The following is a 56,675-nucleotide window of genomic DNA, read 5'->3' as shown; positions in this document are numbered from 1 at the left end:
TCCGCCTCGGCGTAGACGATGCCCGCGTAGCCGCGGCTGTCGCTCAAGTGCTCCACGACGTCCCCGACTTGGCGGACGGGGTACCAGGCGGGTGACCCCGGCAGGTCCGCCAGCCGGTCGAGCCCGGCGACCCCCGTGAACACCCCGGGCTCGGCCGGATATCCCAGGACGAAAGCCACGGCCGGGCCTCCGGGCAACTCCGCGTCCATCAGACCGGGACGGCGGCCGAGCGCGCCCTCGATCATCGCCTCGTACACATTGACGCCGAGCGCCCGGCACAGCCCCTCACCGACCAGCGCGCCCCCGATCCGGGGGTTGATCTCCACCACCTCGGGACCGTCGCCGGTCAGCACGAACTCCACATGCGCGAAACGGTCCGTGTACCCGACGGCGGCGAGCACCTCGTCGAGCCACCGCTCCAGCGAGGCCCCCTGCCCTTCCGGGAAGGCGACGGGGAAGGCGGTGATCTCCTCGCGGAAGCGCGGCTCCGCCGACATGAGCCTGCTGGACACGCCGAGGAGCCGGGTGCGGCCCGCCCAGGTGAGGGTCTCGGCGCTGTACACCGGCCCGCCGAAGTACGGCTCGGCGAACAGCCGCCCCTTGAGAGTCTGTTCCGCCGCTTCCCGCAGGGCCCGGTCCAGTTCCTCCTCGTCGCGGACCAGCCAGACGTTCTGGCTTCCGGTGCCCGCCGAGTCCTTGAGGATCGCCGGCAGGCCCACCTCCTTGAGCAGCAGCTCCCGGGCCTCCGTCTGCGGCCCCGCGGCCTCGGCGGCCCGGCCACGGGTGAGACCGGCCTCGTACAGCCGGTTGCGGACGGCCGCCTTGTCCCGGGTGAACCTGAGGACCTCCGGATCGAGCCCCGGCAGGGCGAAACGGGCGGTGAGGTCGGCTCCCGCCAGGGTCCAGGTGTCGGTGGAACTGATCAGGCCCCGCAACTCCGGCGTGCGCCCCAGCACTTCCGCCACCCGCTCCACGTCGAAGGTGTCGGTCTCCACGACGTCCAGGGCGCCGGCGGGCAGCCGGTCCAGTTCGTAGGCGTAGTAATCGGGGTCACGGGTCAGGAGCAGCAGCCGCTCGCCGAGCCGGTCGGCGGCGCGTACCAGGTGCCCGAGCCCGAAGGTCAGCGACTCCAGACAGACGACGGTCATGCCGCCCGCTCCTTCCACCGAGCCGGGCAGGCCGTGCGCCGCCACGCCATCCTTGACCAGGGCATGCTCATCTCCTCGGGGTCGCGGACCTCGAAGGGCTTCAGCGAGGCGGGGTCCAGGGCCTCCGGGTGCCGGGCGAAGACCCGCTCCACATAGCGGTGTCCGGTGTCGGCGCCGATCACCAGGTGCAGCCGGTCGGGGTGGCGGCGGGCCTCGTACGTCGCGGCCAGGTACCCGGCGCCGGTGGACAGCCCGGCGAAGACGGCGTGTTCGCGCAGCAGACTGACCGCGCCGGACATGGCGTGGGTGAAGTCCATCCAGTGCACGGTGTCGTAGAGATGGTGGCGGACGTTGTCGAAGACGATCGACGACCCGATACCGGCGATGATCGCCTCGGGGTCGTGATGGTCCTGGCTGCCGAAGGTGACGCTGCCGAAGGGCTGCACGCCGACCAGCCGCACCGAGCGCTCCGTCTCCCTGAGCCGCTCCACGAGACCGCCCGTCGAGGCCCCGGAGCCCACGCCGCCGACGACGGTCAGGGGGGTGTCGGGGAACGCCTGCGCTATCCGGTCGGCGACCTCGTGATAGCCCAGGCAGTGGATGTCGTCGTGGTACTGGCGCATCCAGTGGCAGTCGGGGCGCTCGGCGAGGATCTCGCGCACCCGCCGTACCCGTAACTCCTGGTCGAGCTTGAGATTCCGGGACGGCTCCACCTGCTCGACGGTCGCGCCGAGGATCTCCAACTGTGCGCGGGTGGTGGCGTCGACGGTGGTGGACGCCACGATGTGGCAGCGCATGCCGTGGCGGTGGCAGGCCAGCGCGAGGGCGTAGGCGTAGATGCCGCTGGAGCTGTCGATCAGGGTCTGGCCCGGCCGGACCGTACCCCGGTCGAGTAATCGGCGCACGGCGGCCAGCGCCGAGTAGATCTTCATCGACTCGAACCGGAGCAGCACGAGCCCGTCGGTGAGCCGGACCAGGTCGGGAACCTTCAGGGCGTCGGCGATATGGGGGTGGATCACCCGTAGCCTCCTTGGGCGAAAGAGCACTGGTGGCCGAGCGAACGGAAGAACGCGGACAGTTCGGATCTGAGGCGGGAGCCCGGGCGGCGGACGAAGAGATAGCCGGTCAGACAGCCCGTGTGCGCGACGAAGACACCGTCGGCACCGAACCGCTCCCGGTGCGCCAGCACCCGGTCGAACGTCGCCTTGGGCAGCACCTCCTGGGACAGCACGGCACTGGCGGTCGCCGCCCGCGCGATGGCGGCCGCGTCACCGCAGGCGAAGCCCTTCAGCAGGTCGGTCAGACACCGCTCGTACTCCTCCCCGCGGCGCCGGTAGTGCTCCAGGAGCCGCGAGGTCACGGCGGCGGTGTCCACCGTGCCCGGCTCGATCACATAGGCGGTGTGGAAGCCGATGTCCGTGCCCAGCCGCCGCACCACCCGGTGCCGGCCGCTGAGATGCAGGGCGAACTCGTCGAGGAAGACGCTGTCGGACCGTTCGATCGCCGCCAGGACGCCGAGCACCACGTCGGTGTCGCAGGGCAGCGCGAGGATCCCCGCCACACAGCGCAGGGTCGCCACGATGTCCGCCGTCGAACTGGCCATCCCGACGCCCACCCGCAGCTCGGAGTGCGCGGTCCAGGTGCCGGGCGGCAGGGCGAGGCCGTGATGTTCCAGGAAGAGCCGGGCCGCCGTCAGGGCCTTCTCCCCGAGCGGAGGCGGCTGGGCCGCCCCCGGAGTGAAATGCACCCAGGAGTGGCGGTCCACGGGGAACGACACCACCGCGATGTCCGGATCGGGGCCCGCCCGCAGCGGCCCCTGGTACAGCTCGCCGAGCGTGCCGTGACAGACGCCGGACACGACACCACGCACGTGTAGTTCCTCCGTCCCTGAGCCCTGAACACACGGACAGGGGTGGAGGTGCGGCCCGGGCATGCCGGACGACCGCCGCTACCGCCGACCCAGTCCTCGAGGTCACCGTGCACAGCCCGCGCGTGACGCCCGGGCGCAGTGGCAGGTCCTCGGACTCGCGGGCCGGTGTTCGGCTCCCGCTCACCGCTGCGGGACAGTCCCGGATTCCCACCGGGTTCCCCTGACGACTGCGCGCCTCAGCGTAGGGACGCCCACAGCGGATGGAAAGGGCGCCTCCGGGGCCCCGACGCACCCCGGCCGTCTCTCTGGCCGGATTGCGTCTCGGTAACCCGCCTCCCCTCGGTGAGACTGTGCTCGATGCTGGTGAACCCGAGGTCCGACGAGAACGGGACGAGCGTCCCGAGACCCGGCTCCGAGCGCGTCGCCCTGCGCGGCGACCTGCGCTCCGCGCTGCCCGACGCCGCCGCGGCGGTCGTGGTCACGGCGGCGGTGTTCGCGCTGCTGTGGGCCCGCATGGAGTCCGGCACCTCCGACACGGTCGCCGTCATGCCGTTCATGGACGACCCCGGCACCTACTGGATGTACCTGCTCAGCCAGGCGTTCGGCTGGTCCGGCCTGCTGTGGGCCTGGGGCACGGTCATGCTGGGGCTGCTCCTGTCGGGGCCGGGCCCCGGCCGGCTGCCGGTCTCCCGGCAGGCCCTGGAGCGCTGGCACCGCACCACGAGCCTGACCACCATGGCCCTGATGTTCGCGCACGCCCTGATGTTCGCTGCGGAACTCGTGCGCTACGAGGCCCAGCTGGGGTGGGCCGAGCGGCTGTGGGCCGGCTTCGCCGACACCTTCGTGCCCGGCTGGTACGACTCCGGGACCGGCCGCATCGCCATCCCCCTCGGGCAGGGCGCCCTGTACCTGGCGATCCCCCTGGGCCTGCTGTTCTACGTCCGGCATCGCATCGGCGCGAACACCTGGCGCCGGCTGCACCGGTTCGTGATCGTCGTGTACGTCCTCAGCGTCTGGCACACCCTGCTCTACGGCACCAACGTCTGGTACGGCGAATGGCCGCGCACCGTGCTGTGGCTGCTGCAACTGCCCGTCGCCGCCCTGCTGGTGCTGCGCCTGCTGCGGCCCGCCCGGCGCGGCGAACGGCTCACCGCACCCGGTGCGCGCGCGGGCGTGACCTGGCCGACCTGGACGGCACGGGCGGCGGGGCGGATCGCCGCCGGGGCCGTGGTCGTCGGACTGCTGCTCGTGGTCGCCTCCGGCCGGGACGGCGGCCGCGAGCGCCCGGCCGAACCGCCCGCGACGCAGCCGCACGCACATGAGACGGACTGAAGCCCTCCACCGGCCGCATGGAATGATGGCCGGCGACATGGCGACGGCGGAACGAGGAAGCCGGTGTGAATCCGGCGCGGTCCCGCCACTGTGACCGGCCATCGGCCCGGGAGCCAGGAGACTCACGCGGTCGCCTCCTCGACGAACCACCGGGGCGGATCTCCCCGGAGAGAGGACAGGTGCGGCATGTCCGCAACCCCGGCCGGAGGGGTTCCGTGCCGCGTCGTCGTGTGCCGGGACTGCTGCTGCGGCACCGCCAAGGTGACCGGCGTCGACCACACGGCCCAGACCGAGCGGCTGCGCGAGGCGGCGCCCGTGCGGGTCTCCGAGTGCCTCGACGTCTGCGACCAGGCCAACGTCATCGTCGTACAGCCGTCGGCGGCGGGCCGGGCCGCCGGGGCCCGCCCGGTGTGGTTCGGTCTGGTCAACGACCCGGCCGCGACCGAGGACATCGTCACCTGGGTCCGCGCGGGCGGCCCCGGCGTCGCACCCCGGCCCGACATCCTCGACCTGTACGCCTTCAGCCCGCTCGTGAAACGACGCGCGGGCACGTCCTGACCCCGGGGCTCAGGACTCCTCGGCCGGCACGCACAGCACGGGGACGTTCGACAGGTGCAGCAGCTTGTGGGGGGTCGAGCCGAGGAGCGCCCCGCGCACCGGGCTCTCGCCCCAGGTGCCCACCACGATGACCCTGCCGTCATGGCGTTCCGCCGCGCCGATCAGGGCCTGCGCGGGCCGCTCGTCGACGAGTTCGACCGTGCTGGGCACACCGGCCTCGTCGGCGACCCGGACCGCGTGGCCGAGCACGGTGGTTCCGGCCTCGCGCACCGCCTCGTGATGGGCGGCGTACTCGTCGCCCGTGACACCCGGGGCCGCCGCGCCGTAGACGATCACCAGCGGTTCGCCGTACGCGGCCGCCACCTCGATCGCGACCCTGAGCGCGCGCAGGGCGCCCGGGGACTCGTCGTAGCCGAGGATCACCGACATCTTCAGGACTCCTTGCGGTGAACGAGGTCGGGGTCGACCGTGCTCGGGCGCTCCGACCAGAACGTGGGGGTCGTCAGCCGCCAGACGACCATGATGATCACGCCCGCGACGGCGACGCCGATGCCGATGACGAGCGGGGGACCGAGCCCGAACCAGGCGCTGCCGGTCACGGAGTTGGCGGGGTCGGCCATGTCCTGGACGGACTCCACCAGCAGCCACGCCAGCAGCCCGGCGCCGATCAGCGGGCCGAGGCCGATGAGGAAGAAGTCCCGGACACTCCTGGTCAGCTGGCGGCGGTAGTACACCGCGCAGGCGAGGCCGGTGAGCGCGTAGTAGAACGCGATCAGCAGGGACAGCGCCGTCAGGGAGTCGAAGAGGGCGTTCTCGCTGATGTTGTAGACGACGAGGTACCAGGCGGTGGCGATGCCGGCGACCCACCAGGTGCTCACGTCCGGGGTGCGGAACCGGGGGTTGATGTGCGCGAAGTGCCGGGGCAGGGCGTACCGGCGGGCCATGGACAGTCCGGTGCGGGACGCCGGGATGATCGTCGTCTGAGTGGACGCCAGCGCGGACGTCGAGACCGCCAGCAGCACGACCCAGTCCCAGCCGCCCATCACCTCCTCCGCGAGCAGCGCGAAGATGAACTCCTCCTCGGCGGCGTTCTCGACGAGGTAGTCCGTTCCCGCGTAGGCGACGACCGCGAAGGCGACCGCGAGGTAGGTCACCAGCAGCAGCACCGTCGACCAGATGGCCGCCTTGCCGGGCGCGGTGGCCGAGTCCTCGACCTCCTCGGTGAGGTTGACCGCAGACTCCCAGCCCCAGTAGATGAACACGCCCAGCAGCAGGGCTCCGGTCAGCGACGCTCCACCGGCCCCGAAGGGATCGAGCCAGCTGAACTTCGGATCGATCGAATCGAGGGTTCCGGTGTCGGCGTAGGCGCGGTAGAGCGCCACCACGGCGAAGGCGAGCAGGCAGACGACCTGCGCCAGGATGAGGACGTTCTGCACCTTGGCCGACACCTCGGTGCCGATCACACAGATGGCCGTCATCACCACGATGAGCAGCACCGTCAGCACCTGGCGTACGACGTCGTTGTCCGCCCAGCTGTCGAGGCCCACCGCGAGCAGGAAGAAGGTCACGGCGACGTCCGCCAGCGACCCGACGACCAGGACACCCGTCATCGCGATGGCCCAGCCGCCGAGCCAGCCCGCCCACGGCCCCATGGCCCGGGTGACCCACGAGAAGGTCGTGCCGCAGTCCTGGTCGACCTTGTTGAGGTAGTAGAACGCCGACGCGATCAGCAGCATCGGCACGAACGACGCGATCATCACCCCGGGGGCGTAGATGCCCACCAGCGCCACGATCGGGCCGATGACCGCGGCCACCGAGTACGCCGGCGAGGTCGCGTTGAGCCCGATGACCAGCGCGTCGACGAACCCGATCGCATTGGGCTTCAGGCTCGCGGACGGTGGCGGGCCCGCGTCCGTGATGTCCTTGGCCATGCTCCCTCACTCCCGTTGTGCGTGGATCCATACAACAGGCAGGTGTGGGGCATTTTAGCTATTGATGGCCTTTTAGATGGCTTATGTCGCCTTTCGGCTCCGTACCAGCAGCCGCAGGAAGTACGGCGTGCCGATGACCGCCGTCATCAGCCCGGCGCCCAACTGGGCCGGGGCGATGACGGTCCGGCCCAGCAGATCCGCCGTACAGACCAGCGCGGCCCCGAGCAGGACGGCGACCGGCACCACCCGCACATGCCGCCGGCCCACGAGGGCACGCGCCGCGTGCGGCGCCACGAGGCCCACGAAGCCGATGGTCCCGGCCGAGGCGACGGCGGTCCCGGCCAGCAGGACGCTCACCACCAGAAAGCCCAGCCTGGTCCCGGACAGCCCGAGGCCCAGCAGCCGCGGGGTGTCCTCGTCCAGGGAGACGAGATCCAGCTCGGTGCGCCGCGCGACCGCGACGGCCAGACCCAGCGCCAGCACGAGCGCGACGGGCACGACGTCCGGCATGGTCCGCCCGTACGTCGAACCGGACAGCCAGGTCAGCGCCTTCGTGGCGTTGAACGGGTCGGTGAGCACGATGAGCAGGCTGATCAGGGCCGTGGAACCGGCGGCCATGCCGATCCCGACGAGGACCAGCCGGTTCTGCCGGTAGCCGCCCCGGGCCGCGAGCCCGAAGACGATGGCGGAGGCCAGCGCGGCGCCCCCGAACGCGGCACCCGCGATGCCCCAGGAACCGGCCGCGGGCACGGTCGTCACCAGCAGCACGGCGCCCAGCGCGGCGCCGCCGGAGACACCCAGCACCCCGGGCTCCGCGAGCGGGTTGCGTGTCACGGCCTGCACCAGCGTGCCGGCCAGGGCCAGCGACGCGCCCGCGCACAGGGCCGCGAGCACCCGCGGCACCCGCGTGTCCAGCACGAAGGAGACGGCCTGACCGGCCCGCCCCTGCGCCCAGTTCGCGACATCGCCGAGCAGGAGCTTGCTGTCGCCGAGCAGTACGCCGGCCAGCGTGACACCCACGACCACGGCGGCCAGGACGCCCACCGTGACCAGGAACGCCGTCCGGCTCGGGATGCGCAGCCGGTCCGGCGCGTCGGCCCCGGCGGTGTCCCGCAGCCGCAGGGCCGTCACCACCAGGAACACGGCACCGACCAGGCTGGTGACGATGCCGGTGGGCACGGCGACCGCCCGGTCCGACGGGACGAGCGCCCGCAGCAGCACGTCCGACCCGAGCACCAGCGCGGCACCCGTGAGCCCGGCGACGGGCAGGGCCGCCCGGGCGCGCACGAAGCCCCGGAACCTGCGGGCGAGCGGACGCACCAGGGCGGGGGCGCACAGGCCGACGTAGCCGATGGGCCCGGCGAGGGTGACGGCCGCCGCCGACAGCAGCGCCGCCAGCACGACCACCGTGACCCGGGTGGCGTGGACCGGGACGCCCAGCCCGCGTGCCGCGTCGTCCCCGAGGGCGAGCGCGTCGACCCGCCGCGCGACCAGCAGCAGCCCGACGAGTCCCACCACGGCGACGGGCAGCATCTGCACGACGCCGTCGAAGCCGTTCTGGCCGATGCTGCCCTGGTTCCACTGGTAGAGGCCCTCCGTCTGCTGCGGGAACAGCAGGAGCAGACCCTCCGTCACGGAGTTCAGGCCCAGCGCCAGCGCCGTACCGGCGAGGACCAGCCGTACCGTGCCCGTGCCCAGCCCGGACAGGGCGAGCACGACGGCCGCCGCCACCAGCCCGCCCGCGAAGGCGACGCCCGAGGAGGCCAGCAGCGGCAGGGAGACGCCGGTCGCGCCGACCAGACCGAGCGCCAGATACGAACCGGCGTTCACCGCCAGGGTGTCGGGCGAGGCGAGCACATTGCGGCTGACCGCCTGGAGGACGGCGCCCGCGATGCCGAGGACGACGCCGACCACGATGCCGGCGGTCATCCGCGGCAGCCGGGAGGCGATGACCACGGACGCGTCGCCCGGATCGGCCTGCCCGGTCAAGGCCTTGAACACCTGTGCCGGCCCGACGGCGGCGGTGCCCTGGGTGATGTCCACGACCGCGAGCGCGGCGACGAGGAGGACGAGCCCGGCCGTCACCGCGGCCGCGCCCGTCCGGGACGCGGCCGCCGGCGGGCGGGTGGTGCTGGGGGGTGCTTCGGTGACGGCCATGGCTCCGGTGCTTCTGCTTCGTCCGAGCGGCTGTTTCGCCGGCTGCTACTTCGTCAGCTCGCCGACGAGGGCGTCGATGTACGCCTCCATCGACTCGGGGCCGCCGAACATCCAGATGCCGTCGGGCAGCCGGTGCACCTTGTCCGCCTTGACGAACGGCAGGGACGTCCACACGGCGTTCTTCTTCAGCTGACCGGAGAAGGGGTTGCTGGACTTGTCCTCGTCGTTGCCTATGTAGGCGAACTGCACGTCCTTCGGCAGGCCGGTGAGGCCCTCGACGTCGGTGGTGCCGAGGCCGTAGGCCGGGTCGCCCTTGACCTTCCAGGCGTTCTTCAGGCCGAGCTGCTTGTTGACCGAGCCGATGAGGGAGCCGTCGGTGTACGGGCGCAGGGAGACCTGGTTGGCGGTGACATAGCCGTCGGAGAAGGCGATGTCGGAGCCGTCGAGCTTGGCGTCGGCGAGGGCCTTCTTGCCCTCGGCGACCTTGGCCTCGAAGCTCGTCCGGGCGGCCTTCGCCTTGTCGGTGGTGCCGGTCGCCTTCGCGATCAGGTCGAGGTTCGTGAACATCTGACCGATCTGGTCGGACGCGTCGGCCGACTTGATCTCCAGGACCGGGGCGATCTTCCGCAGCTGCTTCACGGCCGCGTCCGGCAGATCGGAGCTGGCCACGATGAGGTCGGGGGAGAGCGAGGCGACGGTGTCCATGCTGGGCTCGCCGCGGGTGCCGATGTCCTTCGGCTCGTTCTTCAGCGGAACGGCGGTGTCCCAGGTCTTGTAGCCCTTGACGTCGGCGACGCCGACCGGGTCGACACCGAGGGTGATGAGACTCTCGACCTCGTTCCACTCGGTCGCGACGACCTTCTTCGCGGGACCGTCGAGCTGCACCTTCGCGCCGGTGGAGTCGGTGAGGGTGATCGCCTCGGAGGTCTTCTTCGCGCTGTCCGCGGCGGGCTCGGTGGTGCCGCAGGCGGCAAGGGTGAGCGCCGCGGCGGTGGTGGTGGCCGCGGTGAGCAGGATGCGTCTCATGAGGTGGTGCCGAGCCTTTCGCTTCGGGTGTTGCGGGTGTGGTGCCGGCCGATCGGACGGGTCCGCAGTCGGCCGGTGTGGGGGTCTGTGTCGACGTCGATCCGGATGCCGTAGACGGCGGTCAGCCGCTCCGGGGTCAGGACCTCCTCGGGCGGGCCCTCGGCGACGATCCGGCCCGCTTCGAGCAGCGTGATCCGGTCGGCGATGGCCGCCGCCTGGTCGAGGTCGTGCAGCACGACCCCGACGGCGATCCCGTGGTCGTCCGCCAGGTCGCGGACGAGGTCGAGGAGTTCGATCTGGTAGCGCAGGTCGAGATAGGTCGTCGGCTCGTCCAGCAGCAGCACACCGGTCTCCTGGGCGAGGCAGCTCGCGAGCCAGACCCGCTGCAACTGCCCGCCGGAGAGGTGGTCGGCGCCGCGCTCGGCGAGCTCGGTGACCCCGGTCAGCGCCAGCGCCCGCTCGACCGCGGCCGAGGCGTCCGGGTCGGGGCGGCCGAAGCGGCCCCGGTAGGGGTAGCGGCCGAACTCGACGAGGTCCCGCACGGTCAGTCCGCTGGGCGTGGGCCGGCCCTGGGTCAGCAGGGCCACGTACCGCGCGAACTCCCGGGCGGTCAGGGCGAGGCCGTCGGTGGCGTCGTCGATCCTGAGCGCGGCCTCACGGGCCCGCTGCAGCCGGGCGATCGTCCGCAGCAGCGTCGACTTCCCGCTGCCGTTGGGGCCGACCAGGACGGTCACCTCACCGGGCCGCAGCGCGATCGCCGCGTCGTGCACGACGTCGACGCCGTCGTACGACACGGTCACGCCCGTGGCCGAAAGTTGATGCCCGCGCAGACGCTGTCCGCCGGCCGTTTCTTCACCAGATCTCACGCGGCGAAGGTTAGCCTAACCTTAGTGCAGGTCGGGAGGGGGGTGCCCGAACCGTGATCTCAGCCGGCCGGCCAGGAGGCCGGATTCCACACCCCCGAGCGGCGCAATGACTGCGGGCAGTGCAGATAGATCTCGTCAATCTCCAGCACCAGGGCGAGGGTGGGGCGCTTGCCGTCCCGCGCCGTCATGGCGTCGAAGAACGGGGCGTCGGTGAGGATGCGGGCCCGTCCGTTGACCCGCAGGACCTCCTTGCCGCCGGGTATCAGATAGAGCAGCCCGGCGTGCGGGTTGTCCAGGATGTTGTGGAAGCTGTCGCCGCGCCGGTTCCCGGGCCGGTCGGGCAGGGCGAGCGTGCCCGAGTCCACGATGTGCGTGAAGCCGGGGGCGTCCCCGCGTGGGGAGACGTCGCAGTTGCCCTGGGTGTCGGAGGTGGCCAGCAGGCAGAACGGGGAGCGGGTGATGATGTCCCGGTCCTGGTCGGTGAGCCGGTCGTGGACCTTCTCGATCACCACGGGCCAAGGTTCGCCCAGCAGTTCACGCAACTCGGCGGGTGATCCCAGCTCCACCCAGCCCTCCTCGCGCGCGGCGACGGTGTCGGTCGTGTGCGGCAAGGCGGGCTCCCGTGATCGGCCGTGATCGATTAAGTAAGGCTCACCTTACCTGGGGCGCCCCGTCTGTGATCGCTCGGGTGAGCGAACTGCCCGGGTACGGTGGGGGAATGCTGTCCGAGGTCACCGCCACCCGCTACATCGCACCCCTGCGATCCGGCGGCTCCGTCCCCGGCGTCGTCGAGGCGGACGACCTCGGCACGTACGTCGTGAAGTTCACCGGCTCCGCCCAGGGCCGCAAGGCGCTGGTCGCCGAGGTGATCGTGGGGGAGCTGGCCCGGGCGCTCGGGCTGCGCTTCCCGGAGCTGGTCCTCGTGCGCTTCGACCCGGCGATCGCCGACGCCGAGCCCCACCAGGAGGTGCGGGAGCTGCACGCGGCCAGCGCGGGCGTCAACCTCGGCATGGACTACCTTCCGGGCGCCCGGGACTTCACACCGGAGATCGCCCGGGACTTCCCGGTCGACCCCCTGGAGGCGGGCAGGATCGTCTGGCTCGACGCCCTCACCGTGAACGTCGACCGGACGGTCCACAGCTCCAACCTGATGGTCTGGCCCACGCTGGGCGTCGCGCCCCCGCGCCTGTGGCTGATCGACCACGGCGCCGCCCTCGTCTTCCACCACCGCTGGGACGGCGCCGACCCGGCCAAGGCCTACGACTTCCGGCATCACGCCCTCGGCCACTACGGGCCCGATGTGCGGGCCGCCGACGCCGAGTTGGCTCCCCGGGTGACCGAGGAACTGCTGCGCGGCATCCTCGCGGAGGTCCCCGACGCCTGGCTCGCGGAAGAGCCCGGCTTCGCGACCCCGGACGCGGCACGCGAGGCCTACGTGACATACCTCCACGCGCGCGTGCGGTCCTCGGAGGCCTGGCTGCCCACCGGCTTCCCCACCCGGGAGGAGCTCGCCGCCGAGGAGGCCGACCGGGCGGCGAGAACCCAGCAAGGACGACCCGCGTGGCTCAAGCAGGTCCCCGATCTGCACGGCAAGCCCGCGGCCCAACAGGATTGGTCGGTGCACCTCGGATGAGTGGCCGTGTCGAGATCGAGTACTGCACCCAGTGCCGCTGGCTGCCCCGCGCGGCATGGCTGGCGCAGGAGTTGCTCACGACCTTCGAGGCGGAGCTGACGGAACTGGCGCTCAAGCCGGGCACGGGTGGCGTGTTCGTCGTCCGCGTCGGCGACGAGGTCGTCTGGGACCGCCGAGAGCAGGGCTTCCCCGAACCGACCGCCGTGAAGAAGGCCGTACGCGACCGAGTGGCCCCGGGGAAGACCCTGGGCCACTCGGAGCGGTGACGGTTCAGCCGCTGACCGTTCAGCCCTTGAGCTGCTCGTACGCCGGCAGCGTCAGGAAGTCGGCGTAGTCCTCGTCGAGGGAGACCGTCAGCAGCAGGTCGTGCGCCTGCTGCCAGTTGCCGGCCGCGAAGGCCTCGTCGCCGATCTCGGCGCGGATGTTCGCGAGTTCCTCGGCGGCGACCTTGCGGGCCAGCTCGGCGGTGACCTGCTCGCCGTTGTCGAGGACGACCTCCGCGTTGATCCACTGCCAGATCTGCGAGCGGGAGATCTCGGCGGTGGCCGCGTCCTCCATCAGGTTGAAGATCGCGACCGCGCCGAGCCCGCGCAGCCAGGCCTCGATGTAACGGATGCCGACCTGCACGGCGTTGACCAGACCCGCGTAAGAGGGCTTGGCGTCGAGCGAGTCGACGGCGATCAGATCGGCCGCCTTGACGTCGACGTCCTCGCGCAGCCGGTCCTTCTGGTTGGGCTTCTCGCCGAGGACCTTGTCGAAGGACTCCAGCGCGATCGGCACCAGGTCGGGGTGGGCGACCCAGGAGCCGTCGAAGCCGTCCCCGGCCTCGCGGTCCTTGTCGGCGCGGACCTTCTCGAAGGCGACCTTGTTGACCTCGGCGTCCTGGCGGGACGGGATGAAGGCCGCCATGCCGCCGATCGCGTGCGCGCCGCGCTTGTGGCAGGTGCGGACGAGGAGTTCGGTGTAGGCGCGCATGAACGGGGCCGTCATCGTCACCGCGTTGCGGTCCGGCAGGACGAACTTGGCGCCGCCGTCACGGAAGTTCTTGACGATGGAGAAGAGGTAGTCCCAGCGCCCCGCGTTCAGCCCGGAGGCGTGGTCGCGCAGCTCGTAGAGGATCTCCTCCATCTCGTACGCGGCCGTGATCGTCTCGATCAGCACGGTCGCGCGGACGGTGCCCTGCGGGATGCCGACGTACTCCTGCGCGAAGACGAAGACCTCGTTCCAGAGGCGGGCCTCCAGGTGCGACTCCGTCTTGGGGAGGTAGAAGTACGGGCCCTTGCCGAGGCCCAGCAGACGCTCGGCGTTATGGAAGAAGTACAGGCCGAAGTCGACCAGCGCGCCGGGCACCGGGGTGCCGTCGGCGTCGACGAGGTGACGCTCGTTCAGATGCCAGCCGCGCGGGCGCATGACGACCGTGGCGAGTTCCTCGTTCGCCTTCAGCGCGTACGACTTGCCGGACCTCTCATCCGTGAAGTCGATGTTCCGGGTGTAGGCGTCGCTCAGGTTGAGCTGGCCGAGGATCACGTTCTCCCAGGTGGGCGCGGAGGCGTCCTCGAAGTCCGCGAGCCACACCCTGGCGCCCGAGTTGAGGGCGTTGATGGTCATCTTGCGGTCGGTGGGGCCGGTGATCTCGACGCGGCGGTCGTTCAGCGCGTCCGGGGCCGGGGCGACCTTCCAGGAGTCGTCGGCGCGGATCGCGGCGGTCTCCGGGAGGAAGTCGAGGGTGGAGGTGCGGGCGATCTCGGCGCGGCGCTCGGCGCGGCGGGCGAGGAGTTCGTCACGCCGGGGCGTGAACCGCCGGTGCAGCTCGGCCACGAAGGCCAGCGCCGCTTCGGTGAGGACCTCCTCCTGCCGCGGCAGGGGCTCGGCGTCGACGATGGCCAGCGGTGACGGCGCTGGTGCGGACATGAACGGTCACTTCCTTCAGCGAGCTACGAAGACGAGGCGGCGGTTCGGCACCGGGTGCCAGTCTTCCCGGATACGGCGGTCGGCGCCCGTGGAGCCCTCGGGCGCTTCTGAACTGTGGATACTAGTTTCCTCATAGTGGAAGTTCAATCGTGTGTTGACGTCGAGACTCTTTGGATCGAGGAAAGGTGGCGCTGCGTGCCACCCCGCTCACTCAAGGTGGGCCAGATCGGCCTCGGTGTCGATATCGAAGGGCCGGGCCACGTCCCCGCACTCGACCAGCGTGATCGCCGGCTCGTGTTCCTTGAGATAGGCGCGTGCCCCCCGGTCCCCCGTGGCGGCCTGGGCGATCCCCGCCCAGTGGGCGGCCCCGAACAGGACCGGATGGCCCCGCACCCCCTCGTACGCGGCCGACACCAGCGACTCCTCGCCCGTGTACGCCCCGAGGACCCGGGCGACCGCCCGCGCGCCGATGCCGGGCTGGTCGACGAGCGAGACCAGGGCGGCCCGGGCGCCCGTACCGGCGAGCGAATCCAGCCCGGCTCGCAAGGATGTGCCCATGCCCTGCTCCCAGTCGGGGTTGTCGACGAGGACGCAGCCCGGCAGGACGGCGCGTTCGCGCACCTCTTCGGACCGGGCGCCCAGGACGACGTGGACCCGTGTGCAGCCGCCCTCCCGCAGCATCCGCACCGCGTGCTCCACTAGCGGCCGCCCCCTATGGGGGAGCAGTGCCTTGGGCCGCCCTCCGAGTCGTCGGCCGCCCCCGGCGGCCAGCAGGACCCCGGCAACCTCCCGGGCCTCTTCCGGCGTCTTCCGTGTCGTCATGGATCCTGCATACCGCACGATCCGGGCCGAGAAGTCACGCAGCGGAGCAAGTCGATGACGCAATGGACTGGCGCCTGGTGGGCCCTGTCGTTTACTGTCGCCCGCACCGACCGTCCGGGTGTCCGATCGCCGCCCGGTGTGGGGGACTTCGCGTCGGAATGGCACGCGCACGACGAGGTGCGAGGGGGAGGACTGTGTTGCGGAGCGTGGAGCAGAAGCGGCAGGGGCCTGTGACCAGCGGCGACGAGGACCCGCGCGTGACGGAGCTGCGCTCCGCCGTGTCCGGGCTGCGCCGCCGGCTCGCCGCCCATCCCGCCGATTTCGCCGACCGGACCATCGCCGAGGAGGAACTGGCCGCGCTGGACGCGATGGCCGTCGCCGGCATCCCCGAGATCCCGCGGCTGCGCCGCTCCCTGCTGCTGATCGCGGGCGCGATCGGCTCGGTGAGCGCGCTGTCCCCCGGCCTCTCGGAGGTCCGCCGGGCCGTGGACCTCTTCGGAGGGTCGGTGCGCGGGGAGGGCTGATCCGCCGCGCCGGGGCTGAACGTCAGGCGGGGTTCTGGTTGGCCAGGGCCTGAGACAGTTCGGCGGCGACCTGCTGGAGCACCGGCACGATCTTGTCCATCGCCGCCTCCGTGACCCGGCCCGCCGGGCCGGAGATGGAGATGGCCGCGGCGGTGGGGGAGTCCGGCACCGAGACCGCCAGGCAGCGGACCCCGATCTCCTGCTCGTTGTCGTCGATCGCGTAGCCCTGCCGGCGGACGTCCTCCAGCGCCGCGATGAACCCGTCCGGCGTCGTGATCGTCTTCTCCGTCGCGGCGGGCATGCCCGTGCGGTGCAGCAGGGCGCGCACCTCGTCCGCCGGGAAGCTCGCGAGCAGGGCCTTGCCCACGCCCGTGGAGTGCGGCAGCACGCGCCGGCCGACCTCCGTGAACATGCGCATCGAGTGCTTCGACGGCACCTGCGCGACGTACACGATCTCGTCCCCGTCCAGCAGCGCCATGTTCGCCGTCTCGCCGGTCTCCTCGACCAGCCGGGCGAGGTAGGGCCGGGCCCAGGTGCCCAGCAGCCGGGAGGCCGACTCGCCGAGCCGGATCAGTCGCGGACCGAGCGCGTACCGCCGGTTCGGCTGCTGACGGACGTACCCGCAGGCCACCAGGGTGCGCATCAGGCGGTGGATGGTCGGCAGGGGCAGTCCGCTGCTCGCGGACAACTCGCTCAGGCCGACCTCGCCACCCGCGTCCGCCATCCGTTCGAGCAGGTCGAAGGCGCGCTCCAGGGACTGTACGCCGCCGTTGGCGGAGGACCGGGCGGAGTCGGTGGTGCTGGCGCTGGACGTCGGCACGGCGCGTTCCTTTCGGGACTGGCGGCGGAAGAGCTGAAGCCTACCCGGCAGTCGGTTGACTCCCCGCTCGTACGTAGCTACGTTCTGCGTACTGGAAGTCTAATTCCGCTTTGTGGAAACGTCCAGGACTGGTCGCATGAAGGGCGCCAAGGTCCAGTGTGCCCTTGACTGGCATGGAAGAGGGAGTGAGACTCCTTCAACAGAAAGTTGAATTCCGGTAGGTGGAAGTAACAGGTGGAAGTAAGGGGTTCGGGTGTCCGACGCTGAACTGGTGCTCCGCTCGACGCGTGTCATCACTCCCGAGGGGACGCGCGCCGCGTCCGTCGCGGTCGCCGACGGCACGATCACGGCCGTCCTGCCCTACGACGCGCCCGTACCGGAGGGCGCCCGCCTGGAGGACCTGGGTGACCACGTCCTGCTGCCCGGCCTGGTCGACACCCATGTGCATGTGAACGACCCCGGCCGCACCGAGTGGGAGGGCTTCTGGACCGCCACCCGCGCCGCGGCGGCCGGTGGCATCACGACCCTCGTCGACATGCCCCTCAACTCCCTCCCGCCGACCACGACCGTCGCGCACCTGCGCACCAAGCAGCGGGTCGCCGCCGACAAGGCGCACATCGACGTCGGCTTCTGGGGCGGCGCCCTGCCCGACAACGTCAAGGACCTCCGCCCGCTGCACGAGGCCGGCGTCTTCGGCTTCAAGGCGTTCCTGTCGCCGTCCGGCGTGGACGAGTTCCCGCACCTCGACCGCGACCCGCTCGCCCGCGCCATGGCCGAGATCGCCGCCCTCGACGGACTGCTCATCGTGCACGCCGAGGACCCCCACCTCCTCGCCACCGCCCCGCAGCAGCCCGGCCCCCGGTACTCCGACTTCCTCGCCTCCCGCCCCCGGGACGCCGAGGACACCGCCATCGCCCAGCTCATCCGCGAGGCGAAGGCCCTCCACGCGCGCGTGCACATCCTGCACCTGTCCTCCAGCGACGCCCTGCCGATGATCGCCGAGGCGAAGGCGGAGGGCGTCCGCGTCACCGTGGAGACCTGCCCCCACTACCTGACCCTCACCGCCGAGGAAGTCCCCGACGGCGCCAGCGAGTTCAAGTGCTGCCCGCCGATCCGCGAGTCCGCCAACCAGGACCTGCTCTGGCAGGCGCTCGCCGACGGCACCATCGACTGCGTCGTCACCGACCACTCCCCGTCCACCGCCGACCTCAAGACGGACGACTTCGCGACCGCGTGGGGCGGCATCTCCGGGCTCCAGCTCAGCCTGGCGGCGATGTGGACGGAGGCCCGCCGGCGCGGCCACGGTCTGGAGGACGTGGTCCGCTGGATGTCCGCCCGCACCTCCGAACTGGTCGGGCTCGACACCCGCAAGGGCGCCATCGCGGTCGGCCGCGACGCCGACTTCGCCGTCCTCGCACCCGACGAGACCTTCACCGTCGACCCGGCGGCCCTCCAGCACCGCAACCACGTCACGGCGTACTCGGGGAAGACCCTCCACGGCGTCGTGAAGTCCACCTGGCTGCGCGGACAGCGCATCGTCGCGGACGGCGAGTTCACCGAACCGAAGGGGCAGCTCCTCACCCGAACCGACTGAGTCCCCTCCCAGACCTCGAAAGGCAGATCTGATCACCGTGACGGCGACCCCGAGCTTCACCGGCGACGCGAACCCCTACGGAGGCGGCGACCCTTACGCGGACTACCGCATCGCCGACTTCCCCTTCACCCAGTACGCCAATCTCGCCGACCGGCGCCTCGGGGCCGGTGTCCTCGCCGCCAACGACGAGTTCTTCGCCCAGCGCGAGAACCTCCTGGTGCCCGAGCCCGCCGAGTTCGACCCCGAGCACTTCGGGCACAAGGGCAAGATCATGGACGGCTGGGAGACGCGGCGGCGGCGCGGTGCCTCCGCCGGTCACCCGTGGCCGACGGCCGAGGACCACGACTGGGCCCTGGTGCGTCTCGGCGCGCCCGGGGTGATCCGCGGGATCGTCGTCGACACGGCCCACTTCCGCGGCAACTACCCGCAGGCGGTGTCCGTCGAGGGCGCCTCGGTGCCGGGCTCCCCCTCGCCGGAGGAACTCCTCGGGGACGACGTGAAGTGGACGACCCTGGTCCCGCGCACCCCGGTCGGCGGCCACGCGGCGAACGGTTTCTCCGTCGAGGCCGAGCAGCGCTTCACCCATCTGCGGGTGAACCAGCACCCCGACGGCGGCATCGCCCGCCTGCGCGTGTACGGCGAGGTCGTCCCGGACCCCGAGTGGCTTCAGACCCTTGGCACCTTCGACGTCGTCGCCCTGGAGAACGGCGGCCGGGCGGAGGACGCCTCCAACCTCTTCTACTCGCCCGCCTCCAACACCATCCAGCCGGGCCGCTCCCGCAAGATGGACGACGGCTGGGAGACCCGGCGCCGCCGCGACCAGGGCAACGACTGGATCCGCTACCGGCTGGCCGCCCAGGCGCGGATCCGCGCCCTGGAGATCGACACCGCCTATCTCAAGGGCAACAGCGCCGGCTGGGCGTGCGTGTCGGTCAGGGACGGCGAGGACGGCGAGTGGCGCGAGATCCTGCCGCGCACCCGCCTCCAGCCCGACACCAACCACCGCTTCGTCCTCCCGGAGCCGGCCGTCGGCACGCACGCGCGCGTGGACATCTACCCCGACGGCGGCATCTCCCGGCTGCGGCTGTTCGGCTCCCTGACGGAAGACGGCGCGAGGCGCCTCGCGGCACGTCACCAGGAGCTGGGCGGCTGAGCCGAACCCGACCCATGGGGCGCACCGGCCTGACAGCACCGGTGCGCCCCATGTACGTGTACCTGCCTCAGGCCGCGTGCCCGCCGTCCACGGCGAACTCCGCACCGGTCACATACGTCGCCCCCGCGAGGTAGGCGACCATCGACGCCACCTCGTCCGCCGTCCCGTACCGCCCCAGCGCGGTCATCGCCGCCTGGCCCTGTGCGTACGGACCGTCCGCCGGATTCATGTCCGTGTTGATCGGGCCGGGGAGGACCAGGTTCGCCGTGATCCCGCGCCCGCCCAGCTCCCTGGCCAAGGCTTTCGTCAGACCGGCCAGGGCCGCCTTGCTCATCGCGTAGAGCGTCCCGCCGGGCCCCGGCACGCGGTGTGCCATGCAACTGCCGATCGTGATGATCCGCCCGCCCTCGTGCAGCCACGCGGCGGCCGCCCGGGACGCCAGGAAGACACCTCGTACGTTGATGTCGAGGACCCGGTCGACGTCCTCCAGGGACAGCGTCTCCAGCGGCCCGAGAACCCCCACGCCCGCGTTGTTCACCAGGATGTCGAGGCCGCCCAGCGCCTCGGCCGCCGAGGCCACCACACCAGCGGCCTCGGCGGCGTCCGCCGCATCCGCCCGCAGCGCCACCGACCGGCGCCCCAGCGCCGACACGGCCCGTACGACCTCCTCGGCCGCCTCCTTGCCGTGCACATAGCCGACGGCCACGTCCGCGCCCTCTTGGGCCAGCCGCAGCGCCGTAGCTGCGCCGATGCCACGGCTCCCGCCGGTCACGAGAGCGGCCTTGCCGTGCAGAGCCTTCTGAACAGTCGCCTGAGAAGTTCCTTGTGAAGTCATGTCTCCATCCCAGCGGCCGCCCCACGGCGACGCTGGCGGCGAACGGACATCGAAGTCCCCGGCCGGACGCACGCGTGGCGTACGGTCCAGCGATGAGTTGCGGGTGCCTGCGGGGTCTGAACCCATGACAACGGACCCTCATCGTTCCGGAAAGGCAGGCACCCGCCATGGGCAAGCTCGTCTCCACCCTCTTCGTCACGCTCGACGGCGTCTACCAGGCCCCCGGCGGGCCGAAGGAGGACACCCGCGGGGACTTCCCCCACGGCGGCTGGAGCTTCTGGTACGCCGACGAGGACTTCGGCCGGTTCGTCACCGACGTCTTCGCCCGCCCGGCCGCCTTCCTGCTCGGCCGCCGTACCTACGACATCTTCTCCTCGTACTGGCCCAAGATGACCGACCCGGACGACCCGGTCGCCTCGAAGCTCAACTCACTGCCGAAGTACGTGCCTTCCTCGACCCTGAAGGATCCCGACTGGGCGGGCACCACCGTGCTCTCCGGGGACCTCGGCCAGGAGGTCACCGACCTGAAGGAGCGCACCGACGGCGAGATCCAGGTGCACGGCAGCGGCGCCCTCGTCCGCTCCCTGCTCTCGCTCGACCTCGTCGACACCCTCCACCTGCTGACCTTCCCGGTCGTGCTCGGCACCGGCTTCCGGCTGTTCCCGGAGGGCGCCGTACCGACCGCGTTCCGGCACCGGGGAGGGAGCGTCTCCGGCGCGGGCGTCTCGATGCAGACGTACGACCTGGCGGGCCGCCCGGAGTACGGCGAGTACAAACTGCCGGAGGACGCGTAGCCGCTTCACTCCAAAGGGTTAACTTCCCGCAAACTCATGGGACTTGACGGGAAAATCTCCGCGCTTGACATTGACATGCCACTGTCTACGCGCGTCATCATGAGCACATGAATTTCCCCCCACGCGCCTCGCGGCTCGGCGCAGCAGCCGCCCTCGTATCCGCTCTCCTCATCGGCGGGACCGTCTCCGCCACCACGGCCGACGCGGCCCCCACCGCCGTCGGTGACATCTGCTACAGCAAACTGCCGTCCCAGGCCCACGACACCCTCGACCTGATCGAGCAGGGCGGCCCCTACCCGTACGAGCAGGACGGCACCGTCTTCCAGAACCGGGAGGGCATCCTGCCCCAGCAGTCGACCGGGTACTACCACGAGTACACGGTCAAGACCCCCGGCTCCTCCAACCGCGGTGCGCGGCGCATCGTCACCGGTGAGGAGAACCAGGAGGACTACTACACGGCCGACCACTACGAGTCGTTCGACCTGGTCGACTACGGCTGCTGAACCGGCGGCCACTTCGGTGAACACCGGCCGGAAGTCCGCCCGGACGCTCAGACGGACTTCCGGCTCCCGGCCGCCGCGAACAGGGCCACGCCCAGCACGAGCAGGGTGACGCTCGCGTAGATCTCGTAGCCGTCGAGGAACCCCAGCCGTTGCACGAGCCCCCAGTCCCAGTCGGTGAACTCGTGCACCAGGCCCGCCACGCCCTGGACGAGGGCGAGGAAGCCGAGAATCTCCAGTACCTGCTTCATGCCACGAGCCTCGCCCCGCGGACCCCCCACACGCGTCGGCCGCGGGGCGCGCATCCGGTGACGGAAGTCCCTGTCCTGGCCCGGCCGCCCGTATCGAAAGTCTCGGGTGTGACGACTTTCGTCGACGATCCCGCCCGGGAAGCGGTCGAACCCCGCCGGGCTGCGTAGATTTGTCGACCGTGAGTCGTGACAACGCGGGGCAGTCGGCCCCGGTGCTGCCGGGGGAGACACCCTCGCTGTTCACCGGGCCCAGATGGTTCATCCCCTCCGCCCTGCTGCGCGAACTCGACCCGGACACCGAACGGGACGGGCGCCGGCCCCGGCGCACCGCGCGCGACTGGGTCGTCGACTTCTGCTGCTTCCTGCTCGCCGTGCTGGTCGGGATGATCGCCATGGAGGCGCTCGTCGAGAACCCCCACGTCCCGGCGGGGCTGGCCGTCGTCGACCAGATGATCGGCGCGCTGGCCTGCGCGGCGGTCTGGCTGCGCCGCCGCTGGCCGCTGGGTCTCGCCGTGGCGCTGACCCCCGTCACCTTCGTCTCGGACACCGCGGGCGGGGCGGGCGTGATCGCCCTGTTCACCCTCGCTGTGCACCGCCCCTTCCGGTACGTGGCCTGGGTGGGCGGCGTCAACGTGTCGCTGGTCCCGCTGTTCTACTGGCTGCGCCCCGACGCGGACATCTCCTACCCGGTGAGCGTGGTCTTCGCCGTGCTGCTCACGGTGGCGATCGTCGGCTGGGGCATGTTCGTACGGGCCAAGCGGCAGTTGCTGGTGAGCCTCAGGGACCGTGCCCGGCGGGCCGAGACGGAGGCGCGGCTGCGGGCCGAGCAGGCGCAGCGGCTTGCCCGCGAGGCCATCGCGCGGGAGATGCACGACGTACTCGCCCACCGGCTGACGCTGCTGAGCGTGCACGCGGGCGCCCTGGAGTTCCGGCCCGACGCGCCCCCGGCACAGACCGCGCGGGCGGCGGGTGTGATCCGGGAGAGCGCGCACGAGGCCCTCCAGGACCTGCGGGAGATCATCGGCGTGCTGCGGGCGGGCGAGCCCGACGACACGGGCAGACCGCAGCCGACCCTCGGGGCGCTGGACACGCTGGTCGCCGAGTCCCGCCAGGCCGGAATGAAGGTCTCCCTGGACCAGCGCGTCGGCGACCCCGCCGCCGTCCCGTCCTCCGTCGGCCGCACCGCCTACCGCATCGCCCAGGAGGGCCTGACCAACGCCCGCAAGCACGCGCCCGGCACGGAGGTCACGGTGTCCGTCACCGGCGCCCCGGGCGACGGCCTCACCGTCTCCGTCCACAACCCGCCCCCCGAGGGCGAGGTGCCCCCCGTCCCCGGCTCCGGCCAGGGCCTGATCGGCCTGACGGAACGGGCGACCCTGGCGGGCGGCCGCCTCGCGCACGGGCCCACGCCGGAGGGCGGGTTCGAGGTACGGGCATGGCTGCCCTGGGGGTGACGGGCCCGGCTCGTCCGCCCGTGCGCGGCCCCATGACCCCTCCCGCCGCCGCCAGTTGACTTGACTGCGGAGATGGCTGATGTTGGTGCCGCCTTCAGCGCCGCGAGTAACGGAAGGAACACCACGTGAGTTTCGGGGGACCCGCCAACCCGTACCAGCCGCCCGGGCCACCGGCCGGGGGACCGTACCCGCCGCCTCCGGCCCCGGGCCCCTACGTACCGCCCCAGCCGGGCCCGGCACCGTACGGCTACCCGCAGCCACAGCCGTATCCCCATCCCTATCCGTACGCCCACCCGCATCCCCACCCGTATCCGCCGCAGCCTCACCCGGGGCCCGGGCCGGGGCAGGGCGGTGTGCGCGTCGGTGAATGGCCCTCGCTGCGCCAGCTGTTGCGGCAGGGACGGTCGAACACCTCCGGCTGCATGTGGCTGGTGCTGCTCGCCCCGTGCACCTGGTTCGCGTTCCTGCCGCTCGTGGTCGGCTACTCGTTCGCGCGCTCGGCCCGCAACCGGGCCCACCGGCTCTTCCCGCGGCACGGGCACCGGGCCGTCGACGACGGGCAGGTCACGCGTGTGCAGAAGGTACGGGCCTGGACCGCGGCCGCCATGTCCCTGATGCTGCTCGCCGTCTACGGCAAACCCGAGGACGTCGCCGAAGCCCAGCAGCAGTACATGATGCGGCTGGCGGTCACCCCGCCGCTGCTGCTCCTGAGCGCGCCCGTCGTGATCGCGCTGCTCTTCCGCTGGGCGTCGGCGGAGCGACGGTCGGCGATGCGCGCCAGTGTGCGGGCCGCCCTGCGGTCGGCCGGGTGGTACGTCGGCGCCGTGACGGCCCTCCCGCTGCTCGGCGGGGCGATCATCCTGCTCGGCCGGAACAGGTCGCCCTCCGCCGGGGTGTCGGAACCCACTCCCTGGCTGATCCTCGCGGCGGCCCTGCCCCTGGTCTGGCTCCTGTTCTTCATCGGCTTCGCCACCGGCCCGGCCATCCGCACCGGTTTCAACACCGCGACCGTGCACGCGGCGCTCCCCGCCCTGCTGACCGGCACCCTGGTATGGGAGTTCACGGTCATCAGCCTGGTCGCGGGCGGTCTGCCGCCCGGCCCGCCGCTGATCCAGGCCCTCGCCGTCATCGGCGGCCCCGCCTCGGTGACGGCGGTGGTCTGGTGGGAGATCCGCCGCCTGCGCACCCTGTTCGGCGTGACCCTGCGCGCCGAGCCGCGGCCGTGATTACGTAACGCCCATGACTGCGATCAGACTTCTCCTCGTCGACGACGATCCGCTGGTGCGGGCCGGGCTGTCCTTCATGATGGGCGGCGCCGACGACATCGAGATCGTCGGAGAGGCCGCCGACGGCGGCGAGGTGGAGGAACTCGTCGACCGCACCCGCCCGGACGTCGTGCTCATGGACATCCGGATGCCGACGGTGGACGGTCTCACGGCCACGGAACGGCTGCGCGCCCGCCAGGACGCCCCGCAAGTGGTGGTGCTCACCACCTTCCACGCCGACGAACAGGTGCTGCGGGCGCTGCGCGTGGGCGCCGCCGGTTTCGTCCTCAAGGACACCCCGCCCACCGAGATCCTCGCGGCGGTACGCCGGGTCGCGGCCGGCGACCCGGTCCTGTCGCCCACCGTCACCCGCCAGCTCATGCGGCACGCGGTCGGCACCGCCGCCGACACGCGCCGCGCACGCGCGCGTGCCCGCATGGCCGTCCTCAACGACCGCGAGCGCGAGGTCGCCGTGGCGGTCGGCCGGGGCCTGGCCAACGCCGAGATCGCCACCGGCCTCTACATGAGCGTCGCCACCGTCAAGACCCACGTCTCCCGCGTCCTGGCCAAGCTCGACCTCAACAACCGGGTGCAGATCGCGCTGCTGGCGTACGACGCGGGGCTCCTGGAGGAGGAGGAACACGAGGGGCACTGACCCCCGGCGCCCGGTCGTCCTCGTACGGGTCCGCCGTCACGCGAACGTCTGGGCCGCCCCGCCGGGGATCTCCGCCAGCCGCACCGCCCTGCGCTCCCGGCGCGACAGCTCGCACGCCTCGGCGATCCGCAGGGCCTGCAGCGCCTCGCGCCCGTCGCAGGGGTTGGCCCGCTCGCCCCGGACGACCTCGACGAACGCGTTCAGCTCCGCCTCGTAGGCCGGGCCGAAGCGCTCCAGGAAGCCCGTCCAGGGCTTGTCGGCGGCCGGCGGCCCGGTCGGTTCGGTGGACGCGATCGGCGTACGGTCGTCCAGGCCGACCACGATCTGGTCCAGCTCCCCGGCGAGCTCCATGCGCACGTCGTAGCCGGCCCCGTTCATCCGGGAGCCGGTGATCGTGGCGAGCATGCCGTCGTCGAGGGTGAGCAGCGCGGCGGCGGTGTCGACGTCGCCGGCCTCACGGAACATCGCCGGCCCCGCGTCGGACCCGGCCGCGTACACATCGGTCACCTCCCGGCCCGTCACCCAGCGCAGTACGTCGAAGTCGTGGATCAGGGTGTCCCGGTACAGCCCGCCCGACAGCGGCAGCCAGTCGGCGCGCGGCGGCGACTGGTCACTGGTCAGCGCCCGGACGGTGTGCAGCCGCCCCAGCCTGCCGGACCGCACGGCCTCGCGGGCGCCCGTGTAGCCCGTGTCGAAGCGGCGCTGGAAGCCCATCTGAAGGACCGTTCCGACCGTCTCGACCTCGGCGATCGCGCTCAGGGTGCCCGGCAGGTCCAGCGCGATGGGCTTCTCGCAGAACACCGGCAGGCCCGAGCGTGCTGCCCGACCGATCAGTTCGGCGTGGGCCGACGTGTTCGTCGTGATCACCACGGCGTCGACCCCCCAGCGGAAGATCTCCTCCACGCCGGGCGCCGCCGTCTCACCCAGCCGGTGTGCCAGGTCCTGGGCCCGTGTGGGGTCCGCGTCCGTGAGGATCAAGGACCCGACGTCACGGTGCCGGCTGAGCGTGTTCGCGTGGATCGTGCCGATGCGGCCCGTCCCGATGACCCCGATGCGCATGAAAACAAAGTGCGTGCACAGCCCGCCCCTGTCAATCTGTTTGTCCGGACAATCTGACTACACAACTTCCCGTCAACAACGCACGGAGCTACGCTCGGCCCGTGCCGAAACCAGAAGTGGACCCGACCGTGCAGCTCGAGCTGAGCGTGGACCGCAGCTCTCCCGTGCCGTTGTACTTCCAGCTGTCCCAGCAGCTGGAGGCAGCGATCGAGCACGGCACGCTGACCCCCGGCAGCCTGCTGGGCAACGAGATCGAGCTCGCGGCCCGGCTCGGCCTGTCCCGGCCGACCGTCCGCCAGGCCATCCAGTCGCTCGTCGACAAGGGCCTCCTCGTACGCCGCCGCGGCGTGGGCACCCAGGTCGTCCACAGCCAGGTCAAGCGCCCGCTGGAGCTGAGCAGCCTCTACGACGACCTGGAGGCGGCGGGCCAGCGCCCGGCCACGAAGGTCCTGGTCAACACGGTGGAGCCCGCCTCCGCCGAGGTCGCCGCCGCACTCGGTGTCGCCGAGGACAGCGACGTCCACCGCGTCGAACGCCTGCGCCTCGCCCACGGCGAGCCCATGGCCTACCTCTGCAACTTCCTGCCCCCCGGCCTCATCGCCCTCGACACCGACCAGCTGGAGACCACCGGCCTCTACCGCCTGATGCGCGCCGCCGGCATCACCCTCCACAGCGCCCGCCAGTCCATCGGCGCCCGATCGGCGACAGCACCGGAGGCCAAGCGACTCGCGGAGCAGGCGGGGGCCCCGCTGCTGACCATGCAGCGCGTCACGTTCGACGACACGGGCCGAGCAGTGGAATACGGCACACACACCTACCGCCCGACGCGCTATTCGTTCGAGTTCCAGCTTCTTGTGAGGACTTGAGGGGGGCGCGTTTCCTGGGGGCGCGGGGCTGTGCCGATGTGCGGCTCCGCCGCGTGGGCGCGACCAGCCCACGACGCGCCCGCACCCGGCAATGATCCGCACCACCCCGCCCCTGCCCCGCTCCGCACACACCCCCACGGTGAGGCAGAATCGGGCCCGATGAGCACCTACCGCGACTTCACCGCCCCCATCGGCTCCCGCCGTGCCACCGTGCTCCGCACGGTCGGCACCCGGGAGCGCCGCTCACACCTGTCGGCACCCCGCGTGCCGACGGTCGGCATCGACATCGGCGGTACGAAGGTGATGGCGGGCGTCGTGGACGCCGACGGCAACATCCTGGAGAAGCTCCGCACGGAGACCCCGGACAAGTCCAAGAGCCCCAAGGTCGTCGAGGACACCATCGCCGAGCTGGTCCTGGACCTCTCCGACCGGCACGACGTGCACGCCGTCGGCATCGGCGCGGCCGGCTGGGTCGACGCCGACCGCAACCGCGTGCTGTTCGCCCCCCACCTGTCCTGGCGCAACGAACCGCTGCGCGACCGGCTGGCCGAGCGGCTCGCCGTGCCCGTCCTGGTCGACAACGACGCCAACAGCGCCGCCTGGGCCGAGTGGCGCTTCGGCGCCGGGCGCGGCGAGGACCACCTCGTCATGATCACGCTCGGCACCGGCATCGGCGGCGCGATCCTGGAGGACGGCCAGGTCAAGCGCGGCAAGTACGGCGTCGCCGGTGAGTTCGGCCATATGCAGGTCGTGCCCGGCGGGCACCGCTGCCCGTGCGGCAACCGCGGCTGCTGGGAGCAGTACAGCTCGGGAAACGCCCTGGTCCGCGAGGCACGTGAGCTGGCCGCCGCCGACTCGCCGGTGGCGTACGGGATCATCGAGCACGTCAAGGGCAACATCTCCGAGATCAGCGGCCCGATGATCACCGAGCTGGCCCGTGAGGGCGACGCCATGTGCATCGAGCTGCTCCAGGACATCGGCCAGTGGCTCGGCGTCGGCATCGCCAACCTCGCGGCCGCCCTCGACCCCTCCTGCTTCGTGATCGGCGGCGGTGTCTCGGCCGCCGACGACCTGCTGATCGGCCCCGCGCGGGACGCCTTCCGCCGGCATCTGACGGGCCGCGGCTACCGCCCCGAGGCCCGTATCACCCGGGCCCAGCTCGGCCCCGAGGCCGGCATGGTCGGCGCGGCCGACCTGGCCCGGCTGGTCGCCCGCCGCTTCCGCCGCGCCAAGCGCCGCCGGGTGGAGCGGTTCGAGCGCTACGAGCGGTACGCGCAGGCCCGCCGCAGTACCCAGGAGACGCCGTGACCGCTTCGCTGCCCCACCAGGGCCCCTGGACCGACGAGCCGGAGCGCCCGGTCGAGGACCGCCGCCACATGATCCGCCGCAGGGCGCTCACCCTGCTGATCATCGTGCTGCTCATCGGCATCCCGGCCGGCTATCTGGTGATCTCCGCCAACCAGAGCCGGGACAGCGGCAAGGACAAGGAGGCGAAGTACTCGGCGACCGGCCTCACCGAGGGCTGGCCCTCCAAGCTCCAGCGCCGGATCTACCAGGTGCCCGTCCCGCACCCGGCCTGGCACGTGGCGTACTACGAGACCAACAACTGGAAGACCAGCCGCCTGTACGCCCAGTTCGAGACCAACGCGGCCGGGCTGGACGCCTATCTGACGGGCCTCGGCCTGACCCGGGACGACCTGAAGAAGGGCCACGTCACCATCGGCGCCCGCGACCGGAAGGTCACCGGCTGGAAGTTCGCCGACAACGGCCTGTGGTCGGGCGTCGTCAACCGGCAGAAGAATCCGGCCCCCACGCACGACGTGGTGGTGGACATGTCCAACCCGGCCTACCCCTGGGTGTTCGTGGTCTCCCGGACCGTGCCCTGACCCGAGCCGAGTCGCGTTCTCCCGGATCGTGGCGCGGCCCCGGCGGGCCGGTGCGGCCGCCGGGGCCGATTGTCAGACCCCGCCCGTAGAGTCGGAGACGACTGATCCGACACGCGGGACGGGAGGTGGCAGAACGTATGGGCGACACGGCCGCGGTGGCCGAGCGGGCGGGGGAGCCGACGGTCCCCGTCCGGCTCCCGGCCGTCTTCCTGCCCGCGCCCCTCCCGCGCGACGGACGGATCGCCTTCTGGGACCCCGAGGGCGAGCCCCTGCGCACCGGGGACGCGCAGGACACCGAGGACGCCGCGGCCACCGAGCTGACCGTCGTACGACGGCACGGCGCGGGCGTGCGGCGGCGGACCACCTCAGCGCTGTCCCTCCCGCTGGACGCGGCCCTGCCGCTCCTGGTGCGCGCCCGGCACGACCCCGCGGCCCACCCCGCCACCGCCTGCTGGGGCGCCGCCGCCCTGCACGCCCTGCGGCTGACCGCGCGCGGCCGCCTGCTGCCCGGCCTGACCGCCGCGGGACACGACGCCTGGCGGGCCGGCCCCCTCGACCCCGACGACATCGCGCACCTGCGCGCCGTGGCCGCCGCCCTGCCGTACGAGGGGCACGCCGTCCCGTTGCCTGGCCCGGGCCCGATCCGCCTCCCCGAACCGGAAGCGCTGGTGCGCGCCTTCCTCGACGCGGTCGCCGACACCCTGCCCCGCACCCCGGCCGCGCCCCACACCTCCGGCAGGCCCTTCGCGGCCCGGGAGGCCCAGCGCCTGCCCGACGCCCACGACTGGGCCGCCGAGGTCGCCGCCGGCATGGACGCCGGGGTGCGCATCTCGCTCCGCCTGGACCTGTCGGCGTACGACCTGTTCGACGACGCCTCCGACAGCGGCGTACGCAGCGCCGGCGCGGCGATCGTCCAGGTGCACAGCCTCGCCGACCCCACCCTCGTGGCCGACGCGGCGGCCCTCTGGGCGGGCGCCGCCGCCGAAGCCTTCGGCCCCCGCGCGCGCGTGGACGCGGCTCTGGCGGTCCGCCGGGCGGCCCGGGTCTGGCCCCCGCTCGACCGGCTCTCCGAGCAGGACGTGCCCGACGTGCTGGCTCTGACGGAGGACGAGCTGAACGACCTCCTCGGCATCGCGGCCACCCGGCTCGCCGCGGCCGGGGTCGCCGTGCACTGGCCGAGGGACCTCGCCCAGGACCTGTCCGCCACCGCGGTCGTCCACGCGGCCCCCGGCTCTGCGAAGGACGGCACCGGCTTCTTCGAGAGCGAGGAGCTGCTCAGGTTCGGCTGGCAGCTGGCGATCGGCGGCGACCCGCTCACCGACGCGGAGATGGACGCCCTCGCCGAGGCCCACCGCCCGGTCGTCCGCCTGCGCGACCAGTGGGTGCTGGTCGACCCCGCCCTGGTCCGCAAGGCCCGCAAACGCGACCTGGGCCTGCTCGACCCGGTCGACGCGCTGTCCGTCGCCCTCACGGGCACGGCCGACGTGGACGGCGAGACGGTCGAGGCCGTCCCGGTCGGCGCCCTGGCCGCCCTGCGCGACCGCCTGACCAGGGGGATCCACCCGGCCGAACCCCCGCCGGGCCTGCACGCGACCCTCCGCGACTACCAGCTCCGGGGCCTGGCCTGGCTGGAGCTGATGACCTCGCTCGGCCTCGGCGGCTGCCTCGCCGACGACATGGGCCTCGGCAAGACCGTCACCCTCATCGCCCTGCATCTGAAGCGGGCCCGCTCCGAGCCGACCCTGGTGGTCTGCCCGGCCTCGCTGCTGGGCAACTGGCAGCGGGAGATCAACCGCTTCGCGCCCGGTGTCCCCGTGCGCCGCTTCCACGGCCCGGACCGCAGCCTGGCCGGCCTCGACGGCGGCTTCGTCCTCACCACCTACGGCACCATGCGCTCGGCGGCCCCCGCCCTGGCCGAGCGGGCCTGGGGCATGGTCGTCGCCGACGAGGCGCAGCATGTGAAGAACCCCTACTCGGCCACGGCCAAGGCGCTGCGCACGATCCCGTCCCCCGCGCGCGTGGCCCTCACCGGCACACCCGTCGAGAACAACCTCTCGGAGCTGTGGGCGCTGCTCGACTGGACGACACCGGGCCTCCTCGGCCCCCTGAAGTCCTTCCGCGCCCGGCACGCCCGGGCCGTCGAGACCGGTGAGGACGAGCAGGCGGTGGAGCGCCTGGCCCGGCTGGTCCGCCCCTTCCTCCTGCGCCGGAAGAAGTCCGACCCGGGCATCGTCCCCGAGCTGCCGCCCAAGACCGAGACCGACCACCCGGTCCCGCTCACCCGGGAACAGGCCGCGCTGTACGAGGCGGTGGTCCGCGAGTCGATGCTCGCCATCGAGACCTCCGAGGGCATGGCCCGCCGGGGCCTGGTGCTGAAGCTCCTGACGTCGCTGAAGCAGATCTGCGACCACCCCGCGCTGTATCTGAAGGAGGACGCCGCGCCGCAGCACACCCGGCCCGGCGGCGACCGGCTCGCCCACCGTTCCGGCAAACTCGCCCTGCTGGACGAGCTGCTGGACACGCTGCTCGCCGAGGACGGCTCCGCCCTCGTCTTCACCCAGTACGTGGGGATGGCCCGTCTGATCACCGCTCACCTGGCCACCCGGGCGGTCCCGGTCGACCTCCTCCACGGCGGCACACCGGTCCCGGAGCGGGAGCGCATGGTGGACCGTTTCCAGGCCGGCTCGACCCCCGTCCTGGTCCTGTCCCTGAAGGCCGCGGGCACCGGCCTCAACCTCACCCGCGCCGGCCATGTCGTCCACTTCGACCGCTGGTGGAACCCGGCCGTCGAGGAACAGGCCACCGACCGCGCCTACCGCATCGGCCAGACCCAGCCCGTCCAGGTCCACCGCCTCATCACCGAGGGCACCGTCGAGGACCGCATCGCCGAGATGCTCCAGGCCAAGCGCGCCCTGGCCGACGCCGTCCTCGGCTCCGGCGAGTCGGCCCTCACCGAACTGACGGACCGCGAGCTGTCCGACCTGGTCTCCCTGCGGAGGACGCCATGACCCACAGCGGAGCCGACGAGGCCCGCCGGGCCCTGCGGGCGGCCCGGGAGCAGTCGACCCGCGACCCGGACCCGGGCTCCTCCGCTCCCCGCCCGGCACCGGCACCGGCACCGGCCCCGTCCCCCGCGCCCGCCGACCAGGAGACCGCCCGACCGGGAGACGTGGCCCGCGCGGCCCTGCGCAGGGCTGTGTCCGAGCGTCGCGGGGGCGACGGGGGCGAGACGGGCGCCCCGGGTGACGTGCCCGCGACCGAGGACGCCGATGCCGCTGTGGCCGGGGTACCGGGTGGGTCGTCGGATCACGGTGGCGGCAGCGGTGCCCCCGGCGGAAGCACCGAGGGTGACGGCGGCAGAGTTCGGCCGGGGGAGGTTCCGTCCGGCAGGCCTTCCGAGGACGAGAGCGTGAGCGCGCCCGCCGACGTGCCGGGCGGCCCCCTTGACGACACTCCCGGCAGCGGCCCCGAGCAGCCGGGTCCGCGTGCAGGCGATGTCGCCCGTGAGGCGCTGCGCGCGGCTCGGGACGACGCCCGGCGGGCGCGGGAGGAGACCGAGCGCGAAGGGGTCGGCCGCAGGCGCCGGGCCGCCCGGCAGAGCGCCGCGCAGCAGCGGCCGGGTCCTGAGCGACGGGCGGGCGAGCACACCGCCGGTGGGGGAGCGCGTGACGTACGGCAGTTGCTGGGCGACCTCTTCCGGATGCCCCCGGAGACGGACGAGCCGACCGAGGAGTCCGACGAACCGCGCCCCGGGCGCTCGCCTCACCACAGGGCCGACGCGCCGCACAGCCTGGCGACCCCTGAGGCGTCGGGCCTTGGTGGGTCGGCTTCTGAGGCGCCGGCGCTCGACAGGTCGGCCTCTGACCCGTCGGGGGGCGACGTATCAGCCCCGGACAGGCCGGCCCTCGACACGCCCACCCTCGACACCCCGCCCTCCGACCACCCCCCGACCTCCAACCCCTGGCCCACCCCGCCCCCAACTCCCCGAACAGCGGCACCCCCTCGCGCCACGCCCCGTAAGCCCCGCTCCATGGCCGCCCCCAGCCGTGACAGCGAACTCCGCCGCACCTTCCCGGCCTTCCCGCCCCGGGAGCCCGACGGCCAGGGATTCGCCGGGAGTTGGTGGGGCAACGCGTGGGTCGAGGCCCTGGAGCAGGGCGCGCTGGACGCCAAGCGGCTGGAGCGTGGGCGGGGTTACGCGGGGCAGGGGCATGTCGACGCCATCACCGTGACGCCCGGACAGGTGCTGGCCTACGTGCAGGGCAGCCGCCCACGCCCGTACCGCGTCCAGGTGCGGCTGCGCACGCTCGACGAGGCCGACTGGGAGCGGTTCCTGGACGCTGCCGTCGACCGGCCCGGGCATATCGCGGCCCTCCTCGACAAGGAGATGCCCCAGTCCCTCGCGGAGTGCGGTGTGCCCCTGCTGCCGGGCCCCGGCGATCTGGAACCGCAGTGCAGCTGCCCCGACCGGGGGCACCCCTGCAAGCACGCCGCCGCCCTCTGCTATCAGACCGCCCGGCTGCTCGACGCGGACCCCTTCGTCCTGCTCCTGCTGCGCGGACGCGGCGAACGGGACCTGCTCGACGCGCTGTCCCGGCTGAGCGCCACCCGTGCGGCGCGTGCCGCGCAGGACAAGGAACCGGCACCTCTCCCCGGCGTGCGGGCCGTTGACGCGCTGGCACCGCGCGCCCTCCCGCCCCTGCCGGCGCCGCCGCGCACCCCCGCGCACCCTGAGCAGCCCCCGGCCTACCCGGCGTCCCCCGGCGGCCCGGACCCCTTCGCGCTGGACCAACTGGCCACGGACGCCGCCGCCCGCGCGCACGCCCTGCTCGCCACCGGCCGTGATCCGGTGGGGCAGTTGACCCTCTGGCAGGACGCGGTCCGCCTGGCCGCGGCCCGCCCCGGCTCGGGACTCACGGCGGGCACCCGGGCGCTCTACTCCTCCCTCGCCTCCGCGGCGGGCCGTACGCCGTCCGAGCTGGCCCGCGCGGTCGCCGCCTGGCGCCAGGGCGGGCCGGAGGGCCTCGCCGTACTGGAGGAGCCGTGGGACCCGCCGGCCGGCCGGTTCGACCGGGCCCGCCCGCTCCTCCTCGCCGCCGACCTGCCCGCCTTCCGCCCCGGACGCAACCACCTCACCCACCCCCACGGTCACCTCCAGCTCCGCCTGGGCCGCGACGGCCTGTGGTACGCCTACGAGTCCGAGCCGGGCCACGACGACTGGTGGCCGAGAGGCACCCCCGACCTGGACCCGGTGGGCGCGCTGACGGGCCTCGGTATTCCCGGCGATCTCTGAAGGGTGACGGGCCGACTTCCCGGTCGTTTCGGCGGAAGGGAAAGAGCCCCGTTCCGTTTCCGCTTGGACCCGTGGCGGAACCGATCAGAATGGCCGGAGGAGAGGCGGCCCCGATCCGGAACTCCCGGTTCGCATTCCGCTTGACGCCCGGCCGCGCTTCCCCAATCCCTCGCATCGTTCGGCCCGGAGATCCCTGAGGTCAAGGTCTTGCAATGGCTCGATCCACCTGCAAGATTGTTCGGGTCGGTTCACGACATTGCGTCACGGGGGAAAATCGATGTTCTTCGACTTTACGATTGCCGGTCCTGGTTCTTCCTGCCTTCGTCCCGTGGTTCGCCGCGCTGTCTGAAGTCATCCGCCGCCGGATGCGTCGCACGACAGGTGCCGAGCCCACAGGAAGTCGGTAGGGGGAAGATCGATGAACCACATCTCTGCATCAGCAGAGAAGCCGATACCACGCCCATCACCTCGCCACGATCCGTTCAACGGTGAACTCTTATCGGAGATCACCCGCATACCGGTGCGCCACATACGAGTGGCGGGTTCTCCCCGTACGGGCGGGGAGGACACCCGGCACATCGCCGCGCTCGCCGAAGTGTGCGCCGAACTGCCGCCGATCGTGATCCACCACGAGACCATGACCGTCATCGACGGTGTGCACCGGCTCAGGGCGGTTGAGCAGAGCGGTGCCACACACATCAGCGCCGTCTTCTTCAAGGGCGACGAAAGCCAAGCCTTCGTGCTCGCCGTGAAGTTGAACAGCAGACATGGAATGCCGCTCTCCCTCGCCGAGCGCAAGAACGCGGCCCTCCGCATGCTCGCGGACTTCCCGGAGTGGTCCAACCGGAGGCTGGCCGAGGTCGCAGGCCTGTCGGACAAGACCATCGCCGCGCTCAGGCGGCGGTCGGGTGCGGAAAATCCGCACCCGGCCCCCGTGCGACTGGGACGCGACGGCGTGGCCTATCCCGCCGTGGCGGCAGAGGGCCGCACCCGTGCGCTCGCGCTCCTCGCGGTGAGGCCCGACGCGACCGCCCGGGAGGTCTCGCTCGCCGCAGGCGTCTCGCTCACCACGGCGAAGGACCTGCGCCGGCGGGCGCGTGCCGCCGTCGTACCAGGGGCAACCACGACGCGGCCGCACGAGGCGCCGCCGGGCGGCCGGGGATCCGGAGGGCCCGGGACCGTGCAGCGCGCTCGGGCGCACCCGGGCGTCGTGGACCAGTCCCTGACGGTCCGACGGCTGGCCGCCGACCCTTCGCTCCGCTTCACCGAGGCGGGACGCAAGCTGCTGCGGATCCTCGACGTCTCCGCCGTGCAACCGCACGACTGGACGACGATGGCGAGCAGCCTGCCGATCCACTGCGCGCCGGCGATCGCCGAACTGGCGCGGCATCACGCCGAGGCCTGGCAGCTCCTCGCGGAAGAATTGACGGAACGAATCAATTCCCAGAGCGCTACGGCACAGAAGAAATAGCGCACCAAGTCCTCCTGATTTTGGAGGCGTTGACAGTGCTACTTCCGGACTGTTGTATGACACTCATCAACGCGGGCGGGATGGCAATTGCGGCCGGGCGGAGGGGCCGGCGCCGCACATGCATTGCATAGGACCTGATGCCATCTCAAGTCTTGGGGGGAATGAATGAGCATAATCAAGCACGCGCTGCCGCTCGCTGCCGCGGGAATTGTCCTGACGGCCGGCAGCATCGTCGTCCCTGGCCTCATACAGGCCGAACCGGCGTCCGCAAGCGCGTCGACTCTCACCGGGAATTCCTCGAACACCGCAGTCCAGGCAGGTGCGGAGGCCGCGGACAGGGCCGGTGCGCGGGCGGTCGCCAAGACCCCCGACCAATTGCTGCAGCTCCTGGGCGAGAGGATCAAGGCCAAGGACGTCAAGGGAATCATCGCCCTGCATGAGCCCGAGGCGGCGATCGTCAATTACGACGGGTCGATCATCCGGGGCCACAAGGAAATACGGGCCTTCTACGTCGAGTGGTTCAAGTCCGACCCGGTCCTCACCGTCAACCCGCGCCAGACCGTGCCGGCCGGCGGAAAGCGCGGGCTGGACGGCAAGGTACGCAACCGCACGGCGGCCATCATGGGTGACTACCACCTGGAGCAGAACGCGGCGGACGGCACCCGCGAGAGCTTCACCGGCAATTTCTGCGACACCGTGCAGGAGCAGCCGGACGGTACCTGGCTGTACGTCCAGGACAACCCGTACCCGCCGCACGGCGGCCCGGCGCCGACGTCGGCCCACCACTGATCCGATCACCTCGGCGGTCTCATCCGCGATCACCGCACGGACAACGGCGGGCCGGCACGTCGGAGGCTGGAGCAAACGTGAACGTCACCTCGCTCGAAGTGTCACAAACCCCCCTCGCGCAGCAGCAGCCTCAATGGGGCGACCCGTCGCGGGTCGAGCAGGTCCGGGACGTGCTGGCCGCCCTCCCCCCGCTCGTGGAGACCGCGTCGCTGAGCCGGCTGCGGAACCTGCTCGCCGGTGTCGCCGCCGGGCAGGCGCAGGTGGTGCAGGCGGGTGACTGCGCCGAGGATCCCGCGGAGTGCACCGCGGGTGACGTGGAGCGAAAGGCGGGACTCCTCCATGTGCTCGCCGGCGTCATGAACGCGATCACCCACCAGCCGGTGGTGCGGGTGGGCCGCATCGCGGGCCAGTACGCCAAGCCCCGGTCGGCGCCCACCGAGTCGGTGGGCGGCGTCGAGATCCCGGTCTACCGAGGGCACATGGTGAACGGCCCGGAACCGGACCCGGAAGCGCGCCGGCCCGATCCCCGGCGCCTGCTGGCCGGCTACCGGGCGGCGAGCCAGGCCATGGCCAACCTCTGCCCGACGCCGCGGGCACGCGTCGGCCCGGCCGTCTGGACCAGCCACGAGGCACTGCTGCTCGACTACGAGATCCCGATGCTGCGACGGGACCGGGAGGGCCGGGTCGCGCTCACCTCCACGCACTGGCCGTGGATCGGCGAGCGGACCCGCAGGCCCGACGGCGCCCATGTCGCGCTGCTGGCCGATGTGGTCAACCCGGTCGCGTGCAAGGTCGGGCCGCGCATGACGGTCGCCGACCTGCTCGGGTTGTGCGAGCGCCTCGACCCGGGGAGGGAACCGGGGCGGCTCACCCTCATCGCCCGGATGGGCGCCGACGCGACCATGGATCTGCTGCCGCCGTTGGTCCGCGCCGTACGCGCCGCCGGACACCCGGTGATCTGGCTGGTCGACCCCATGCACGGCAACACCGTGACCACGGCCGAGGGACGCAAGACCCGGATCGTGGAGACGATCGTGCGGGAGGTCACGGCCTTTCAGGCCGCCGTGCGCGCGGCCGGCGCGATACCGGGCGGGATCCATCTGGAGACCACCCCGGACCCGGTGACCGAATGCGCCGACACTCCGGGCGGCACCGACCGGATCGGTGACAAGTACACGACCTTGTGCGACCCGCGCCTCAACCCCCGCCAGGCGGTATCGGTGGTGTCGGCCTGGCAGCCGCAGACGACGACGCACTCAGCCGAGGGAGAACCGTGCCGGGCCTAGCCCCGATCCCAGCCTATGCACTGCCGACGGCGGCCGAACTGCCCACCAGCACCGCGCGGTGGACTCCGGACGAGAGCCGCGCGGCGCTGCTCGTGCACGACATGCAGCGCTACTTCCTCGCGCCGTTCCCCGCGCGGGTGCGCGAGCCGCTGGTCCGCCACTGCGCGCAGGTGCGGGAGCGCTGTGCCGCGCTCGGGGTCCCGGTGTTCTACACCGCGCAGCCCGGAAGCATGACGGACGAGCAACGCGGCCTGCTCAAGGACTTCTGGGGCCCGGGCATGCGGGTCGACCCCGCCGACCGGCAGATCGTCACAGAGCTCACGCCCGGGCCGGCGGACCAGGTGCTCACCAAGTGGCGCTACAGCGCGTTCTTCCGCTCGGACCTGCTGGCGCGGATGCGCGCCCAGGGCCGCGACCAGCTCATCGTCTGCGGCGTGTACGCGCACGTCGGTGTGCTGGCGACAGCCCTCGAAGCGTTCACCAACGACATCCAGCCGTTCCTGGTCGCCGACGCCCTCGGTGACTTCTCCGCCGAGTACCACCGGCTGGCCCTCGACTACGCGGCCGCTCGCTGCGCGGTGGTCACCACCACCGAGGAGGTCTTCCGATGAACTCGACGCGGTTGCTCGAGCAGGTGCTGAGCCCCGATCGGGGTGCCTTCGCCCTGCTGCACCGCCCGGACACCCTGGGCCCGGACCGGGTGGAGATCCTGCTGGGCCGGGTCAGCACCCCGGCCCGGCTCGCCGACATCCCCGCGGCCGACCGGAGCGGACGGCCCGGCGAGGCCCGGCACGAGACGCTGGTCCTGGTGCCCCACCAGCAGATCACCGAGCGGGGTTTCGCCGCCGCCGAGGACGGTTCACCGCTGCTCGCGATGGAGGTGACCGACCAGGGGCAGATCAGCACCACCGAGGCGCTCAGGGCCCTGCCGGACGAGCCGATCACCCTGAGCGGCGGGCGGTTCGACACCGACGACGAGGCCTACGCCGACACGGTCCGCGAGGTGCTCGACAACGAGATCGGCACAGGCGAGGGCTCGAACTTCGTCATCAAGCGTTCGTTCGTCACCACCATCACCGGGTATTCCACGCGCAGCGCACTGAGCCTGTTCCGCCGGCTGCTCACCCGGGAGAGCGGCGCCTACTGGACCTTCGTCGTGCACACCGGCACACGCACCTTCGTCGGCGCCACACCCGAGCGCCACGTCAGCCTGCGCGACGGCGTCGCGGCGATGACCCCGATCAGCGGCACCTACCGCTACCCGTCCACCGGGCCGGTCCTGTCGGAGGTCATGGAGTTCCTCACCGACGGCAAGGAGACCGACGAGCTGTACATGGTCCTGGACGAGGAACTGAAGATGATGGCCCGCGTCTGCCGGGGCGGCGGCCGTGTGACCGGGCCGTTCCTGCGGGAGATGGCCTGGCTCGCGCACACCGAGTACGTCATCGAGGGGCGCAGCGACCTCGACCCCCGGGACATCCTGCGGGAGACGATGTTCGCCCCCACCGTGACCGGCAGCCCGCTGGAGAACGCCTGCCGGGTGATCGCCCGCTACGAGCCCCGGGGCCGCGGGTACTACGGGGGCGTCGTCGCCCTCATCGGCCGGGACGCCGACGGGGCTCGCACCCTGGACTCGGCGATCCTCATCCGTACGGCCGACATCCGCGCCTCGGACGCCGGCGACAGCGCTCAGGTCGAGGTCGGAGTGGGCGCGACCCTGGTCCGGCACTCCGAACCCGCCGCCGAGGTCGCCGAGACCCGCACCAAGGCCGCCGGCGTGCTCTCCGCGCTGGGCGCCGACGAGCGGCTCGACGAGCACCCGCTGATCCGCAAGGCGCTGGGGCGGCGCAACGAGACGATCGCGAACTTCTGGCTCAGCGAGACCGCGAAGCGCGCACGGCCCCATCCCGTCCTGGACGGCCGCCGGGCCCTGGTCGTCGACGCCGAGGACACCTTCAGCGCGATGCTGGCCCACCAACTGCGCGCCATCGGCCTGACCGTGGAGCTCGGCGACTTCGACGCGCCACACCGCTTCGACGACCACGACCTCGTCGTGCTGGGCCCCGGACCCGGCGACCCGCGCGAGAGCGACCACCCCAGGATGGCCCATCTCACGGCGGCCATCGAGGAGTTGCTGGGCCGGCGCACCCCCTTCCTGGCCGTGTGCCTGAGCCACCAGTTGCTGTGCCGTCACCTCGGCCTCGAACTGAGGCGCCGGGACGTCCCGAACCAGGGCACCCAGCGCGAGATCGACCTGTTCGGCTCGCGCGAGCGGGTGGGCTTCTACAACTCCTACTCGGCCCGCGCCCGAACCGACCGGCTCCAGCGCCCCGGCGTCGGCGAGGTGAAGGTCGGCCTCGACCCCGTCACCGGCGAGGTGCACGCCCTGCGCGGGCCGCACTTCGGCTCGGTGCAGTTCCACCTCGAATCCGTGCTCACCCAGGACAGCGAGCGCGTCCTGGCCGAACTGCTCGTACCGCTGATGGAGACCGCGGAGGTACTGAACGTATGAAAGCCACCATCTCCTGGTGGGACCTCGCCGGGTCCGACCAGACCATCGACTCCTTACGCGACTATCTGCGTGACGAGGGCGTCGACCCGTGGACGGAGGTCCCCGGACTGCGGCTGAAGGTCTGGATCTCCGACCGCCGGACCAACCGCTGGGGCGCGGTGATGCTGTGGGACACCACGGCCGACCTGACGGTACCGATGCCGCCGAACCGGGCCACCGAGCTCATCGGACACCCGCCGGCCGTGCGGATGATGTCCGACGTCGAGGCCCTCGTCGAAGGCGCCCACTCCGGCCGTCCGGCCGGCCGCGGCCTGGCCTTCGAACCCACGGGGACGTCCTCGTGAGCGCGACGGTCCAGCCGCGGACCACCGAGGAGTTCACCGCCCCGCCCGCCGCACCGATGGACCTGCTCCGGACGTGGTTCGACAGCGCGGTCGCGAACGCCGTCCGCGAGCCGGGCGCGCTCGCGCTGGCCTCCGCCGACGCCCGCGGCCACGCCTCCAACCGGATCGTGCAGGTGCTCGAGGTGCGCACGACGGGTCTGGTGTTCGCCAGCCATTCCGACAGCCGCAAGGGCCGGGACCTGGCCGAGACGGGCTGGGCGTCCGGGGTCTTCTACTGGCGCGAGGCCGGCCGCCAGGTGATCGTGAGCGGCCCGACCCGCCCCCTGCCCGACGAGGAGTCCGACGCCCTGTGGGCCGCCCGGCCCGTCGCCACGCACCCGATGTCCGTGGCGTCCCGCCAGAGCGCCCCGCTGCTGGACGAGGACGCGTTGCGGGAACAGGCCCGGGACCTGGGCCGGGACGGCTCGGCGCTGCCCCGCCCGGACCGCTGGCTGGGCTATCTGCTGGAGCCGGCGTCGGTGGAGTTCTGGCAGGCCGATCCGCAGGACCGGCTGCACATGCGGCTGCGCTACGAGCGCGACGGTTCCGGCTGGCGTACGGGCCGGCTCCAACCCTGACCGCGCCGCGGCCCCTGGACTCGAGAGCTCGAGAGGAAGAAAGGCAAGTCGATGTGTGGAATCACGGGCTGGGTCTCGTTCGACCGGGATCTGACTCAGCAGCGCACGCAGCTGGACGCGATGACCCGGACCATGGCCTGCCGGGGACCGGACGCCGGGGGCGCCTGGCTCGACCGGCACGCCGCGCTCGGCCATCGCAGGCTGGCGGTCATCGACCTCGAAGGCGGCACCCAGCCCATGGTGGTGCCCACCGACGACGGCCCCGTCGCGATCACCTACAGCGGTGAGGTCTACAACTACCTCGAACTCCGGAGCGAGTTGCTCCGCCGGGGCCACCGCTTCGAGACCCGCAGCGACACCGAGGTCGTGCTCCACGGCTACGTGGAGTGGGGCGAGGCGGTCGCCGAACGGCTCAACGGCATGTTCGCGTTCGCCGTCTGGGACTCCCGGATCGAGAAGCTCGTCATGATCCGCGACCGGATGGGCGTCAAACCGCTCTACTACGCCGGCACCGACGACGGCGTGCTGTTCGGCTCCGAGCCCAAGGCGATCCTCGCCAACGCCCTGGCGGACCGCGCGGTCGACCTCGACGGACTGCGCGAGCTGGTCAGCTTCACCCAGACACCGGGCAGCGCGGTGTGGTGCGGCATGCACGAGGTGGTCCCCGGCGGTGTGGTCACCGTCGACCGCTCCGGACTGCGCGAGCGCCGCTACTGGACGCTGCCCACCCGTCCGCACACCGACGACCTGAAGACCACCGTCGCCACCGTGCGCGAGCTGCTCGAGGACATCGTCAGCCGGCAGCTGGTCTCCGACGTCCCGCGCTGCACCCTGCTCTCCGGCGGCCTGGACTCCAGCGCGATCACCGCACTGGCCGCCGCCAAGCTCGGCCGCCCCGGGGAACACGGCGAGGCCGGCGAGAAGGTGCGCAGCTTCGCGGTGGACTTCGTCGGACGGGAGGACGACTTCGTCGCCGACGATCTGCGGGCCACGACGGACGCCCCGTACGCGCTCGAGGTGGCCGCACACGTCGGCTCGCAGCACGAGGCCATCGTGCTCGACCACGCCGCGATCGCCGACCCCGCCGTGCGCCGGGCCGTCATCACCGCCCGCGACAGCCCGCTCAGCCTCGGCGACATGGACGGCTCGCTCTACCTGCTGTTCCAGGCCATCCGGCAGCAGTCCACCGTCGCCCTGTCCGGCGAGTCCGCCGACGAGGTCTTCGGCGGGTACCGATGGTTCCACCAGCCGGAGGTCCAGGCCGCGCGGACCTTCCCCTGGATGGCCGTCTTCGTGAGCGGCGCGCGGGCCCAGGTGTCGGACCGTTTCAACCCCGCCATCACCGCCGCCCTCGACCTTCCCTCCTACATCCGCGACCGCTACTCCGACGCGGTCGCCGAGGTCGAGCGGGGCGAGGGCGAGAGCGACCACGAGATGCGGATGCGGGAGATGACGTACCTGCACCTGACGCGCTTCGTCAGGATGCTCCTGGAACGCAAGGACCGGATCAGCATGGCCGTCGGCCTCGAGGTCCGGGTCCCCTTCTGCGACCACCGCCTCGTGGAATACGTCTACAACACCCCGTGGTCGCTCAAGACCTTCGACGGCAGGGAGAAGAGCCTCCTGCGCGCCGCGACCGCCGACCTGCTGCCCCGGTCGGTGCTGGAGCGGGTGAAGGCCCCCTACCCGGCCACCCTGGACCCGCACTACACCAGTTCGCTGCTGCAGCAGTCCAAGGAACTGCTCACGACCGACGACCCGGTCTTCGACCTGGTCGACCGCAGCTGGCTGGAGGACATCACGCGGCAGGACTCGGCCACCATGCCGATCGATGTCCGCAACGGCATGGAACGCGTGCTCGACCTGAGCACCTGGCTGGACATCTACCGCCCCGAACTCCGCCTCTGAGGCCGCCCACAACATCACGGAACGAGGGATACGAGATGGGAACGGAACACGCTCCGCCCGAGGCGCCCGAAGCCGCCTCCGACCTGCGCGCCCGGCACCGCGCCGTCGTCGCGGACTACATGAGCCGCAAGGGCGAGAACCGGCTGACCCGCTACCTGCTGTTCGCCGAGGACGGCAGCGCCGGCCTGTGGACCAGCGACACCGGCGAACCGATCACCTCCCAGGGGCACCACAAACTCAAGGCGCACGGCGAATGGTCGCTGCGTATGTTCCCCGACTGGGAATGGAAGAACGTGGAGATCTTCGAGACACAGGACCCCAACAGGTTCTGGGTCGAGTGCGACGGAGAGGGCCAGATCCTCTACCCGGACTACCCGCCCGGCTACTACAGGAACCACTTCATCCACTCGTTCCTGCTCGAGGACGGCAAGATCAAGCAGAACCGCGAGTTCATGAACCCGTTCCAGCAGTTGCGCGCGCTGGGTATCGAGGTACCGAAGGTCAATCGCGGCGGGATTCCCACGTAAGGGTTTCCTTCCGCATTCAACGAATTCCGCATTCAACGAATTCCGCTTTCCATGGACCGCAAGGAGTATCAGGTGGGATCTCAGCTCAACCCGTACATCGCCTTCGACGGGGACGCGCGGCAGGCGATGGAGTTTTACCACGACGTCCTCGGCGGCAAGCTGGAGCTGGGCACGTTCGCCGACTTCGGCTCGGCGGAGTCACCCGACGCCGACAAGATCATGCACGCCACGCTCACCACCGCGGACGGCTTCACGGTCATGGCGTGGGACGTCCCGGAGCGGGTTCCCTTCAACCCGGGCACCAACGTCGCGCTCTACCTCGGCGGCGACGACGAGGGTCTGCGCGAGTACTTCGAGAAACTGTCCGCCGGCGGCACCGTCGCGATGCCCCTCAAGAAGCAGATCTGGGGCGACGAGGCCGGCACGCTCGTGGACAGGTTCGGGATCACCTGGATGGTCAACATCACCGCCAAGCAGTCCTGAAGGGTCGGGAGGTGAATTCTCGATGACAGTCGACATACAGGCCACCAGAGACGTGGTCGACATCATCACCGGCGGATGGAGGGCGCAGGCGCTCTACACCGCGGTGAAACTCGAACTCCCCGACCACATTCGGGCCGGCCGTGACACCGACGCCGAACTCGCCAAGGAGACCGGGGCGAACGAGCAGGGAATTCACCGCCTGATGCGCCTTCTGGTGGCCATGGGGATATTCGAGGGCAGCGACTCCACCGGCTACCGCGGCACCCGGGTGAGCGCGGCCCTCCTCGACGGCCCCCAGTCCCTGCGCGACATGTGCCTGCTGTACGGCGAGGAGTTCTACACCGCGTGGGGGCACGCCCACCACGCCATCAGCACACAGAGCTCGGGATTCGAGGTCGCCCACGGCCGGTCGTTCTACGAGTACCTGGGACAGGACGCGGCCACCGCCCGGCGATTCCAGCTCACCATGAACGCCGCAAGCATGTTCTTCCACCAGGTGCCCGAGATCTTCGACTTCTCCGGCAGAAGCGTCGTGGACGTGGGCGGCGGGGGCGGGCACCTGCTCGCCACGATCCTCGGCGCCGCGCCGGACGCCACGGGCACGCTCTTCGACCGCGAGCACATGATGCCCAAGGCGCGTGAGCACCTGTCCGCCACCGTCGGCCTGGACCGCGCCGAACTGGTCGGGGGCGACATGTTCCAGGGCGTCCCGGCGGGCCGGGACGTCTACATCCTCTGCCGCGTGCTGGCCGGCTGGGACGACGAGGCCGTCGTCGGCGTCCTCGAACACTGCCGCCGCGCCATGGCGGACTCCTCCTCGCGCCTGCTGATCCTGGACCGCTTCGTCGAGGACGAGAACTCCACCGTGCTGCCCGCCCTGTGGGACCTGCACCTCCTGGTGACGACCGGCGGCGAACACCGCACCGTCGAAAGGATCACGCGGCTGCTGAACCGCGCCGGCCTCGACATCGCCGGGACCGCGGAGCTGCCCATGGAGACGACCGCCCTGATCGCCGCGCCGCGCACCCCGTAGCAGAACAGGAGAACCCCGGTGCCCAAGTTGGCAACGATCGGCGTCTATGGCTTCGACGGCGATTCCTTCCTGGAACGACTGCGGCAGGCGGACGTGCGCCTGCTGCTCGACGTACGTCAGCGCCGCGGAGTCCGCGGACCGGACTACGCCTGGGCGAACTCCCTGCGGCTGCAGGCGGCCCTCGCCGCCGCCGGGATCGCCTACGAGCACCACCGTGAACTCGCCCCGACCACCGAGTTGCGTCACCTCCAGTACGCGGAGGACGACCGCCAAGGGGTCGGCAAGCGCTCCCGCCGCGAACTCGCCGCCGAGTACACCCGCCGCTACACCGCCGAGATCCTCGACCCGGCCGACCTCGAACCGATCGTGTCGGCCCTGCCGGACAGCGGCATCGCGACCCTGCTCTGCGTCGAAACCGACCCCGAGGCATGCCACCGGTCGCTGGTCGCCCGGCGCGTCGCCGAGGAGCACCACATCACCGTCGAACACCTGCGGCCGCTGTGACGGGTGACATTCCTCCGGGCGGCGCCCCGCGGCTGCGGATCGCGGTGTTCGCCGGGCCGACGGCGACGATCCTGAACACCCCGGACCTGGTCACGTCGAACAAGGCACGCGCGCGGCACGGTCTGCCGCTCCGTCCCGCCCGCTTCGATGTCCTGCGTCCCCAACGGCTCGCGGCGCCCGCGACGTTGTACGTCGAGGCGTACAGCGCGCATCCGCTCGAAGACGACGCGGCCGGCCTGTACGCCCCGCCGGACGGCTGGCTCGACAAGGACGGCGCGTTCCACGCCGAGCGGCCCCACGACGGCGCCATACCGGTCCACGTCGTCGAACTCGACCCCGCCGACGGCCTCTACCCCCTTCCCTACATGGGCAGGCAGGCGGACGGCTCCGCCTGGGAGGAGACCTCGACGGCACCCTACGCACCACCGGGAGCCGCCCGGCAGACGTTCTACCCCGACGCCCGCCGTCTCTACGAGGAGATCGAGCGGTTCGGTCTCGGCGACCTCGGCGCCCCCGTCGAGCTGGGCTCCGTCGCCGACTTCGCGTTCTTCCGCGCCGCCCCGTCGGGCGGATACACGACAGGACCCGATTCCGAGCGCCTCGGGCAGGACTTCTTCGTCTACTACCCGTACCACCTGCAGAGCGAGCCGGGCCTGGCGGACCTCGCCCGGGCGACCAACCAGGTCCAGGACGTCCTCGCCAGCGGCGAGTACGCCGGTGTCCAGTGGCTGGAGGGAAGTCCGACCGTCGACGAGACCCTGTACTGGCTCGGACTGCTGATCGACACGACAGCGCCCCTCGTCGGTCACGCCGCCCAGCGCCGCCACCAGTCCCTGAGCGCGGACGGCGACCGCAACGTGGTGGACGGCGTGAAGTTCATCGCCTCGGGCGTGGCCCTCGACGAGCGGGGCGAGGACCGCGTCGGCGCCTGTGTCATCGTCGACGAACTCGTCTACTCGGCGCGGGACGTGACCAAGGTCGACGCCCGTCCGGGCGGCTACGAGGTCACCGGCGGTCACGGGGGAGTGGTCGCCGACCTCGGCGGCTACGGCCCCCCGCAGCTCACCTACCTCCCCGCCCGCCGACACACCCACCGCTCGGAGCTGCGCCTCACCCTGCTCCCCGAACGGGTGCCCGGAGTCACCGGGAGCCTCGCCGGAGGCGTGTCCCCGGTCGACATCGCGACTAAGGACGCCGCCGGACTCGTACCGGCCGCCATGCCGCACGTCTCGATCACCAAGTACAGCCGGTACGCGGCGACGGGCACCGGCACCGACAGCCCGCCCGTCGCCGAGGAGGAGGTCGAGGTCCTCGCGCGGATCGACGCCAACCTCGCCGACGCGCCGCTGGCCGGCTTCGTGTGCGAGGGCATGTCGCCGTTCGGGATGGCCGACCCGACGAGGAACGCGGCGCTGAGCGTCGCCGTCTTCGCCGGCCTGCCGGTGGTCCGCACGGGCCGCGGCAACACCGGAGGCATGGCGTACCGCACCGACCCGGTCTTCATCTCGGGCAACAACCTCACGGCCACCAAGGCGCGTCTGCTGCTCATGGCCGCGCTGCTCAAGTTCGGTGCCCTGCCCCCGGCCGCCGACCCCTTCGCCCCGACCCTCGACGAGCGCGCGGCCACCGAGAAGGCGGTCGCCCGCTACCAGACCCTGTTCGACACCCACTGACCCGCGCGGCCGACAGAACGGAACCCATGGGTACGTACGAGTACGTGGTGGCCGACGTCTTCACCGACGTCCGACTGGAGGGAAACCCGACCGCGGTCTTCCTCGACGCGACCGGCCTCCTCCCCGAACGCATGCAGCAGATCGCGCGCGAGATGCACCTGTCGGAGACCGTCTTCGTCCTCCCCGCCGAGGACGACGGTGATGTACGGGTCCGCATCTTCACCCCGGTGAACGAGCTGCCGTTCGCCGGACATCCGACCCTGGGCACGGCCGTGGTGCTCGGCGAGTCGCACGCGGCGAAGGAGCTCCGGATGGAGACCGCCATGGGCACCGTCGCGTTCGAACTCGAACGGGACGACGACGGCCGGACCGTCGCGGCCGGCATGTGGCAGCCCCTGCCGACATGGGGGCCCTACGACCGCGCGGACGAACTGCTCGCCGGGCTCGACCTGGTGGCCACGGGCAGCACCCTGCCGGTCGAGGTCTACCGCAACGGGCCCCGGCACGTGTTCGTCGGCCTGGACGGCGTGGCCGCGCTCTCCGCCGTGGAACCGGACCAGAGGATCCTCGCGAGGCTGCCCGACATGGCCGCCAACTGCTTCGCGGGATCGGGAAGTCGGTGGCGGCTGCGCATGTTCTCACCCGCCTACGGCGTGGTGGAGGACGCGGCGACCGGCTCGGCCGCCGGTTCCCTGGCCGTACACTTGGCCCGGCACGGACTGATCCCGTTCGGGGAGTGGATCGAGATCCGGCAGGGGGTGGAGATGGGCCGTCCTTCGACGATGCGCGCCCGGGCGATGGGGACGCCGGAACGGATCGATTCGGTTCAGGTGGCGGGGTCCGCCGTTGTCGTAGCCCGGGGAACGCTGTACGCGTAGGCACCGAGAACACATGAGGGACCGACCCACAAGGACGGGTGGAGTGATGGCCGCCGACGACGACGGGCTGTTCGCGTTACCGACGCCGGACGAACCCCCGCCCCCCGAGCCCGGGCCCGAGCGGGCCGACGCCCCGCTGGCGGCGCGGATGCGGCCGCGTACCCTCGCCGAGGTCGTCGGCCAGGCGCATCTGCTGCGCCCCGGCGCGCCGTTGCGGCGGCTGGCGGAAGGCGGGGAGGCTGCCTCGGTGCTGCTCTACGGCCCGCCCGGCACCGGGAAGACCACCCTCGCGCGGCTGCTCGCCACCGTCTCCACCCGGCACTTCGTCGCGCTCTCGGCGCTCTCCAGCGGGGTCAAGGAACTGCGCGACGTGATGAACGACGCGCGCCGCCGCCGCGACCGCCAGACCGTGCTGTTCATCGACGAGGTGCACCGCTTCTCCAAGACCCAGCAGGACGCGCTGCTCGGCGCCGTGGAGGACCGGCTCGTGCTGCTCGTCGCCGCCACCACGGAGAACCCGTCGTTCTCCGTCGTCTCCCCGCTGCTCTCACGCCTGCTGGTCCTGCAACTGCGGTCACTGACCGAGGACGAGGTCCGCGAGCTGCTGCGGCGGGCCGTGAAGGACGAACGCGGCCTCGACGGCGCGGTCTCGCTGTCCCCCGACGCCGAGGACGCCCTGGTACGCCTCTCGGCCGGCGACGCCCGCAGCGCGCTGACCGCGCTGGAGGCCAGTGCCGACGGGGTGACCGACACCGGCGGCACGGAGATCGACGTGCCGGCCGTGGAGCGGGCCGTCGCCGAGACCACCGTGCGCTACGACCGGCAGGGCGATCAGCACCACGATGTCGTCAGCGCGTTCATCAAGTCGATCCGCGGCTCGGACCCCGACGCCGCGCTGCACTACCTGGCCCGCATGCTGGTCGCCGGGGAGGACCCGCGGTTCATCGCGCGACGGCTGGTCGTGCACGCCAGCGAGGACGTCGGGCTGGCCGACCCCACGGCGCTTCAGGCCGCCGTCGCAGCGGCGCAGACGGTCCAGCTCATCGGAATGCCCGAGGCCCGGCTCGCCCTGGCGCAGGCCACCGTGCATCTGGCCATGGCGCCGAAGTCCAACACGGTGATCGTCGGGATCGACGAGGCCATGTCCGACGTCCGGGCGGGCGCCGTGGGCGCGATCCCCGCCCATCTGCGGAAGGGCCGCTACGCGGGTGCCAAGGAACTGGGCAACGCGATCGGGTACCGCTACCCCCACCGCACCCCCGAAGGAGTCCTGGAACAGCAGTACCCGCCGGACGACCTCGTGGGGAAGGACTACTACCGCCCCACCCGGCACGGCGGGGAGCGCGTCCTGCACGAGCGCCTCACGAAGCTCCGTCGCGCCGTCCGGGGCGAGGACGGGTAGCGCAGGCATCACCGGACCATGAGCCTCGCCATCCACGACATGTCCTCCGCCCGCTGCCCGTGCCGTTCGACGGGCACGGGCAGCGGAGGCGACGAGGTCACCTCACGCGACGGCGGTGCCCTCGAGCTCGATCATCTGGCCGGGAATCGCCAGACGCGTCACACCGAGCATCGTGGTGGTCGGCGCGACCCCGGCGGCCCCCAGCCGGCCGGCCAGCACGCCGTAGTGCTGGAAGAGCAGGTCGACGTCGGTGGTGTAGACGTTGAGCCGGACGAGGTTGGAGAGGGTCATTCCGGCCTCGGCGAGCACGGCCTCGATGTTGTCGATGCTCAGCGCGAGCTGCGCCGCCATGTCACCGTCGTGCTCGGGCTTGCCCTCCTTGCTCATCGCGGTCTGACCCGAGATGTACAGGGTGCGCGAGTGCCCGGAGACGACCTCACCCTGGTTGAAGCCCATCTCGACCGACCACGACACCGGGTTGACCGCGTTACGTTCCATCGCCGCATCTGCTCCATTCGGTTCACTGACATGACGTACGTTCAACGACTCTGCAGCCGCCAGGCTTTGACGTCGTGTGAAGGAGCCTCCCAACAAAACATGACACCCTTGGTCAGGTATTCTCGATAAAGTTTTCACATGCGCGCCGACCGGTTGGTTTCCCTGGTGCTCCTGCTGCGGCAGCGCGGTCGGATGACCGCGGACACGCTCGCCCGCGAGCTGGAAGTGTCCACCCGCACGGTGCTGCGCGACATAGAGGCGCTGTCCGCGGCCGGCGTGCCGGTCTACGCCGAGCGCGGCCGGCACGGCGGGTTCGCGTTGCTGCCCGATTTCCAGACCGCGCTCACCGGACTGAACCAGGACGAGGCACTGGCCCTGCTGGTCGCCGGATCACGGCGCGGCGCACAGCTCTTCGGCCTCGGTTCGGCGCTCGCCTCGGCCATGCTCAAGGTGGTCGACGCGCTGCCCGAAGACCTGCGGGACACCGCGGCCGGCGCGGCGCAGCGCCTGCTCATCGACCCGGAGACCGACCTCCTCTCGCGCCGCGTGACCGACGAGGACCTCTCCGAGGGCATAGTGGCCGAGGTCCGGCGCGCCGTGTTCGCCGGACACCGGCTGCGGATCCGCTACGCGGCCGTGGACCAGCCCGCGAAGTGGCGCACGGTGGACCCGATCGGCCTGGTCACCGTGCGCGAACAGGGCTATCTGCTGGCCAAGAGAGCGGGCGAGGACCGCACCTACCGGCTGTCCCGGGTGCTGGCCGCCCAGGAACTCGACGAACCCGCCCAGCGACCGGACACGGTCGACCTGGACCGGGCCTGGCAGGAACGCAACGCGCGCTTCAGGACCGGCGGCGACAAGGTCGCCGTGCTGGTGCGGGTGGACCCCGCCCGCCGGGAGCAGCTGGTGGGCACCGCGCTGGCCGTCTGCGCCGAAGAGGCCGACGCGGACGGCTGGTTACGGCTGAACGTGATCTTCCAGGACTCGCGCCACGCCGAATGGGCACTCTGGCAGCACGCCCCGTCCGCGGAAGTCCTGGCCCCGCAGTGGCTGCGCACCTCGCTCCACGACCGGGCCACCCTGATCGCCGCGCGCTATGGAGTGTCATCCGTGAAGGCAGTGTGAAAGTTGCCCGCTGATACACGGAAGGCAGGTGTAAGTATCCGGGCACCCGGGTCGGCGAAAGGGGAACGGGCGGTTAGCGTGGAGCGGTGAGTGAGACCACGACCCCTGCCCTCCAGTACCGCTTCGACGGCCCGGAAGACGCCCCGGTCCTCATCCTCGGCCCCTCGCTCGGCACCACCTGGCACATGTGGGACCGCCAGATCCCCGAGCTGATCAAGCACTGGCGCGTCTTCCGGTTCGACCTGCCGGGACACGGCGGTGCTCCCGCGTACCCGGCGGGCTCGGTCGACGACCTCACCACACGGCTGCTGACCACCCTCGAAGGGCTCGGCGTGCAGCGCTTCGGCTACGCGGGCTGCGCGCTCGGCGGGGCGGTCGGCATCGAGCTGGCCCTGCGGCACCCCGAGCGGCTCGCCTCCCTGGCGCTGATCGCGGCCTCGCCCCGCTTCGGCACGGCCGACGAGTTCCGGCAGAGAGGCGTGATCGTCCGCACGAACGGCCTCGACCCCATCGCCCGCACCTCGCCCGAGCGCTGGTTCACCGGCGGCTTCGCCGCCGCGCAGCCCGCGATCACCGAGTGGGCCGTGCAGATGGTCCGCACCACCGACCCCGGCTGCTACATCGCCGCCTGCGAGGCGCTCGCCTCGTTCGACGTCCGGTCCGAGCTCGGCCGCGTCGGCGTGCCCACCCTGGTCCTCGTCGGCTCGGACGACCAGGTCACCGGCCCCGCCGAGGCCCGCACCCTGGTCGCCGGCATCCCGGACGCCCGCCTCGCCGTCGTCCCCGGCGCCTCCCACCTGGTGCCGGTGGAGCAGCCCGCGGCGGTCACCGACCTCCTGGTGCGGCACTTCTCCACCGCCTGGCAGCCCGCCTTCGAGACCTCCACCGGCCAGACGGCCCTGCCCGCCGCCGCCCTCAAGCCGGTCCTGTCCCCGGTCGCGCCGCAGCCCCTCCAGACCGGGCCCGTCGCCGAGATCGCCCCGGTGGCGGCGCCCCCGGCGCAGGGGCGGCCCGACCCGTACGACGCCGGGCTCAAGGTCCGCCGCGAGGTGCTGGGCGACGCGCACGTCGACCGGGCGCTGGCGCAGGCCGACGACTTCTCCGGGGACTTCCAGGAGTTCATCACCCGCTACGCCTGGGGCGAGATCTGGGACCGCCCCGGACTCGACCGGCGCACCCGCAGCTGTGTCACCCTCACCGCCCTGGTCGCCGGCGGCCACCTGGACGAGCTGGCCTTCCACACCCGGGCCGCCCTGCGCAACGGCCTCACCCCGGGCGAGATCAAGGAAGTGCTGCTCCAGGCGGCCGTCTACTGCGGCGTCCCCGCGGCGAACAGCGCGTTCAAGGTCGCCCAGCAGGTCATCCGCGAGGAGACCACGCCTCAGGAGTGAGGGCGCGCGCGACCCGGGAGGCAGGATGGAGTCATGAAGCTCACGAAGAAGTCGCACGCCTGCGTCCGCCTCGAGAAGGACGGCCGGACCCTCGTCCTCGACCCCGGCGGGTTCAGCGAGGAGGACGCCGCGCTCGGCGCGGACGCGATCCTCGTCACCCACGAGCACCCCGACCACTTCGACGAGCACCGGCTGCGCGCCGCCATGGAGAACAACCCGGCCGCCGAGATCTGGACCCTGAAGTCCGTCGCCGAGAAGATCTCCGCCGCGTTCCCCGGCCGCGTCCACACCGTCGGCCACGGCGACAGCTTCACCGCCGCCGGCTTCGACGTCCAGGTCCACGGCGAACTCCACGCGGTGATCCACCCGGACATCCCGCGCATCACCAACGTCGGCTACCTCCTCGACGGCGGCAAGGTCTTCCACCCCGGCGACGCCCTCACCGTCCCCGACCACCCCGTGGAGACGCTGATGCTCCCGGTCATGGCCCCGTGGAGCAAGATCTCCGAGGTCATCGACTACGTCCGCGAGGTGGAGCCGCAGCGCGCCTACGACATCCACGATGCCCTCCTCACCGACCTCGCCCGCCCGATCTACGACCGTCAGATCGGCACCCTGGCCGGGGCGGAACACCTGCGGCTCACCCCCGGGGCATCGGCCGACCTCTAGGGGACCGTAGGCCCGGGCGGCGTTGTCAGACCCTCCGGGTAGGTTGTGGGACATGCGCATCGCGACCTGGAACGTGAACTCGATCACCGCCCGCCTGCCGAGGCTCCTGGCCTGGCTGGAGAGCAGCGGCACGGACGTGCTGTGCCTCCAGGAGGCCAAGGTCGCCGAGGAGCAGTTCCCCGCGGAGCAGCTGCGCGAGCTGGGTTACGAGTCGGCGGTCCACGCGACCGGCCGGTGGAACGGCGTGGCGGTGCTCTCCCGCGTCGGCATCGAGGACGTCGTCAAGGGCCTGCCCGGCGACCCCGGGTTCGACGGCTCGGTGGAGCCCCGCGCCATCTCGGCGACCTGCGGCCCGCTCCGCGTCTGGTCGGTGTACGTGCCGAACGGCCGCGAGGTGGACCACCCGCACTACGCCTACAAGCTCCAGTGGTTCGAGGCACTCAAGGCCGCCGTCGCCGGTGACGCGGCCGGCAGCCGCCCCTTCGCGGTGATGGGCGACTACAACGTGGCGCCGACGGACGACGACGTCTACGACCGCGCGGCCTTCGAGGGCGCCACCCACGTCACCCCCGCCGAGCGCGCGGCCCTGGCCTCGCTGCGCGAGGCGGGCCTGTCGGACGTGGTCCCGCGGCCCCTGAAGTACGACCAGCCCTTCACGTACTGGGACTACCGCCAGCTCTGCTTCCCGAAGAACCGCGGCATGCGCATCGACCTGGTGTACGCCAACGCGCCGTTCGGCGAGGCGGTCAAGGACGCGTACGTGGACCGCGAGGAGCGCAAGGGCAAGGGCGCCTCGGACCACGCGCCGGTCGTGGTCGACCTCGACGTGTAGCCCACAGCGGCCCCGAGGCGACGGCTCACAGCAGCCGCAGGTCCACCGAGTCGGCCAGTGCCGCCAGCCCCGCGTCCCCGGGGTGCAGATGGTCGCCGCTGTCGTACGCGGGCAGGATCCGCGCCGGGTCGGCCGGGTCGCGTACGACGGAGTCGAAGTCGAGCACCCCGTCGAAGTCACCGGCCGCGCGGATCCACTCGTTCACCGCGACCCGCTCGGCGTCGACGGCCGCCGTGCACCGCGTCTCGCCCGCGCACGGCAGGATCGTCGCCGCGAGCATCCTGAGCCCCCGGGCCTGCCCGCGCGCCGCCAGCTCCCGCAGGCCCGCGATCACCTGTTCCGCCGAGGTGCCCCAGCGCAGGTCGTTGACGCCCTCGAAGACGATCGCCGTACGGGCCGACGGCTGGGCGAGGACGTCCCGGTCGAACCGGTGCAGGGCACTCACCCCTGCCGTGTCCGTGGACACCCCGTCGCCGGGATACCGGTCGGTGACCACACGGTTGCCCGAGACGCCCTGGTTCAGCACCCCGTAGCGAGGCACGTCGCTCTGCCGCAGGAGCCGGCCGGCCAGCACGTTCGGCCACCGCCGGTTCGCGTCCACCGTGGACTTGTCGCCGTCGGTGATCGAGTCCCCGAGCAGCACCACGGACCCGGGCCCGCCGCTCACATCGACCCCGGCGAGCAGCGGCCAGCTGGTGATCACCGAGGTGTACGCCCCGGCGGTGCCGTCCGCCGTGTGGTCGCCGGGCTCGCTGACGTACGACCGCTGCTGCGCGAGCCGGTGCAGGGGCGCCGCCGGCACCGGGCCGGGCAGATGGAAGCTGACCAGCAGATCGGCGTCCGCCGGCACCGCGAAGCCCAGCGGATCGCTGTACGCCTGGGCCCCGGCCGGGATCTCCACGCTTTCCTCACCGCCGAAGGACAGCGGCACCGGCGTCCCGCGCGCCGCCGCGCCCGAGGACCGCACGGCGACCGTCGCGCCGCCGATCCGTACCGGGGCCGCCGCGAAGGTGTTGTCGAACCGCATCCGCACCCGGGGCCCACCCGCCGAGGTGCGCACCACCAGTCGCAGCGTCCGGTCCGTCCAGGGCCCCACGGCCGCGTAGCCGCCCGTCGACGTCGTCCAGCTCCCCGTCCAGCCCCGCGTGGCGGTCCGTACCGACACCGCGAAGACATGCAGCCCGGCGGCGCGCGGCAGCCGGACCGAGGCGAGCTCGCGCCCCGGCGTCAACGGCACCGTCACGACGTACAGACGGGCCTGCTCGGCGAGTTGCCCGCCGGGCGTGTTGATGTGCGGCAGGGCCACCGCCTTCGTCGCGAGCGGCCCGGTGCGCCAATCGGGCGCGGTGAGCCGGTAGCCGGAGCGGGTGCCGTTCGCGTACACGACCGTGCCCGGGCCGCCCGTCTCCGTGCCGGCCGTGCCCGCCACCAGGAAGGCGAGGGCGTCGCCGCGCCCCGTGACACGGACGTCCTGTCCGGCGGCGCGGACGTTGTCGGGCTCGCCGGGCTGTCGCCGCGGCCAGGTCAGCCGGGCCCCCTGGACGGTCAGGGTGCGCCCGGGCGCCCAGCCCGCGGCCGTGAGATCCCGCGCGGACAGGGAGGCACCGGAGCCGTCGAAGTCGGCCGCAGCGGGCCGGCCGTCGTCGCTGACGGCGATGTTGTCGAACAGCCGCTCAAGCGGCACCGGCGCGGTCCGTCTCTCCTCGGCGGCACCGACGGACGGCGCCGACACCGTCGACACCAGAGACCCGCACAGGGCCAGGACGACCAGGATCCCCCGAACAGATCGGCGCACGGCCGACTCCTCCCGCTCATCGATCACACGGTGAAGCTAGAGAGACAACGAAGCTAGGGAGACTAGGGGGACTCGTCAACGCGCCATGCGCGAACTCGGCGTGAACTCGACCGCCGGCGAAGGCCCGCGCGCCTGTGGTGCGCACGGCGGTACGAATGACACGCTGGACGTATGAACATCCCTTTCCTGGGCAACCGGCGCCAGAAGGTCGGGTTCCCCGACCCCGCGGGCATCGCGGATCTGCTCGCCGAGTGCGAACTGCTCCGCTCCCAGGCGTACCGGGCGGGGGTCCGGCTGGACGACTCGGCGGCCTCGCTGGAGGCGCTGGACCAGCTGCTGCCGCGCTGGCGGGACGACGAGGAGACCCTGGCCTGGCTCGGCAACGACGCAGGGCTCTACCTGGGCACCGTCATCGTGCGCACCGTGCCGGGAGCCGCCTGGGAGATCCGGTCCGACGGGCAGCCCGTCGTGCGGCTGACCTCCGGCAGGGAGTTCGACGTCGTGGACTCCGGGCACGAGTGGGCCGCGTACGGCGTGCCCGAGCTGTCCCAGCTCTACGCGGAAGTCGCGGAGGCGTGAGGCCCGCGGCCGTACCCATGACCCCATCCCTGGCCGTACGCTTTGAGCCAAAGTGCGATGTAAATACGGCTAATGATCGAAAAGTGCGTGTCGCCCGACAAGTCCGATCTTGCCTGGATACGTTGCGGCAACCACCACACAGCTGAGAGTGAGTAG

At 71.9% G+C, this 56,675-nt stretch carries 54 protein-coding genes and 2 riboswitches (1 of these 56 cut by a window edge); of the genes, 37 read left to right on the top strand and 17 right to left on the bottom strand.

All coding sequences use genetic code 11. The features are described 5' to 3' along the window. The 3 genes in view from NNW99_RS06090 to NNW99_RS06080 are tightly spaced (each overlapping or abutting the next) and all read right to left on the bottom strand, a layout consistent with a single transcriptional unit that may run on beyond the window. Positions 1 to 1,148 carry the 5' portion of an ATP-grasp domain-containing protein gene (locus NNW99_RS06090; protein WP_215117669.1) on the bottom strand. It extends 79 nt beyond the left edge of the window, so only the first 1,148 of its 1,227 coding nucleotides appear in the window; it begins with the start codon at positions 1,146 to 1,148; its stop codon lies beyond the left edge, outside the window. Next, entirely contained in the window at positions 1,145 to 2,167 is a 1,023-nt protein-coding gene (locus NNW99_RS06085; RefSeq protein ID WP_215117668.1) for a cysteine synthase family protein, read from the bottom strand. The genes NNW99_RS06090 and NNW99_RS06085 overlap by 4 nt, the downstream gene beginning before the upstream one ends. Next, positions 2,164 to 3,018, bottom strand: a complete 855-nt coding sequence (locus NNW99_RS06080) for a hypothetical protein (RefSeq protein WP_251057720.1) — start codon at positions 3,016 to 3,018, stop codon at positions 2,164 to 2,166. Before NNW99_RS06080 ends, NNW99_RS06085 begins: the two co-directional genes overlap by 4 nt. A gap of 143 nt (positions 3,019 to 3,161) precedes the next feature. After that, a riboswitch (cobalamin riboswitch) is annotated at positions 3,162 to 3,240 on the bottom strand. Between the two features lie 135 nt (positions 3,241 to 3,375). On the opposite strand from NNW99_RS06080, the gene NNW99_RS06075 reads away from it, so the two are divergent. After that, positions 3,376 to 4,350: a ferric reductase-like transmembrane domain-containing protein gene (locus tag NNW99_RS06075; protein ID WP_215117667.1), complete on the top strand. Its 975-nt coding sequence runs from the start codon at positions 3,376 to 3,378 to the stop codon at positions 4,348 to 4,350. Positions 4,351 to 4,399: 49 nt separating this feature from the next. Further along, positions 4,400 to 4,474: riboswitch (cobalamin riboswitch) on the top strand. A 62-nt stretch (positions 4,475 to 4,536) separates the two neighbouring features. Then, positions 4,537 to 4,908, top strand: a complete 372-nt coding sequence (locus NNW99_RS06070) for a (2Fe-2S) ferredoxin domain-containing protein (RefSeq protein WP_215117666.1) — start codon at positions 4,537 to 4,539, stop codon at positions 4,906 to 4,908. A gap of 9 nt (positions 4,909 to 4,917) precedes the next feature. Here the strand turns inward: NNW99_RS06070 and NNW99_RS06065 are convergent, their stop codons facing one another. The 6 genes from NNW99_RS06065 to NNW99_RS06040 all read right to left on the bottom strand — a co-directional run bounded on the left by NNW99_RS06065 (position 4,918) and on the right by NNW99_RS06040 (position 11,499). Further along, the gene (locus NNW99_RS06065) at positions 4,918 to 5,337 is read right to left on the bottom strand and encodes a universal stress protein (RefSeq protein WP_215117665.1); all 420 of its coding nucleotides are present in this window, start codon (positions 5,335 to 5,337) and stop codon (positions 4,918 to 4,920) included. 2 nt (positions 5,338 to 5,339) lie between these two features. Next, entirely contained in the window at positions 5,340 to 6,839 is a 1,500-nt protein-coding gene (locus NNW99_RS06060; protein ID WP_215117664.1) for an APC family permease, read from the bottom strand. A gap of 81 nt (positions 6,840 to 6,920) precedes the next feature. After that, complete coding sequence (locus NNW99_RS06055) at positions 6,921 to 8,996, bottom strand: iron ABC transporter permease (RefSeq protein WP_215117663.1); 2,076 nt, start codon at positions 8,994 to 8,996, stop codon at positions 6,921 to 6,923. 45 nt (positions 8,997 to 9,041) lie between these two features. Further along, complete coding sequence (locus NNW99_RS06050) at positions 9,042 to 10,022, bottom strand: iron-siderophore ABC transporter substrate-binding protein (protein WP_215117662.1); 981 nt, start codon at positions 10,020 to 10,022, stop codon at positions 9,042 to 9,044. Beyond that, positions 10,019 to 10,888: an ABC transporter ATP-binding protein gene (locus tag NNW99_RS06045; protein ID WP_215117661.1), complete on the bottom strand. Its 870-nt coding sequence runs from the start codon at positions 10,886 to 10,888 to the stop codon at positions 10,019 to 10,021. Before NNW99_RS06045 ends, NNW99_RS06050 begins: the two co-directional genes overlap by 4 nt. Before the next feature lie 59 nt (positions 10,889 to 10,947). Further along, positions 10,948 to 11,499, bottom strand: coding sequence for an MSMEG_1061 family FMN-dependent PPOX-type flavoprotein (locus tag NNW99_RS06040; RefSeq protein WP_215117660.1), 552 nt, complete (start codon positions 11,497 to 11,499; stop codon positions 10,948 to 10,950). A gap of 107 nt (positions 11,500 to 11,606) precedes the next feature. Between NNW99_RS06040 and NNW99_RS06035 the strand changes: the two genes are divergently transcribed. Together NNW99_RS06035 and NNW99_RS06030 are read left to right on the top strand one after the other, a co-directional pair. Further along, positions 11,607 to 12,521: a HipA family kinase gene (locus tag NNW99_RS06035; protein WP_215117659.1), complete on the top strand. Its 915-nt coding sequence runs from the start codon at positions 11,607 to 11,609 to the stop codon at positions 12,519 to 12,521. Beyond that, positions 12,518 to 12,787: a SelT/SelW/SelH family protein gene (locus NNW99_RS06030; RefSeq protein ID WP_030242193.1), complete on the top strand. Its 270-nt coding sequence runs from the start codon at positions 12,518 to 12,520 to the stop codon at positions 12,785 to 12,787. The genes NNW99_RS06035 and NNW99_RS06030 overlap by 4 nt, the downstream gene beginning before the upstream one ends. Positions 12,788 to 12,806: 19 nt before the next feature. Here NNW99_RS06030 and aceB read toward each other — a convergent pair whose 3' ends face one another. Next, a complete protein-coding gene (gene aceB / locus NNW99_RS06025; RefSeq protein WP_215117658.1) occupies positions 12,807 to 14,432 on the bottom strand; it encodes a malate synthase A in 1,626 nt (541 codons plus the stop codon). Between the two features lie 207 nt (positions 14,433 to 14,639). Next, entirely contained in the window at positions 14,640 to 15,254 is a 615-nt protein-coding gene (locus NNW99_RS06020) for an NTP transferase domain-containing protein (protein WP_215117657.1), read from the bottom strand. Between the two features lie 230 nt (positions 15,255 to 15,484). Here NNW99_RS06020 and NNW99_RS06015 point away from each other — a divergent pair, with 230 nt between their 5' ends. Next, positions 15,485 to 15,778: a DUF5955 family protein gene (locus NNW99_RS06015; RefSeq protein WP_215124173.1), complete on the top strand. Its 294-nt coding sequence runs from the start codon at positions 15,485 to 15,487 to the stop codon at positions 15,776 to 15,778. 22 nt (positions 15,779 to 15,800) lie between these two features. On the opposite strand, the gene NNW99_RS06010 is transcribed toward NNW99_RS06015, so the two are convergent. Then, positions 15,801 to 16,598, bottom strand: a complete 798-nt coding sequence (locus NNW99_RS06010; protein WP_215117656.1) for an IclR family transcriptional regulator — start codon at positions 16,596 to 16,598, stop codon at positions 15,801 to 15,803. Between the two features lie 253 nt (positions 16,599 to 16,851). Between NNW99_RS06010 and allB the strand changes: the two genes are divergently transcribed. After that, positions 16,852 to 18,192 (top strand): allantoinase AllB, encoded by a 1,341-nt coding sequence (gene allB / locus NNW99_RS06005; RefSeq protein ID WP_215117655.1) that lies wholly within the window; start codon positions 16,852 to 16,854, stop codon positions 18,190 to 18,192. A gap of 37 nt (positions 18,193 to 18,229) precedes the next feature. Further along, the gene (alc, locus tag NNW99_RS06000; RefSeq protein ID WP_215117654.1) at positions 18,230 to 19,345 is read left to right on the top strand and encodes an allantoicase; all 1,116 of its coding nucleotides are present in this window, start codon (positions 18,230 to 18,232) and stop codon (positions 19,343 to 19,345) included. 67 nt (positions 19,346 to 19,412) lie between these two features. Here the strand turns inward: alc and NNW99_RS05995 are convergent, their stop codons facing one another. Further along, positions 19,413 to 20,180, bottom strand: coding sequence for an SDR family oxidoreductase (locus tag NNW99_RS05995; RefSeq protein WP_215117653.1), 768 nt, complete (start codon positions 20,178 to 20,180; stop codon positions 19,413 to 19,415). Positions 20,181 to 20,347: 167 nt separating this feature from the next. On the opposite strand from NNW99_RS05995, the gene NNW99_RS05990 reads away from it, so the two are divergent. Both NNW99_RS05990 and NNW99_RS05985 read left to right on the top strand, forming a co-directional pair. Further along, the gene (locus NNW99_RS05990) at positions 20,348 to 20,974 is read left to right on the top strand and encodes a dihydrofolate reductase family protein (RefSeq protein WP_215117652.1); all 627 of its coding nucleotides are present in this window, start codon (positions 20,348 to 20,350) and stop codon (positions 20,972 to 20,974) included. A gap of 107 nt (positions 20,975 to 21,081) precedes the next feature. After that, on the top strand, positions 21,082 to 21,477 hold the full coding sequence (locus NNW99_RS05985; RefSeq protein WP_215117651.1) for a ribonuclease domain-containing protein: 396 nt from the start codon (positions 21,082 to 21,084) through the stop codon (positions 21,475 to 21,477). A 47-nt stretch (positions 21,478 to 21,524) separates the two neighbouring features. Here the strand turns inward: NNW99_RS05985 and NNW99_RS05980 are convergent, their stop codons facing one another. Beyond that, the gene (locus tag NNW99_RS05980; protein WP_215117650.1) at positions 21,525 to 21,725 is read right to left on the bottom strand and encodes a hypothetical protein; all 201 of its coding nucleotides are present in this window, start codon (positions 21,723 to 21,725) and stop codon (positions 21,525 to 21,527) included. A gap of 170 nt (positions 21,726 to 21,895) precedes the next feature. Here NNW99_RS05980 and NNW99_RS05975 point away from each other — a divergent pair, with 170 nt between their 5' ends. The 3 genes from NNW99_RS05975 (at position 21,896) to NNW99_RS05965 (ending at position 25,099) form a co-directional block, all read left to right on the top strand. Further along, the gene (locus tag NNW99_RS05975; RefSeq protein WP_370869116.1) at positions 21,896 to 23,179 is read left to right on the top strand and encodes a histidine kinase; all 1,284 of its coding nucleotides are present in this window, start codon (positions 21,896 to 21,898) and stop codon (positions 23,177 to 23,179) included. A gap of 422 nt (positions 23,180 to 23,601) precedes the next feature. Beyond that, complete coding sequence (locus NNW99_RS05970; protein WP_215124171.1) at positions 23,602 to 24,405, top strand: hypothetical protein; 804 nt, start codon at positions 23,602 to 23,604, stop codon at positions 24,403 to 24,405. 13 nt (positions 24,406 to 24,418) lie between these two features. Then, positions 24,419 to 25,099: a response regulator transcription factor gene (locus NNW99_RS05965; RefSeq protein ID WP_215117649.1), complete on the top strand. Its 681-nt coding sequence runs from the start codon at positions 24,419 to 24,421 to the stop codon at positions 25,097 to 25,099. A 36-nt stretch (positions 25,100 to 25,135) separates the two neighbouring features. On the opposite strand, the gene NNW99_RS05960 is transcribed toward NNW99_RS05965, so the two are convergent. Further along, positions 25,136 to 26,158, bottom strand: coding sequence for a Gfo/Idh/MocA family oxidoreductase (locus NNW99_RS05960; protein WP_215117648.1), 1,023 nt, complete (start codon positions 26,156 to 26,158; stop codon positions 25,136 to 25,138). A 128-nt stretch (positions 26,159 to 26,286) separates the two neighbouring features. Here NNW99_RS05960 and NNW99_RS05955 point away from each other — a divergent pair, with 128 nt between their 5' ends. From NNW99_RS05955 to NNW99_RS05860, 20 genes are all read left to right on the top strand, one after another. Then, the gene (locus NNW99_RS05955; protein WP_215124170.1) at positions 26,287 to 27,024 is read left to right on the top strand and encodes a GntR family transcriptional regulator; all 738 of its coding nucleotides are present in this window, start codon (positions 26,287 to 26,289) and stop codon (positions 27,022 to 27,024) included. A 159-nt stretch (positions 27,025 to 27,183) separates the two neighbouring features. Continuing rightward, positions 27,184 to 28,332 carry an ROK family glucokinase gene (locus NNW99_RS05950; protein WP_215117647.1) on the top strand — a complete coding sequence of 383 codons (1,149 nt, stop codon included), beginning with the start codon at positions 27,184 to 27,186 and terminating at the stop codon, positions 28,330 to 28,332. Continuing rightward, positions 28,329 to 28,910 (top strand): sugar kinase, encoded by a 582-nt coding sequence (locus NNW99_RS05945; protein ID WP_215117646.1) that lies wholly within the window; start codon positions 28,329 to 28,331, stop codon positions 28,908 to 28,910. Before NNW99_RS05950 ends, NNW99_RS05945 begins: the two co-directional genes overlap by 4 nt. Positions 28,911 to 29,047: 137 nt before the next feature. Continuing rightward, positions 29,048 to 31,918: a DEAD/DEAH box helicase gene (locus NNW99_RS05940; protein WP_215117645.1), complete on the top strand. Its 2,871-nt coding sequence runs from the start codon at positions 29,048 to 29,050 to the stop codon at positions 31,916 to 31,918. After that, on the top strand, positions 31,915 to 34,203 hold the full coding sequence (locus NNW99_RS05935; RefSeq protein ID WP_215117644.1) for an SWIM zinc finger family protein: 2,289 nt from the start codon (positions 31,915 to 31,917) through the stop codon (positions 34,201 to 34,203). The genes NNW99_RS05940 and NNW99_RS05935 overlap by 4 nt, the downstream gene beginning before the upstream one ends. A gap of 418 nt (positions 34,204 to 34,621) precedes the next feature. Further along, entirely contained in the window at positions 34,622 to 35,674 is a 1,053-nt protein-coding gene (locus NNW99_RS05930) for a ParB/RepB/Spo0J family partition protein (protein ID WP_215117643.1), read from the top strand. Positions 35,675 to 35,839: 165 nt separating this feature from the next. After that, positions 35,840 to 36,463, top strand: coding sequence for a hypothetical protein (locus NNW99_RS05925; protein ID WP_215117642.1), 624 nt, complete (start codon positions 35,840 to 35,842; stop codon positions 36,461 to 36,463). 77 nt (positions 36,464 to 36,540) lie between these two features. Beyond that, positions 36,541 to 37,749: a 3-deoxy-7-phosphoheptulonate synthase gene (locus NNW99_RS05920; RefSeq protein WP_215117641.1), complete on the top strand. Its 1,209-nt coding sequence runs from the start codon at positions 36,541 to 36,543 to the stop codon at positions 37,747 to 37,749. After that, entirely contained in the window at positions 37,737 to 38,360 is a 624-nt protein-coding gene (locus tag NNW99_RS05915) for an isochorismatase family protein (protein WP_215117640.1), read from the top strand. Before NNW99_RS05920 ends, NNW99_RS05915 begins: the two co-directional genes overlap by 13 nt. Beyond that, the gene (locus NNW99_RS05910; RefSeq protein ID WP_215117639.1) at positions 38,357 to 40,261 is read left to right on the top strand and encodes an anthranilate synthase family protein; all 1,905 of its coding nucleotides are present in this window, start codon (positions 38,357 to 38,359) and stop codon (positions 40,259 to 40,261) included. Before NNW99_RS05915 ends, NNW99_RS05910 begins: the two co-directional genes overlap by 4 nt. Continuing rightward, positions 40,258 to 40,605, top strand: a complete 348-nt coding sequence (locus NNW99_RS05905) for a YdhR family protein (RefSeq protein ID WP_215117638.1) — start codon at positions 40,258 to 40,260, stop codon at positions 40,603 to 40,605. The genes NNW99_RS05910 and NNW99_RS05905 overlap by 4 nt, the downstream gene beginning before the upstream one ends. After that, positions 40,602 to 41,222 carry a phenazine biosynthesis FMN-dependent oxidase PhzG gene (gene phzG / locus NNW99_RS05900; protein WP_251057718.1) on the top strand — a complete coding sequence of 207 codons (621 nt, stop codon included), beginning with the start codon at positions 40,602 to 40,604 and terminating at the stop codon, positions 41,220 to 41,222. Before NNW99_RS05905 ends, phzG begins: the two co-directional genes overlap by 4 nt. Positions 41,223 to 41,273: 51 nt before the next feature. After that, a complete protein-coding gene (asnB, locus tag NNW99_RS05895; RefSeq protein WP_215117637.1) occupies positions 41,274 to 43,130 on the top strand; it encodes an asparagine synthase (glutamine-hydrolyzing) in 1,857 nt (618 codons plus the stop codon). 35 nt (positions 43,131 to 43,165) lie between these two features. After that, the gene (locus NNW99_RS05890) at positions 43,166 to 43,657 is read left to right on the top strand and encodes a PhzA/PhzB family protein (protein ID WP_215117636.1); all 492 of its coding nucleotides are present in this window, start codon (positions 43,166 to 43,168) and stop codon (positions 43,655 to 43,657) included. 72 nt (positions 43,658 to 43,729) lie between these two features. Further along, positions 43,730 to 44,140, top strand: coding sequence for a VOC family protein (locus NNW99_RS05885; protein ID WP_215117635.1), 411 nt, complete (start codon positions 43,730 to 43,732; stop codon positions 44,138 to 44,140). Positions 44,141 to 44,162: 22 nt separating this feature from the next. Beyond that, the gene (locus tag NNW99_RS05880; protein WP_215117634.1) at positions 44,163 to 45,173 is read left to right on the top strand and encodes a methyltransferase; all 1,011 of its coding nucleotides are present in this window, start codon (positions 44,163 to 44,165) and stop codon (positions 45,171 to 45,173) included. 18 nt (positions 45,174 to 45,191) lie between these two features. Continuing rightward, a complete protein-coding gene (locus NNW99_RS05875) occupies positions 45,192 to 45,677 on the top strand; it encodes a DUF488 domain-containing protein (protein WP_215117633.1) in 486 nt (161 codons plus the stop codon). Beyond that, a complete protein-coding gene (locus tag NNW99_RS05870; RefSeq protein WP_251057717.1) occupies positions 45,674 to 47,350 on the top strand; it encodes an asparaginase domain-containing protein in 1,677 nt (558 codons plus the stop codon). The genes NNW99_RS05875 and NNW99_RS05870 overlap by 4 nt, the downstream gene beginning before the upstream one ends. 26 nt (positions 47,351 to 47,376) lie before the next feature. After that, positions 47,377 to 48,228, top strand: a complete 852-nt coding sequence (locus tag NNW99_RS05865) for a PhzF family phenazine biosynthesis protein (RefSeq protein WP_215117632.1) — start codon at positions 47,377 to 47,379, stop codon at positions 48,226 to 48,228. A gap of 46 nt (positions 48,229 to 48,274) precedes the next feature. Beyond that, positions 48,275 to 49,630 carry a replication-associated recombination protein A gene (locus NNW99_RS05860; protein ID WP_215117631.1) on the top strand — a complete coding sequence of 452 codons (1,356 nt, stop codon included), beginning with the start codon at positions 48,275 to 48,277 and terminating at the stop codon, positions 49,628 to 49,630. Positions 49,631 to 49,732: 102 nt separating this feature from the next. Here the strand turns inward: NNW99_RS05860 and NNW99_RS05855 are convergent, their stop codons facing one another. Next, the gene (locus tag NNW99_RS05855) at positions 49,733 to 50,128 is read right to left on the bottom strand and encodes a RidA family protein (RefSeq protein ID WP_215117630.1); all 396 of its coding nucleotides are present in this window, start codon (positions 50,126 to 50,128) and stop codon (positions 49,733 to 49,735) included. Positions 50,129 to 50,266: 138 nt separating this feature from the next. On the opposite strand from NNW99_RS05855, the gene NNW99_RS05850 reads away from it, so the two are divergent. The 4 genes from NNW99_RS05850 to NNW99_RS05835 all read left to right on the top strand — a co-directional run bounded on the left by NNW99_RS05850 (position 50,267) and on the right by NNW99_RS05835 (position 54,145). Then, positions 50,267 to 51,253, top strand: a complete 987-nt coding sequence (locus NNW99_RS05850) for a YafY family protein (RefSeq protein ID WP_215117629.1) — start codon at positions 50,267 to 50,269, stop codon at positions 51,251 to 51,253. 86 nt (positions 51,254 to 51,339) lie between these two features. Further along, a complete protein-coding gene (gene pcaC / locus NNW99_RS05845) occupies positions 51,340 to 52,644 on the top strand; it encodes a 4-carboxymuconolactone decarboxylase (protein WP_215117628.1) in 1,305 nt (434 codons plus the stop codon). 33 nt (positions 52,645 to 52,677) lie between these two features. Then, entirely contained in the window at positions 52,678 to 53,313 is a 636-nt protein-coding gene (locus tag NNW99_RS05840; protein ID WP_215117627.1) for an MBL fold metallo-hydrolase, read from the top strand. 52 nt (positions 53,314 to 53,365) lie between these two features. After that, positions 53,366 to 54,145: an exodeoxyribonuclease III gene (locus NNW99_RS05835; protein WP_215117626.1), complete on the top strand. Its 780-nt coding sequence runs from the start codon at positions 53,366 to 53,368 to the stop codon at positions 54,143 to 54,145. A 25-nt stretch (positions 54,146 to 54,170) separates the two neighbouring features. On the opposite strand, the gene NNW99_RS05830 is transcribed toward NNW99_RS05835, so the two are convergent. Further along, complete coding sequence (locus tag NNW99_RS05830; RefSeq protein WP_251057716.1) at positions 54,171 to 55,967, bottom strand: SGNH/GDSL hydrolase family protein; 1,797 nt, start codon at positions 55,965 to 55,967, stop codon at positions 54,171 to 54,173. Between the two features lie 144 nt (positions 55,968 to 56,111). Between NNW99_RS05830 and NNW99_RS05825 the strand changes: the two genes are divergently transcribed. Beyond that, a complete protein-coding gene (locus NNW99_RS05825; RefSeq protein WP_215117625.1) occupies positions 56,112 to 56,519 on the top strand; it encodes a DUF6278 family protein in 408 nt (135 codons plus the stop codon). The last annotated feature ends 156 nt before the right edge of the window (positions 56,520 to 56,675 follow it).

This window comes from Streptomyces sp. CRCS-T-1, assembly GCF_024442335.1.
In the GTDB taxonomy this organism is placed as follows: domain Bacteria; phylum Actinomycetota; class Actinomycetes; order Streptomycetales; family Streptomycetaceae; genus Streptomyces; species Streptomyces koelreuteriae.
This window is presented reverse-complemented; position numbering and strand designations above follow the sequence as displayed.

Excerpts from the sequence above, each read along its gene's own strand:
- NNW99_RS06075 (WP_215117667.1), top strand. The coding sequence starts at position 3,376 with ATGCTGGTGAACCCGAGGTCCGACGAGAACGGGACGAGCGTCCCGAGA.
- NNW99_RS06070 (WP_215117666.1), top strand. The coding sequence starts at position 4,537 with ATGTCCGCAACCCCGGCCGGAGGGGTTCCGTGCCGCGTCGTCGTGTGC.
- NNW99_RS06065 (WP_215117665.1), bottom strand. The coding sequence starts at position 5,337 with ATGTCGGTGATCCTCGGCTACGACGAGTCCCCGGGCGCCCTGCGCGCG.
- NNW99_RS06060 (WP_215117664.1), bottom strand. The coding sequence starts at position 6,839 with ATGGCCAAGGACATCACGGACGCGGGCCCGCCACCGTCCGCGAGCCTG.
- NNW99_RS06055 (WP_215117663.1), bottom strand. The coding sequence starts at position 8,996 with ATGGCCGTCACCGAAGCACCCCCCAGCACCACCCGCCCGCCGGCGGCC.
- NNW99_RS06050 (WP_215117662.1), bottom strand. The coding sequence starts at position 10,022 with ATGAGACGCATCCTGCTCACCGCGGCCACCACCACCGCCGCGGCGCTC.
- NNW99_RS06035 (WP_215117659.1), top strand. The coding sequence starts at position 11,607 with ATGCTGTCCGAGGTCACCGCCACCCGCTACATCGCACCCCTGCGATCC.
- NNW99_RS06030 (WP_030242193.1), top strand. The coding sequence starts at position 12,518 with ATGAGTGGCCGTGTCGAGATCGAGTACTGCACCCAGTGCCGCTGGCTG.
- aceB (WP_215117658.1), bottom strand. The coding sequence starts at position 14,432 with ATGTCCGCACCAGCGCCGTCACCGCTGGCCATCGTCGACGCCGAGCCC.
- NNW99_RS06020 (WP_215117657.1), bottom strand. The coding sequence starts at position 15,254 with ATGACGACACGGAAGACGCCGGAAGAGGCCCGGGAGGTTGCCGGGGTC.
- NNW99_RS05995 (WP_215117653.1), bottom strand. The coding sequence starts at position 20,180 with ATGACTTCACAAGGAACTTCTCAGGCGACTGTTCAGAAGGCTCTGCAC.
- NNW99_RS05990 (WP_215117652.1), top strand. The coding sequence starts at position 20,348 with ATGGGCAAGCTCGTCTCCACCCTCTTCGTCACGCTCGACGGCGTCTAC.
- NNW99_RS05985 (WP_215117651.1), top strand. The coding sequence starts at position 21,082 with ATGAATTTCCCCCCACGCGCCTCGCGGCTCGGCGCAGCAGCCGCCCTC.
- NNW99_RS05980 (WP_215117650.1), bottom strand. The coding sequence starts at position 21,725 with ATGAAGCAGGTACTGGAGATTCTCGGCTTCCTCGCCCTCGTCCAGGGC.
- NNW99_RS05970 (WP_215124171.1), top strand. The coding sequence starts at position 23,602 with ATGTGGCTGGTGCTGCTCGCCCCGTGCACCTGGTTCGCGTTCCTGCCG.
- NNW99_RS05965 (WP_215117649.1), top strand. The coding sequence starts at position 24,419 with ATGACTGCGATCAGACTTCTCCTCGTCGACGACGATCCGCTGGTGCGG.
- NNW99_RS05960 (WP_215117648.1), bottom strand. The coding sequence starts at position 26,158 with ATGCGCATCGGGGTCATCGGGACGGGCCGCATCGGCACGATCCACGCG.
- NNW99_RS05950 (WP_215117647.1), top strand. The coding sequence starts at position 27,184 with ATGAGCACCTACCGCGACTTCACCGCCCCCATCGGCTCCCGCCGTGCC.
- NNW99_RS05940 (WP_215117645.1), top strand. The coding sequence starts at position 29,048 with ATGGGCGACACGGCCGCGGTGGCCGAGCGGGCGGGGGAGCCGACGGTC.
- NNW99_RS05935 (WP_215117644.1), top strand. The coding sequence starts at position 31,915 with ATGACCCACAGCGGAGCCGACGAGGCCCGCCGGGCCCTGCGGGCGGCC.
- NNW99_RS05930 (WP_215117643.1), top strand. The coding sequence starts at position 34,622 with ATGAACCACATCTCTGCATCAGCAGAGAAGCCGATACCACGCCCATCA.
- NNW99_RS05925 (WP_215117642.1), top strand. The coding sequence starts at position 35,840 with ATGAGCATAATCAAGCACGCGCTGCCGCTCGCTGCCGCGGGAATTGTC.
- NNW99_RS05910 (WP_215117639.1), top strand. The coding sequence starts at position 38,357 with ATGAACTCGACGCGGTTGCTCGAGCAGGTGCTGAGCCCCGATCGGGGT.
- NNW99_RS05905 (WP_215117638.1), top strand. The coding sequence starts at position 40,258 with ATGAAAGCCACCATCTCCTGGTGGGACCTCGCCGGGTCCGACCAGACC.
- asnB (WP_215117637.1), top strand. The coding sequence starts at position 41,274 with ATGTGTGGAATCACGGGCTGGGTCTCGTTCGACCGGGATCTGACTCAG.
- NNW99_RS05890 (WP_215117636.1), top strand. The coding sequence starts at position 43,166 with ATGGGAACGGAACACGCTCCGCCCGAGGCGCCCGAAGCCGCCTCCGAC.
- NNW99_RS05880 (WP_215117634.1), top strand. The coding sequence starts at position 44,163 with ATGACAGTCGACATACAGGCCACCAGAGACGTGGTCGACATCATCACC.
- NNW99_RS05865 (WP_215117632.1), top strand. The coding sequence starts at position 47,377 with ATGGGTACGTACGAGTACGTGGTGGCCGACGTCTTCACCGACGTCCGA.
- NNW99_RS05860 (WP_215117631.1), top strand. The coding sequence starts at position 48,275 with ATGGCCGCCGACGACGACGGGCTGTTCGCGTTACCGACGCCGGACGAA.
- NNW99_RS05855 (WP_215117630.1), bottom strand. The coding sequence starts at position 50,128 with ATGGAACGTAACGCGGTCAACCCGGTGTCGTGGTCGGTCGAGATGGGC.
- NNW99_RS05850 (WP_215117629.1), top strand. The coding sequence starts at position 50,267 with ATGCGCGCCGACCGGTTGGTTTCCCTGGTGCTCCTGCTGCGGCAGCGC.
- NNW99_RS05840 (WP_215117627.1), top strand. The coding sequence starts at position 52,678 with ATGAAGCTCACGAAGAAGTCGCACGCCTGCGTCCGCCTCGAGAAGGAC.
- NNW99_RS05835 (WP_215117626.1), top strand. The coding sequence starts at position 53,366 with ATGCGCATCGCGACCTGGAACGTGAACTCGATCACCGCCCGCCTGCCG.
- NNW99_RS05825 (WP_215117625.1), top strand. The coding sequence starts at position 56,112 with ATGAACATCCCTTTCCTGGGCAACCGGCGCCAGAAGGTCGGGTTCCCC.